This is a genomic window from Pseudomonas marvdashtae (genome assembly GCF_014268655.2).
In the GTDB taxonomy this organism is placed as follows: Bacteria; Pseudomonadota; Gammaproteobacteria; order Pseudomonadales; family Pseudomonadaceae; genus Aquipseudomonas; species Aquipseudomonas marvdashtae.
Window position 1 is genome coordinate 1 of record NZ_JABWQX020000009.1, and the last position, 57,671, is coordinate 57,671.

Here is a 57,671-nt window from a genome sequence, read left to right on the forward strand (position 1 = left end):
ACCATACATTTGGTTACTTTCGCGCTCTATCGAAAGTGACTCGCTGTAAAAGCGAAACCATAAGCAGCCGTTACCGAAGAAACGGATATACCCCCGATAAAAAAATGCCGCCCAGCTGTCACCCCGCCCCCAACAGAACTTCCGCCTTACTTACCCCACAGCAACTACCCCCCATACCAACTCTTACAAACCCCGCAACAACACCCCCCTTCCAAAACAATGCCAGCCGAAACTAATCTACCAACTCCTTATTACCAATAACGAGACAGAAAAATGACAATCGTAACTATATTTTTTTGCGGAACTGGCTCAACCAAGTTCGACAGCAGCAATGAAAACTATTGGAACGGCGAACTGGTAACCACCCTCGCATCAAATCATGCAGGACGCGAGTTCGCCGAGTGGGCCGTGATCAATGGCCCCGGCACCAGCAACCTGCAAGCCGATGAACTGCTCACCCGCACCAAGGACTACGGACTTTCCGGAACGCTCTTCGGCAAAGGCTGGGAAGAAAACGTGCAGCACGCCCTCAACCTCATCAAAGGCAAGAGCGACTGGCAACGCGAACAACTGACCGAGGCGGAATATAACCGCTTGAAAGCCGCCGGCATTCCAATCGAGGATGTAAAGAGCGAAGGCAGTTGGTTTTGGCGCAAATATAACTATGGCGACCGCAGCATTACCCAACAAAAACTACAGGAACAAATCATTAAAACTTTCCGCAATGGCATTATCCCTACGCAAGTCAATCTCGTGGGTTGGAGTCGCGGCGGTATCAGTTGTCATATGCTGGCCAACGCCATGTTCAAGGACGCCGAACTTAAAAACATTCCAGTCAATATCTTCGCCATCGATCCCGTGCCGGGTATCGGTAACTTCCAGGAGCATCGAGTCAAGCTCAATCCAAACGTGAAAGAGTACGTGGGCATTTATGCCAGGGATGAGCGCTCGAAAGGCTTCAGTTGCGTGATACCTCAAACCGCCACCGGCACCAAAACCAGCATCCTCCCGATGCCTGGCCGACACGCCACCCTGGTCGGCAACGCCGCAGGGGATGGCGTCAGCGGACCAAGCGTCCTGACCGAGCCGGGCCGCCTGGTCCGCCACCTCGCCGAAGCATGCCTGCGGCGTTGGGGGACGAAGCTGAACAAGTCCCTCGAACTGACCGACGCCGACCTGCTATCGCTCAGTGCGAAAATGGTTGAAGACGCAACGCACTACAAAGCGATGGAAAAACACTCCTACACCTACTTCACCGAGCGCGATGAAGGCGAGCGCTATGTGTCGCTGGGTACCAAGGGCGTTAAATTCACAACGGTACAAGGCCCCATCTATACACCAGCGACCGGGCTGGCAACCAGCGTGCTGGATGTACAGGCCTACCGGCAGATCCTATGAATCCGAGGGGCATCGCCCGGGACATGCGTCGCGACGTGTTTTGCTTGCTTTTGCCTGGGCCGGCATTCCGGCTGGTCAAAAGCGAGACGCCGTAAGAGCGGGACCATAACTAGTGTCACCGCGGCAACGTATATGTATCCGGTCAACAAAGACAGACCGGCGGCCAGTCCGCCGCGTCCAACAGCTCAATACCCGTTGGAGCCATAGTCAGGGGTAAACGCAAAACCAACCAACCGCTCAACCCCCGTCTCCAACCGCCCATCCGGCAAGAGCCGCAACCACCGATACCCCGGCGCCTGCGAGCCCACCGCAAAATCCTCACTCCCCGGTTCAAACTGAATACACGTCGAAGGCGAAGCCAACAACCGAACCCCCTCGCGCACCTGGTCGATCTCCTGATGCACATGCCCCCACAACACCGCACGCACCTGAGGAAACCGATCCAGCACCGCAAACAGCGCCTCTGGATTACGCAACCCGATCGGCTCCATCCACACACATCCAATCGACACCGGATGATGATGCAGGCACACCAGGTGATGCCGCTCCGGCGCTTCACTCAGCGCGTTGGCCAACAGAATCAATTGCTCCTCGGCCAAAAACCCCGGCACCGAACCTGGCACGGCCGAATCGAGCATCGTCACCCGCCAATTGCCAATGTCCACCACCGGATCGAGCAACGTGCTCTTGACCGCCGCCTCAAGCATCACCCGCGGCTCATCATGGTTGCCGGGGATCCACCGCGCCGGCGCTTCGATTCGCGCAGTCAGTTGCCGAAATGCCGCGTAGGACTCCAGCGTGCCGTCCTGGGACAAATCCCCGGTGGCAAGCATCAAGTCGATGTTCGGCTGCTGCCTGAGCACCAGGTCAACGACCTCGCGCAGGCTGTCGCGGGTGTTCATGCCCAGCAACGAAGCATCGGCCTCGGCGAACAAATGACTGTCAGACAGTTGGACCAACAACGCCGCATCGGCCGTGGTCAAGCTGGATACGCTCGGCAAATCGCTCTCTCCCAGGCGCAATCACGCCGTTGCATGAAGCCGCAATTATGCTGGGGGATGCTCGAAAGGGGAAACCCGCGAACCGGAACCGGTTCACAACTACCGAACGACTTCGAACTCGTGGCCCAGCGCCAGGCAATGACTCAGCCATTCCCCCAGGAACAGGTTCAACTGGGCTTTTTCATCCGGCTGGTGCATTGACGCATTGGGGTAAGGATAGATGCCACGAAAGCGTCGTGCATGTTCGGCGCTGACTACCTCGGCCATGCGCGCATCGTGATAGACCTGCACTTCCAGCTGCGGCACCGGCAGCCAGGGCAGGCTGTGTTCCTGGCGCACTTGTAAGGTGGTGGTGTAGGGACAGGTCTGCAGCACTTCCAGGGCCAGCACACCGAGCATCTGGTCGCCATGGGTCACGGCGATTCGGCGCGGCGCCGGGTCGTTGCGCATGTCCGGCAACAAGCGCATCAGGCGGGCGTAGTTAGCCTCGCAGGCGGCCTGCAACCCCACCAGATCGACGCGATAGCGGTCGCGCAGCTTGTTCAGGACCATAGCCCCCTCACTTCATCGCGATTCAAGGCCAGCCATTGCAGGGCAATAATGCTGGCCGCGTTGCAGATACGCCCGTCGCGCACTGCTTGCAGCGCGTCTTCGAAAGCCCAGGTCTTTACGCGGATATCTTCGCCTTCGTCCTCCAGCCCATGCAGGCCACCTGCCCCAGCGCTGTCGCAACGCCCCAGGTAAAGGTGCACGAACTCATCGCTGCCGCCCGGCGAGGGGAAATATTTGGTCATCGGCCAGAGCGCCGCGAAGACAAGCCCAGCTTCCTCCTGCGCTTCGCGATGAGCAACTTCTTCCGGCTGCTCATCCTTGTCGATCAGGCCTGCCACCAGTTCCACCAGCCAAGGGTTGACGCTCTTGCCCATGGCGCCGACGCGAAACTGCTCGATGAGCACCACTTCGTCGCGCTGTGGGTCATAGGGCAGCACGCACACCGCGTCATGGCGCACGAACAGCTCGCGGCTGATTTCACGGCTCATGCCACCGGCGAACAACTCGTGGCGCAGGTGCACGCGGTCGAGCTTGTAGAAACCCTGGAAGCAGCTCTCGCGCTTGACGACCTCTACGGCGTTCGGTGTGGCATTGGTGAAATCAGTCATGACAGTCCTCGTTTACAGTGGATCGATGCGAGGTTCCAGCCTCGGCTTCGCGCCATCCTAACGCGCCCGTACCGTTTGATGCAGCCCCTTTCCGGTCATCGGGATAGACGGCTGCCTGCAAACTCACTCTAATGAGCTTAGTGGCGAACTGATTGCCCTGCTGACAGTCGAAGCGGGTAACTTTTTGCCTTTCCCTGTTTCACGAAGGACGCCCATGTCGCTTTTCAAGATTGCTTCGCTGGCCGCCATTGCCCTGACCCTGGGCGCTTGCCAGAGCCTGTTCCAGCCCAATTATCGCGCTCCGTTGGAGACCACTCGCGATGCGTCGGAGCAGCTGCAGCCTGGCTGCGCCAGTGCCGACTGCCCGCTGGTCAATATCGACACCTTGCGCTTTCCCGCCGAGCCCGCGCTGGACAGCATCATTGAGAAACGCTTGCTGCAAATGACCCGCACCTCACCGGACGCCCCGGCGGCACCGACGCTGGCGGCCTATCGCGAGCAGTTTTTGCGCAACGCCGCACCACGCAATAGCAGCTATTTGCAAGCCAAGGTACGCGAGCAGCATGACGGCTTGGTGATCATCGAACTGTCCAGCTACCTGGACACCGGCGGTGCCCACGGCACGCCGGGGCGCGGCTTCATCAACTATTCGCGCCAGCAACACAAGGTGCTGGAGCTGTCAGACATGCTGCTGCCGGGCCAGGAAGAGGCGTTCTGGAAAGCTGCGCAAGTCGCCCACAATAGTTGGCTGATCAGCACCAAGCTGGATCAGGAACCGGAGTTCCTGAAACAGTGGTCCTTCCAGAAAACCCCACACATCGCGCTGACCTATGGCGGGGTGATCCTCAAGTACGAAGTGAGCACCATCGCGCCGTACGCCCTGGGCCACATCGAACTGAAGATCGCCTACCCACGCCTCAACGGCATCCTCAAGCCCGAGCTGTTCCCTGGCCGTAGCTGAAAGCCCGGCCCAGCAACAGCTGCAGCAACCCTGCCAGAATCAACGATGGCAGGGTTGCGCCGATGTCCGGGTAGAAGTTGGCCAGCAGGTGATACGTGCTCACCCCACCCAGCCAGGCCAACAATGCCGGCCAGCGCAACGCGGCTGACACGACCTGGCTGCTGCGTTTGCGCAGGATGAAGTGGTCCACCAGCACCACGCCGAACAGCGGCGCGAACACCGAGCCGATCAGCAACAGGAAGTTCTGGTACTGCGCCAACGGCGCAAAGCAGGCGATCAGGGTGCAGATGACGCCAATCGCCAAGGCCAGGTGCTCGACCTTCAACCCCGATAGCATGCCGCTGGACACCGCCGCCGAGTGGATGTCGGCGAAGGCGTTTTCCGACTCGTCCAACAGAATCAGCAGCAGCGGAATACCCAATCCAGCACCCGCCAGGGCCAGCAGCAACGCGTTGACTTCACCGCTCGGGGCGAACGCCAGGGTGTAGGCCACCCCCAGGCTCATCAGCCAGAAGTTACCGATGAAAAAGCCCACGGCCGTACCGCCGAAGACATTCCTGGCGCGTTTGCCGAAGCGCGAGTAGTCGGCGATCAGCGGCAACCACGACAGCGGCATCGCAATGGCGATATCAAACCCCACCGCCAGCGGCATCGAGCCATCGCCCGCCTGGGCCCACAGCGCCGCCAGGTCAGCCTTGGCGAACAGGTTCCAGGTCAACCAGATGCACGCGGCCAGCAGCAGCCAGATGCCCCATTTACGCAGGACCTTACGCACGAAGGTCAGCGGCCCGCTCACGGCGAGCAGGGTTGCCAGGGCGCCGAAAAACAGCGTCCACAGCAGCGGGTTCGAGCCCAGGCTGCCTTCGCTGAAGGCCCGGGCGCCGAGCAGGCTGGCGGCGTCGCGCATGACAATGATTTCGAACGAGCCCCAACCGATCAGTTGCAACAGGTTCAACACCGCCGGCATGCTCGCGCCCTTGCCACCCAGGCTCAGCTTGAGGGCGGCCATGGCCGACAGGCCTGTGTCACTGCCGATCACCCCGACCGCCGCCAGCAGCAGGACGCCCACCAGCGTGCCGAGGAAAATCGCCAGCAACGAACCGCTCAGGCCCAGGCCCGGCGCGAGCAAGGCACCGACCTGCAAGACCATCAGGCCGATGCCGAGGGAGAACCACAGGGAAAACAGATCGCGGGCGCCGAAGACGCGTTTGTCCAGGGGGACTGCGGTGTCTGGGGAGTAGGTGCTGGGTTGGATGTTCACAGAGATATCTCAGGGGAGATTATTGTTTTGGGTCGCCGATGTGGCGAGGGAGCTTGCTCCCTCGCCACAGGTGAGCGATGCTCGGATCAGACTTTCTTGTAAAGCTGACTACCTTCCTGCTTGAACCGCTCCGCCTGCTCCGCCAGGCCCTGGGCAACATCCACATCCACCGCTTCAATGCGCTGGTTGGCGGCGTACTCGCGCACTTCCTGGGTGATTTTCATCGAGCAGAATTTCGGCCCGCACATCGAGCAGAAATGCGCCACCTTGGCCGAGTCCTTCGGCAGGGTTTCGTCGTGGTACGAGCGGGCGGTGTCCGGGTCCAGGCCGAGGTTGAACTGGTCTTCCCAGCGGAACTCGAAACGCGCCTTGCTCAGGGCGTTGTCGCGGATCTGCGCGCCCGGGTGGCCCTTGGCAAGGTCAGCCGCGTGGGCGGCGATCTTGTAGGTGATGATCCCGGTCTTCACGTCATCCTTGTTCGGCAAGCCGAGGTGTTCCTTCGGCGTGACGTAGCAAAGCATCGCGCAACCGAACCAGCCGATCATCGCCGCACCGATACCGGACGTGATGTGGTCGTAGCCCGGCGCGATGTCGGTGGTCAGCGGGCCGAGGGTGTAGAACGGCGCCTCGTCGCAGCACTCGAGCTGCTTGTCCATGTTCTCCTTGATCAACTGCATCGGCACGTGGCCGGGGCCTTCGATCATGCATTGCACGTCGTGCTTCCAGGCGATCTTGGTCAGCTCGCCGAGGGTTTCCAGCTCGCCGAACTGCGCTGCGTCGTTGGCGTCGGCAATCGAGCCCGGACGCAGGCCATCGCCCAGCGAGAAGCTGACGTCGTAGGCCTTCATGATTTCGCAGATGTCTTCGAAGTGGGTGTAGAGGAAGTTTTCCTTGTGATGCGCCAGGCACCACTTGGCCATGATCGAGCCGCCACGGGACACGATACCGGTCACCCGTTTGGCGGTCAGCGGCACATAGCGCAACAGCACGCCGGCGTGGATGGTGAAGTAGTCGACGCCCTGCTCGGCCTGTTCGATGAGCGTGTCGCGAAACAGTTCCCAGGTCAGGTCTTCGGCGGCGCCGCCGACTTTTTCCAGGGCTTGGTAGATCGGCACGGTGCCGATCGGCACGGGCGAGTTGCGGATGATCCACTCGCGGGTTTCATGGATGTGCTTGCCGGTGGACAGGTCCATGACCGTGTCCGAACCCCAGCGAATGCCCCAGGTCAGCTTCGCCACTTCTTCTTCGATGGACGAACCCAGCGCACTGTTGCCGATGTTGCCGTTGATCTTCACCAGGAAGTTACGGCCGATGATCATCGGTTCCAGTTCGGTGTGGTTGATGTTGGCCGGGATGATCGCGCGGCCACGGGCGATTTCATCGCGCACGAATTCCGGGGTGATGACTTTCGGCACGCTGGCGCCGAAGCTGTGGCCGGCATGCTGCTGGTCCAGCAGGCCGGCGGCGCGGGCGACTTCCAGCTTCATGTTTTCGCGGATGGCGACGTATTCCATCTCGGCGGTGATGATGCCTTTGCGCGCATAGTGCATCTGGCTGACGTTGGCACCTGGCTTGGCGCGACGCGGGTTGTTCACGTGGGCGAAGCGCAGCTTGGTCAGTTCGGGGTCGGCCAGGCGTTCCTGGCCGAAGTTGGAGCTCAGGCCGGCCAGGCGCTCGGTGTCGCCACGGGCTTCGATCCACGGCGAACGCACGTCGGCCAGGCCTTTGCGTACGTCGATGATCACGTTCGGGTCGGTATACGGGCCCGACGTGTCATACACCACCACCGGCGCGTTGATTTCGCCGCCGAAGTCGGTCGGGGTCACGTCGAGGCTGATTTCGCGCATGGGCACGCGGATATCCGGGCGGCTGCCCTGGACGTAGATTTTTTGCGAGCGGGTAAAGGGCTGAACCGATTGCTGATCGACCTGGGCCGATTCACTGAGGTTGGTCGCGTTTTTTGATTTTGTCGTCATCACGGGCTCTCCAGACACACATCCAGGCAGTGGATTTTTGTCGGAGCGAACCTGTAACGAATGGACGCGTCCCTGCACGAAAGTGCGGACGCTGTGCTTGCTGCTCGAGCATGTTCGAAGATCGAAAGTCGATTGTCGAACAACATCCCGGACGAAGCACAAGAGGACTCGCCGGGTGACGAGAAATCTTGTTCCCTACGCAGGCGCTAACCTGATCAGGTTCAACGGGATCCGAAATTATTCGATCTCAGCCTCATAGCAAGGCACCCCGACAAGAACCCGGCCAGTCTAGACACAACCACGAGAGAACGCCATCGCCAGGGCAAAAGGCGTGATGAATGGCGTATATACAGGATTGTTGCCGTGCCCAGGCGCAACTACACTCGCTACGCCGCGCGCCTGTTATGCGCACTCAATCTTGAACTTAGGGATCGCCTCATGCTGCGCAAACTCTCACTGGCCCTGGCCGTGTCTTGTGCGTCCAATGGAATGGCCTGGGCCGCCGAAGCGCCTTTAACGACCAAAACCGATCTGGTAAGCGTGTATCAGGAAGCGGTGGACAACAACGCCGACCTGGCCGCTGCCCGCGCCCAGTATGGCGCCCAGAAGGAAGTGGTGCCCCAGGCCCGCGCCGGGTTGCTGCCCAATCTGTCCGGCGGAGCTGAAGTCGCCAACGTGCGCACCGATATCGACCAGCCTGCGGCGGTAGCCAATCGCAGCGCCCGCTCGTATCAGGCCACCCTCTCGCAACCGCTGTTTCGTGCCGACCGCTGGTTCCAGTTCCAAGCCGCGAAATCGGTGAACGAACAAGCCTCGCTGCAATTGTCGGCGACCGAACAGAACCTGATCCTGCAAAGCGCCGAAAGCTATTTCAATGTGCTGCGCAGCCAGGACAACCTGGCCTCGACAAAGGCCGAGGAAGCGGCGTTCAAGCGCCAGCTCGACCAATCCAACGAACGCTTCGACGTCGGGCTGTCGGACAAGACCGATGTGCTGCAATCCCAGGCCAGCTACGACACGGCACGCGCCAACCGGATCCTGGCGCAGCGCCAGGTCGACGATGCGTTCGAAGCGCTGATCACCTTGACCAATCGCCAGTACAACTCGCTCCAGGGCGTCGTCCACACCCTGCCGATCCTGCCGCCGGCGCCCAATGATGCCAAGGCCTGGGTCGACACCGCCGCCAAGCAAAACCTGAACCTGTTGGCCAGCAACTATGCTGTGACGGCCGCCGAAGACACCTTGCGCCAACGCAAGGCCGGGCATGCGCCGACGCTGGATGCGGTGGCGAGGTACGAAAAAGGTGACAACGACGCCCTGGGCTTCAGCAACCCGAATGCATTTGGTCGGTCATATAGCGGCGACGTCGAACAGCGCACACTGGCCCTGCAATTGAGCATTCCGATCTACAGCGGCGGGTTGACCAGCTCCCAGGTGCGCGAGTCCTACTCGCAGCTCACCCAGACCGAGCAGCAGCGCGAAAGCCTGCGCCGGCAGGTGGTGGAGAACACCCGTAACCTGCACCGTGCGGTGAACACCGATGTGGAGCAGGTCCAGGCCCGGCGCCAGTCGATCATCTCCAACCAGAGCGCGGTGGAAGCCACGGAAATCGGCTACCAGGTCGGCACCCGCAACATCGTCGATGTGCTGGATGCCCAGCGTCAGCTGTACACCTCGGTGCGCAACTACAACAACGCCCGGTATGACTACATCCTCGATAACCTGCGCCTCAAGCAGGCCGCCGGCACCTTGAGCCCCGAAGACTTGCAGGCCCTGTCACGCTACCTCAAGCCCGACTACAACCCCGACAAGGATTTCCTGCCGCCGGACCTGGCCCAGGCAGCAGCGGAGCAACTGCGCTCGCGGCCGACGCAGTAACACACCGGCGACGAATCCCCTGTGGCGAGGGGATTTATCCCCGCTGGGCTGCATAGCAGCCCCAAAACCTGGCAGCACGGTGTGTCAGGCAGTTTGAAGGGGGGTGCTTCGCACCCCAGCGGGGCGGTGCGACGTTTCGCTAAATCCCCTCGCCACAACAGCTCAGTCGAGCAACCGTCCCAACCCGTCCAGCAAACGCTGCAAGGCGCCCTGGTTGCTGCGCATCACTTTCAGCCCAGCCTCGGCCATGCGCTGGGCGTCGCGGGGCAGTTCGAACAGACGCTGTACCGCCAAGGCCAGGCTTTGGGCATCATCGACTTCCTGCAACGCCCCGGCCGTACGCAGTTGCGCGGCGATTTCGAGGAAGTTGAACAGGTGCGGGCCACTGAGCACCGGTTTTGCCAACGCCGCCGGTTCGAGCAGATTGTGCCCGCCGTTGGGCACCAGGCTGCCGCCGACAAAAGCACTGTCGGCCAACGCATAGAGAAACAGCAGTTCGCCCATGGTATCGCCCAGCAGCACCGAGGTTTGCGCGGTGACCGGTTGAGCTTTGGAGCGCCGGACCGTGGCAAACCCTTCGTTCTCACAAAGCTGATGGACCGAGTCGAAACGTTCCGGATGACGCGGCACCAGGATCAACAACGCATCGGGATAACTGGCTAGCAACCGGCGGTGAGCGTCGAGCACCACTTCATCTTCACCCTCGTGTGTGCTGGCGGCGATCCACACCGGGCGATCTACCGCTTGCCATTGCTGGCGCAAGGTACTGGCGTTTTCCAGCAGTTGCGAGTCGACGGTCAGGTCGTACTTGATGGAGCCGGTCACTTCGACGGTTTGCGCGCGGGCGCCCAACTGACGGAAGCGCTCGGCCTCGGCTTCGGTCTGGACAGCAAACAGGCTCATTTCAGCGAGCATCGGCCGGGTCAGTTTGGGAAAGCGAGCGTAGCCGCGCGCCGATCGCTCCGACAGCCGGGCGTTGGCCAACGCCACGGGGATGCCGCGCCTGGCGCATTGGTGAATGTGGTTGGGCCACAGCTCGGTTTCCATGATCACCGCCAGTTTCGGGCGAACCTGGTCGAGAAAACGCTTGGCCGCGCAAGGCAAGTCATAAGGCAGGTAACAGTGCTGGACCCGCGGTTCATCGGCGAACAGCGCCTTGATTCGTTCCGAACCGGTGGGTGTCATGCAGGTCACGGTGATCAGCAGCTGTGGATAACGTTGCAGCAAGGCGCGGATCATCGGCGCAGCGGCAATGCTTTCGCCCACCGACACCGCGTGGACCCAGATGCCGCCCGGCATCATCGCCGGCAAGCCCCAAGCGAAGCGCTCGCCAATACGGCGGGCATAGGCCGGCGCCTTGCGAGCCCGCAGCCAGAGCCGAATCGCTACCAGTGGCAGCCCCAGATAAAACAATGCGCTATAGAGAGTTCTGTTCATGGCGGCGGAGTTTATCGGTTTTTCAGCCGATCGCCTGCAACTGCACGGCAAAACGTTCCGCCAGCCAACGCGCGGCTGGTCCCAAGGGTTCGTCGCGACGCCAGACCAGTTCCACCACCAACGCCGGCGGGGTCCATTCGCTGCTGAGTTCGACCATATCCCCCACGTAGGCCGGGTATTGCACAACATGCCGTGGCAACCACGCCCAGCCCAGGCCACACCTCAGCCATTCGGCCAGCACATAAAAGCTGTCGGCCCGCCAGACCTGCGGGCTAGCCTGCTCACTGCCCGGATAAACGCTCGACTGGGTCGCCATCAACAACTGGCGGTGCCGGGCCATTTCCCGGCAGGTGACATAACCGTGATGCGCCAGTGGATGACTCCTTCCGCATACGGTGACCATCTCGACGCTGCCCAGTACCCGGCGTTCCAGCGCCTCGGGGATCTGGTCGTGGTAGAACAGCAGCCCGAGATCGGCGCGACGTTCCACCAGCTTGCGCGCCACATCGCCTTGGGCGGCGCTGGCCAGTTGCACTTCGAGCGTAGGAAATTGTTCGGCGAGTGCCGCCAGGCTGTCGATCACCGGTTGATAAGGCATGGCCTCGTCCTGAGCCAGGCGCAGCGACGCTTCCTGTCCGCGCATCAGCGCCAGGGCACGACCATTCAGGCGTTCACACTGGCGCAAGACTTCCCTGGCCTCTTCCAGCAGCGCCTCGCCAGCATCGGTGAGCCTGGGCTGGCGGCCACTGCTGCGCTCGAACAGGCTCACCCCCAAGTCGGCCTCCAACAACGCAATTGCGCTGCTGATGGCCGACTGGGCCTTGCGCTGGTCCCGGGCCACGGCGGAAAACGAGCGCTTCTCGGCGACTTCGACGAACAACCGCAGCTGCTCAAGATTCCATTGAACGTTCATGGTCGACCTATCTCTATTGCAGATAGGTAATGACTTTACCGCATCTGCGCGATCTCTAAAATGGTCGCAACGAAACACGTAACAGTCAAAGAGGAACAGCCTATGAACGCCTACTACTACCTGGCCATCGCCATTTGCGCCGAAGTGATCGCCACCGTTTCAATGAAAGCGGTCAAAGGCCTGAGCACCCCGCTGCCCTTGCTGCTGGTCGTCGCCGGCTACGGCATCGCGTTCTGGATGCTGACGCTGGTGGTGCGCACCGTACCGGTGGGCGTGGCCTACGCGGTCTGGGCCGGGATGGGCATCGTCATGGTCAGCGTCGCGGCGCTGTTCATCTATGGGCAGAAACTGGACGTGCCGGCCATTCTGGGGATGGCGTTGATTGTGTTGGGAGTGGTGGTGATCCAGCTGTTTTCCAAGACCGCAGGGCACTGAAGCAGCGCAAGCTCCAAGCTTTAAGCTGCGAGCAAAGCGATACCCTCTCGCTTGTAACTTGCAGCTTGAAGCTTGAAACTTGCCGCTTCATTTCCTCCGAGGTCGCTGCATGCCATCCGTTATTTCCACCGACATCCTGATTGTCGGCGCCGGAGTCGCCGGCCTCTGGCTGAACGCGCGCTTGCGCCGCCTGGGATTTTCAACCGTGCTGGTGGAAAGCGCCAGCCTCGGCGGCGGGCAGAGTGTCAAATCCCAGGGCATCATCCATGGCGGCGCGAAGTACGCACTGCACGGAGCCCTGACCGGTGCCTCGGAAGCCATCGCCGACATGCCGCTGCGCTGGCGCGAGGCCTTGAAGGGCGACGGTGAGCTGGACCTGTCCGGCGTGCGTTTGTTGTCCGACGCCCATTACCTCTGGTCCCCTGGCACCTTGGCCGGCAATCTCACCAGTTTCTTCGCCAGCAAGGCCGTGCGCGGACGCGTCGACCAAGTCAAGGGCGAGCAACTGCCGCCAGCCCTGCAAGACAAGCGTTTCAAGGGCAAGGTCTATCGCCTGGCCGAGCTGGTGGTGGATGTCCCCAGCCTGATCGCACGCCTGGCGGAGTTGGCCGGCGACAGCCTGCTGGCCGGACAGCACATCGAGCCGTTGCGCAAAGAAAGCCAGTTGGTCGGACTGAAGGTCGATGATCGCGAGATCCGCGCCCAACGCATCGTGCTCAGCGCTGGAGGTGGCACCGCCAACCTGCTCGCCGCCCTGGGCCTTGACCAGCCAGCCATGCAGACCCGACCGCTGCACATGGTCCTGGCCAAGGGGCCGGGCCTCAAGCCGCTTTATGCCCATTGCCTGGGCGGCGGACCGAAGCCGCGCGTCACCGTGACCACCCATCCGGCCGCCGATGGCCAGTGGGTCTGGTACTTGGGTGGCGATCTCGCTGAAGGCGATGCCGTCGCCCGTGAGCCCGCCGCGCAGATTGCCGTGGCCCAGAAAGAGCTCGGCCAGTTGCTGCCGTGGATCGACCTCAGCACCGCGCAATGGGCAACGTTGCGAGTCGAACGCGCCGAACCGCTGCAATCGGGCCTGACCCGACCGGACAACGCCTTTCTCGCCGAACAGGATCGCCTGCTGGTGGGCTGGCCGACCAAGCTGGCCCTGGCCCCGGATTTCGCTGATCGGGTGATTACCGCGCTGCAACGCGATGGCATCCAACCCAGCCACCCCGCCCCGCTCCCGGAGCTGCCAAAGCCCCCGATGGGCATACCCGCGTGGGAGCAATTGCTGCCATGAGCCAACCGACACTGCACGACCTGCGTCGTCCGCTGGGCCATAACGGCCCGATGGTTTCGCCCCTGGGCCTGGGCACGGTCAAGCTCGGACGCGACCAAGGCGTCAAATACCCAAATGGCTTCCGAATCCCGGATGACAGCGAAGCGGGCATGTTGCTCAAGCTGGCGCGCGACCTTGGTATCAACCTGATCGATACCGCGCCGGCCTATGGCCGCAGCGAAGAACGTCTTGGGCCGCTGCTGCGCGGCCAGCGTCGCGACTGGGTGATCGTCAGCAAGGTCGGCGAAGAGTTCAGCGACGGCCAATCGCGCCATGACTTCAGCGCGGCCCATACGCGGTTCTCGGTAGAGCGCAGCCTCAAGCGCCTGGAAACCGAGTATATCGATCTGGTGCTGGTGCACTCGGACGGCAATGACCTGGCGATTCTCAACGACAGCGAAGTCTACCCAACCCTGGCGGCGCTCAAGCGCGAGGGCAAGATCGGCGGCTACGGGTTTTCCGGCAAGACCGTGGACGGTGGTTTGAAAGCCTTGGAGCAAGGCGACTGCGCGATGGTCACCTACAATCTGAACGAACGAAGCGAAAAGGCTGTCATTGACTACGCCAGCGAGCACGGCAAGGCGATCCTGGTGAAAAAAGCCCTGGCCAGCGGTCACGTGTGCCTGAGCCCCGGGGAGGACCCGGTTCGGGCGAGCTTCGAACTGTTGTTTGAGCACCCGGGGGTTGCCAGTGCTATTGTCGGCACGATTGATCCGCTGCACCTCGCCCATAACGTCGCGACCGTAGCCCGCGTCCTGCGTCAAAACTGAAGCCGCCTCGCGCGGCCATAAGGAAGGAGCCGACATGCCGCGTACGCTCATCAGAAAGAACCCGAGCAACTTCAAGACCCTGCCCCTTTTCGTCGAAGCAACGCCTGAAGGCCTGACGTACCAGAGCGTGGGGATGCCGCTCAATTTCGCCCAGACCTTGCAACGCCGCAAACCCGTCACCGTGGACGACGCCGAGCGTTTTACCCTGGAGCTGGCGAACCTCGGCGTCTCGGTGCGCCTGACCCTGCATTGGCAAAATCGCGATTATTGGGTACTCGTGCGTCAACGCCGCCAGGATCGCGGCGATGTGGTCCTCAAGTTGATTTCTGGTTACGTTCCGGCCCATGAATTGAACCTGCCGCTGCTTACCGCCATCAACGAAATTGCCGAAGAATGCCTGCTGGAAACCCCTGAGGGCTGGCTCGGCGGACGTTTCAACGACACTTGGTTGCCCGCGCCGTATTCAAGCGCCCTGCATTACCGTGAAGCCTTGCCGTTCCGCCTGGCTCCGCTCTCCGGTTCGGCCCGCCCAGTGCGTTGTGCCAATCTGCAATTGATCGAACGCCCGAGGGCCTACGTGCATTTGCCTACGGCATCGCTGCAGCTGATTTATGACTTGCGCCTGGACGTGCCCAAGGAAGCCAAATCCCTGAGCCTGTTTCATGTCGATGAACGCCTGGAAGGCGACCAACTGGTGGCGCGCCTGGATCGCAAGCGTCCCGACCTTTACCTGATGCCGCTGCTGGACGGACAACCGCTGCCTGAGCTGTACACGCTGAAGAAGGATCAACTGTACCCAGCCAGCACCCGCGGCTTGTACCTGGCGGAGAGCTTCGCCCGGCAGGACGGGTGGCTGGTGCGCGATGAGCGGATTCGCTGGAAGGATTGGCTGCGACAACAAGGGCTGACACCGCTCGGGAAGGAGTCCGGGCTGACCCGTCTGAAGGGCAAGGCCCGGCAGTTGCTCAAGAAGATCGTGCCGAGCAAGGTGGTGCGTTAGTCACAGCGATCTGAAAATGCTCTTGTGGCGAGGGAGCTTGCTCCCGCTGGGTTGCGCAGCGACCCCATTTTTATGGGCGCTGCGCACCCAAGCGGGAGCAAGCTCCCTCGCCACGAAAGCTCCCCAGCCACAGGAGCTGGCTCTTGCGCAAAGGCTCAGTTATTACGGATCTTTTCCACAATCGCCGTCGTTGAGCTGTTTTCCACCAGCCCCAACACCTTCACCGTGCCGCCATAGGCCGCGACGATATCGGCGCCCACGACCTGGTCGATCCCGTAATCGCCGCCCTTGACCAGCACATCCGGCTTGACCTGGCGCAGCAGATTTTCCGGCGTGCCTTCGCTGAAGCAGATCACCCAGTCCACCGCGCCAAGGCCGGCCAGGACCGCCATGCGTCGGTCGACACTGTTGATCGGACGACCCGGCCCTTTCAGGCGGCTCACCGAAGCATCGTCATTGACCGCGACGATCAAGCGATCGCCCTGGGCCCTGGCCTGCTCAAGGTAGGTCACGTGGCCAGCATGCAGGATGTCGAAGCAACCGTTGGTGAAGACGATTCGCTCGTTGTGCGCACGCGCATCGTCGACGGCCAACAGCAATTGCTCCAGCCCCAACACGCCGCGCTCGGAACCCTCTTCGCGCTGGATGGCGCGACGCAGCTCCGGAGCGCTGATGGCCGCAGTACCGAGCTTGCCGACGACGATACCCGCCGCCAGGTTCGCCAGGGCGACCGCGTGGGGCAGTTCCTCGCCAGCAGCGATTGCAGCGGCCAGGGTGGAAATTACCGTGTCGCCGGCACCCGTCACGTCGAACACTTCACGGGCACGGGCTGGCAGGTGCAAGGCCGGATGATCTGGACGTAACAGGGTCATGCCGTGCTCGCCCCGGGTGACCAGCAGCGCACCGAGCTCAAGGTCGTGCATCAGCTGCGCGCCTTTGCTCACCAATTCATGCTCATCCGCGCAACCACCGACGATGGTTTCGAACTCGCTGAGGTTCGGGGTAATCAGGCTCGCACCACGGTAGATGGAAAAATCCTTGCCCTTGGGGTCGGCCAGGACCGGAATGCCACGGGCACGGGCGGCCTGGATCAGCACTTGATGGTTTTTCAATGCGCCTTTGCCGTAGTCCGACAACACCAGCACCTTGATGCCTTCGAGCAGCTTGTCGACCTCCGCGCCAAGGGACAGGGGATCGGTGGCGAACGGCTCTTCGAAATCGATCCGCAACAGTTGTTGGTGACGGCTGATGACCCGCAGCTTGACGATGGTCGGCTGATGCGCGATGCGCTGGAATATCGCCCGCACGCCGGCACCTTCCAGGCTGTTGGCCAGGCTGTCGGCAGCTTCGTCGTCACCGGTCACGCCCACCAGGGAGGCCGGCGCGCCGAGGGCGGCGATGTTCAAGGCAACGTTGGCGGCACCGCCGGGACGATCCTCGATGTGCTCGACCCTGACCACCGGAACCGGCGCCTCGGGGGAAATCCGTGATGTACCGCCATGCCAGTAGCGGTCGAGCATGACATCGCCGACCACCAATACAGGGGCTTGATCGAATCGCGGCATGGACAACTTCATGGAGCATCCCACATACAAAATGAACAGGGCCGCGATATTAGCACAGGGTTGAGAAAGGCTCGTCCATGGCTGTGACGCGAAGCGCTGCCCCTTTGTGGCTCCTGCGGCAGCGCAGTTATCTGCTCGCAGGCCCGGGGCAGCTCAACCTCTTGCAGCACGTCCTGGATTCAGGCGATGTCCTGCGAGGGGGCATCCAGCCCCATGGCGTGGAGACGAGCGTAATAGCCGTTCTGCGCGAGGAGTTCGCCGTGGGTGCCGCGCTCCACGATACGCCCCTGGTCCATGACCAGGATCAGGTCGGCTTTTTCGATCGTCGACAAGCGGTGAGCGATGACCAGGGTCGTGCGGCCCTTCATGACCTGATCCAGCGCGGCCTGGATATGCCGCTCGGACTCGGTGTCCAGCGCTGAGGTGGCCTCGTCGAGAATCAACAACGGCGCGTTTTTCAGCAAGGCCCGGGCAATTGCCAGGCGCTGGCGCTGGCCGCCGGACAACAGCACACCGTTCTCACCCACCTCGGTGTCGAGGCCTTGAGGGAGCTGCGCGATGAAGTCCATGGCGTAGGCGTCCTGGGCGGCTTTTTCGATATCGGCCCGGGGTGCTCCGGCCAGGTCGCCATAGGCGATATTGTTGGCCACGGTGTCATTGAAGAGTGTGACGTGCTGGGTCACCTGGGCGACGTGGCGACGCAAATTACGCAGTCGATAGTCTTCGATCTCCACATCGTCGAGCAGGATCTGACCCATGTCGTGATGATAGAAACGCGGGATGAGGCTGGCCAGGGTGGACTTGCCGCTGCCCGAGCGTCCAACCAAGGCGATCATCTGCCCGGGAGCTGCGGTAAAGCTGATGTCCTTGAGCACTTCCCGATCGGAGCCGGGGTAGGTAAAGCTCAGGTTGCGTACATCGAGACGGCCACTGACGCGTTCCTGCTCTACCGTCCCGTTGTCGACCTCAGGCTCGACGTCCAGTTGTTCGAAGATGCTTTCGGCACCCGCCACCCCTTTCTGGATGGTAGAGCTGACCTCGGAGAGCTGGCGAATCGGCTTGGGCAACAAACCCGCCGCAGTGATGTAGGCGACCAGGTCGCCAGCCGTGGCGTCGCCGCGCAGGAACAGCACCAGAAACATCAGGGCCGCCATGGCGGTGTAGATCACCAACTGCAGCATCGGCGTATAAACCGCGCCGGTGCGCGTCATGCGCAGTTGCTTGTCGGTATTGCCCTGGCTGGCGCTGGCAAAGCGCTGTTCTTCGTAGGCCTCGCCACCGAAGCTGCGCACTACGCGATAGCCCTGGATGGTCTCGGAGGCGACGTGGGTCACGTCGCCCATGGCCACCTGGATCTTTTTGCTTTGCTTGCGGAATTTCTTGCTGGTACTGCTGACCATCACCGCGATCAGCGGCAGGATCGCCAGCATCACCAGGGTCAGCTTCCAGTTCATCCACACCAGGTAGGCAAAGAGAAACACCACGGTGAGGCCTTCGCGGATCACCACTTTGATCGCATCGGTGGCAGCGCCGGTGACCATGGTCACGTTGAACGTGATCCGGGAAATCAGGTGGCCGGAATTGTGGGTGTCGAAGTAGCGGTTGGGCAGGACCAGTAGCTTGTTGAACAACTCGACCCGCAGGTCATGCACCAACCCCAGCGAGACCCTCGCCAGATAGTAGTTACCCAGGAATGAGCCCAGGCCCTGCCAGGCCGCGATCAGAATGATCAACAGCGGCACGGCCATCAGCAGCTTCAAGTCCTGAAGGTACGGCACGGTAGGAAAAAGCACCGCATCGGGATTGCTCAAGCCATCGACGAAATACTTGAGAATCCCGGCCAGCATGGGCTGGGTGGATGCAAAGATCACGAAACCCACGATACTCAGCAGGAAAATGCCCACGTAGGGTCTGACGTATCCCAGCAGCCTGAAATAGATTTTCAGGCTGGAATCCTGTTCCGCTTTGGGCGGTGCGTCACTCATCGTCGAGCTCACTGGTTAGGAAGAGCGCGGGATTTTATCACAGCCACCGGGCTTGGCCCGCGCCCAGGCCAAAACACTGGCCAGGCCGATCGGCAACCAGCTGATGAACCATTCGGCGCGGGGAGTCCCCGTCAGGCTCGCGGCGTCGAATTGCATCGCCAGGAACGAAAACACCCACATGCCCAATACGCCTCGGCCCAGCACGGTGTCCCGGGCACGCCAGGCCTCGCGCAGCACCGCGAACCAGACAACGCACCACAGCAACAGCCCCGGCAGGCCCAACTGAATGGCAACATGGCTGAACAGATTATGAGCATGGTCAAAAAAACGACCGTTAACGGGGACGCGATAATCCCCCGCCAATCCAAGACCGCCCCAAGGACGCTCGCCAATCATGTGCATGCTCGACATGAAAATCTCAGGACGATAGGAGGCACCACGGGCCATCACCAAGGGTTCCAGCAGCCAGAACGTCAGCATCGCCAGCACCAGGGCCGTAGCGGCTATCACGCGGGTACGCCCGTCCCGGCAATAAAGCGGCATGGCCAGTACGCTGAGCAACAAGGCCAGCGCCGCGCCGCGGCTCTGACTCATCACCACAAATAACCCCAGCAGTGCCAGGGCCACCGCCCAGAGAACCTGGAGCCCGATACGACGCGGCACCCAGTGCAGCATCCAGATCGCCGCCAAGCCAATCACGTATCCACCCAGGATCGGATGCGACAATTCACCCAGCCCTTCGAGACGCGCCACCCAGCGATGATCCTGGATAATGTAGAACTGAACGATGGCCATCAGGGCCGTCAGGGCCAGCCCCAATCCGCCCCACTGCATGACACGGATCACGCGCTCCGGCTGGCCATTGGCGAAAATCGGGAAGAACAACAGGAACACCAGGATGTAGAGCAGCCGCTTGGCTTCGCGGGCGGGCTCCGGCGCCTCGGCCCAGAGCAGCGTCACCAGCGCCCACGCCATCAATGCCAACAGCGCCCCATAAATCAAGCGTTGGGCCCGCCACAGCTCCACCAACCTGTGGCGCGCCGGCCAGGCAAACAGGATCGCCGGCAACCAGACCAAAGCGATCAACCCTTGCTGATAAACCTTATTGGTGGGTGCCAAGGCTATCGCCAACAAAAACCAAAACAAGCCAAGGGCCATCCAGCCCTGCGCCCAACGTGTTGCTTGCATCTAACGCTCCTAAACGGTGTACCAGCCAAACCGGCATGGTGAAAACAAAAACTTTTGGGCATCATGGCCCGCCACGGCACCGTTCTTTCAACAAGGTTTCCCTACGATGCAATCCTCACGGCTTCCCCAAGCCGCTTTGAATCTAATGATTGAAGGCGCCAGCATTCTGGAGGCCGACAGCTACGGCCCAAAAGTCTATCTGTTGCAGGATGGAAACATCCTAAAAATGTTTCGCCGCAAGCGGTTTTTTTCCTCGGCCCTTCTAAGGCCCTACTCGACGCGGTTCATCAACAACGCGGCCCGTTTGAAGGAACTCGGCGTACCGACCCTCGAAGTGCTGGCCTACTACAAGCTGCAGAAGCCCGGCATGACCGCCGTACTTTATCGACCGCTTCCCGGAAAAACCCTGCGCCAATTATCGAATCAAGAAAATTTCAGCTGGCAACAGCGTCTTCCAGACCTGATCGAACTGATCCGCAGCCTCCATGCCAGTGGCATTTATTTTCGCTCGTTGCACTTGGGCAACATCGTTGTCACCCCGGAAAACACCCTGGGGCTGATCGATGTGGCTGACATGCGGTTTTTACGCTCTCCATTGCCGCGCTATCTGGCACGCCGCAACCTGCAGCATTTCGCTCGTTATATTGCGCGGGAGAACCTGAACGGGAGCTTTCCAATGCAGGCGTTGGAAAACGCCTTAATCGCTACCTGAAATCAACACCCGGGCGGTTTGGCAGAAACTCGCCCATGCCGCCTCTGGTGCCAAAGCCTGGTACTGCGCCGCCGCGATCGCCTCGGCCGAAGCCTGTGAGGCCCGGGTGATGGCTTCGCTCCACGCGGCTTCGTCACCGGCAGGCGCATACCAGCCGTCATCGCCCACCTGCTCGCGGAACACGGCCAGATCACTGGCCAGCACCGGAGTGCCGGCCAGGATCGCTTCCTGGAGAATCAGGCCAAGCCCCTCTTCGAAAGAGGGAATCAGCACCCAGTCGAACGCTTTATAGAGCGTCGCAACGTCCTCCAGATGCCCAGTCAACAACACCTTCCCGGCCAGGTCTGGCTGGGCGATCCGTGCCTCCAATGCCGCCCGGGCCGGCCCCTCGCCGACAATCACCAGGCGCCAGCCAGGCTGGTCGATTGCGGCCCGGGCAAATCCCTCCAACAGGTTGGCGAAACCTTTTTTGTCTACCAGCCGTCCTACCGCGCCGAATATATGCGTGGCCGTCGCAGCCCCGCCCAGCCGAACGCGAGCTTCTTCGCGAGGGACGAGGCACGATTGAAATGCGACAGGATCGAACGCACTGCGCAACGCAGTGACCTGGATGCCCAGCTCCTCCTGCAGCGATGCCGCCAACGTCTCGGAGACTGCTGCCAAAGCAAGGCGTGACGGCGGGAAGCCACACAACAATTCCCGACCCATGGCGTTGAGCCGTGTCGCACCATGGAATATCACGACCACGCGGATCTGCGGCATGTCCTTCAAGACGGGCAACAGCGTACGCGCCACGCCGAGACCATCGAGCAATACCACTCGGGCATCGCTGTCGAGCAGGCCCTGACGGAAACGGCTGTGCATCCAGGGCCTGAAAAGGCGCCAGAAGTGGCGGCCCTTGAGACGCGCCGACGTCAGATTCCACTCCCGTGCCGGGCCCGCATTGTCTTGGCAAGCGGATTCCGAGCCTTGCAGGAGCCATGTCTTGACGGGCACGGCGGGATCGATCTGCGAAAGGATCTGGCGATGGACTTTATGCACCGAAGCGAATGGCGAACCGCCTGCCCACATGACATTGATGATGCTCATCGAGCGGCAAACCTTTGATCGCGGACCCGGACTCGTGCTTCGAGAAGCTCAATAATTGATAAGCCAGCCAACGCACACTCCGAGCAAAAGGATCAGGAAAAGTTTGATTTGCTCACGGCGCCTGCGACGCGCCTTGCGCTGGCGTTCGACAGGAACTTCGACATGAACACCGAATCCGGTATGTAAAACAGCATCCCCTTCGAGCGTGACTGCGGTCAAGTTCAGTTGCGCGTAGCGGAGCGACAGGGCTTTTTCACCACCGAAACCGGCAAAAGGCGCGCAGAGCTGATATTCCTTCAGCCGCCGCAAGCCCGGATTGAGAGAAAAACTCTGCCACTCAGGCTTATCCGAGATCAGGGGATAGCACGGCACGCCGCCGATCAGCTCACGCTCGCCCAAGCGGATATAGGGACTGTGTACGCACAGGTCATAGACATAATTGCGCAGCCATACCTGGAGAATCTCGGGACGCAATTTCAGGATCGTCAGCGAGTCTTCCACGAACGCCGGGCGGTAGAACTCCCAGTCATCCTCGCAGTGGAAAACATAGGGCGTCTTGACGTGTCCGTAGGCCAGGTCGATTGATGCCAGCTGTCCCAGTTTCGGCTGGTTGACGAATACCGTGCAGCGCTCCTTCCAGTGATCGGGAATCACCGCGTGCACGCCTTCATCGCCTGCGTCTTCAGTAATGAACACTTCGCGAATAGACGCCGTATTGAAACGGTCAAAACTCTCGAGCGTCCGCTTGAGCAGATCGAGCCGGCCGCAACTGGTGACCACAAGAGTGATGTCACTATCGTCGGAAAACTGCACTGAAATACCATTTAGTCAAATGCCACCCTGTCGTTGGATGGCATAACGGTTTTATTAAATGCCCAGTTTCTGGCGCAATCGCTCCAACAGACTCAAAGGTCCACGCGGCCGCAAGGGCGGCTCCAGCGCTTCCACGATTTTCTGTCCGATACGCGCGAAGCTGAACTGTTCCAGCGCCAGCCTGTGGCCGTTGCGGGCGATACTGTGCGCCAATTCGGGGTCCGCACGCAGCCGGGAAAGTTTTTCCTGAAGTTGCGGGATGTCTCGATACAACACCACGTTATGCATGTCCTGCAGCCCCAGCGCCCGAGCTTCCTCGGCGCCTTGGTCAAACGCCAGCAGCACGCAGCCGCAGGCCATCGCCTCGAAATTCTTGATCATGTACTCGCCCATGCCCACGTCGGCACTGACGAAAAAACGAATCCGATTGAGCGTCTCGCAATACTCTTCGCCGGACTTGGTACGGGTTACCACCAACGGCTCAACGCGCGCCAATTCATCCAACAGCGCCTTGCGACCACTATAGGCGACGCTGTTGGTGCTGCCGACAAAGGCCAGTTCGATGTCCCGTTCGCGCTGCCGGTCCTGCAACAACGATTGATCGTAGCCCTTGGGAACGAAAACCGCATCGAATCCTTCCGCACGCAGGCGTTCCGTCACCATGAAACCGGAGCTGATGACCCTCACCCAGGGCAGACGACGGTAATGGGCGCTGAACTTGCCCGTGTATTTGCACGGAATGTAGTTCTGGTAGGCGTCATGTTCGAGGATCACCAGGTTGGGGATCGTGCGAATGAAGCTGGCCTGGCGAATTTCCTGCTTGAAGCGCAGGAAAAAGACGATCCGGTCGTAGCTCGATACATCCACGTGACGTCGGAAATAGCCTCGCAGATTGCGTTGTTCCGCACTGTCGAGCCAACGCAGATCGCACTCGCAATGAGCGGCCACGCCTTCATAGAGCCGATCCAGAATGGCCCGTTGTTCTTTCTGCACCAGAAATAGAACTTTCATCGTCTTCCTTGCGGCACCGAACGACTTGATAGATAGCCGGAGGCGGTGTTGCCCCCTGGGCCCTTAAAGCCGCCAGAACAGTTCATGGCGGCGCACAGCCTTGCGAAAGAATTCATTCTCGCCATAGGGCGATTCCCTACGCCCGGCCAGCAGGCGCTGGATGCCACGACGCAGGCGGCGCTTGAACGGGGCAGGCGGCTGCAGGTCGTGCATCATGCCCAGCGCCATCGCCTTGTCATGCAGGCCCGCCAGTGTCAGCGGCAGGCTGAGAGGATGCATTGGCCGGTCCGGATCGAAATGCGGTGGCAACGCGATGCCGCTGCCCGAGTCGCCCATGGGCCAGCGATCGTTATCGTGCAGGTGGTTGGCATAGCCCAGCAGCAGGGTCGGTTGCCACTCCAGGCCCTCAAGCGCCTGCAGGACAGCGTGGTGGGCGCAAAGATGGTCGGGGTGCGGATCGAGAGCCGGATGCGGCAACACAATCACTTCGGGACGTGCCTTGAGTATCAGTTCCCGCAGGTCCGCCAACAGGTTGTTCCAGGTCGGGGCGCCATCGGCATCGCCGGGCAAGGCAAACGGGTTCAATTGGCGAAACAGACGGGTATCGCTCAGGTCCGCCTCGCGGGAACCCTGGGGCTGGCCGGGCGCAGCTTGCATGGCGGCCAGTTGCAGGCAGAAGTAGCCCAACTGCACGCAGTGCTCCTGCGGTACGCCGGCCCAGCGCGGCACGACGATGCTGTCCCAAGCCCGCAGCCGACCCTTGAGCCGTGCGGCGTCTGCGCGCCCCAGGCCCATGCGCTGATAATGTCGCGCTTCGATTTCGCCAGCGGTGAGGGTCACGATCCACGCTTCGTCCGCCTGGCTGTAGAGCCCATAAGCGGCCAGCTCAGCATCGTCGGCGTGGGGCGCGATGACCATCGTGCGCGAGTGCCGTACGTCCACGGGTGCGAATGACCAGAGCATCGGTTCACCCGACACGCGACAAAAACGCCCACGCAAGCGCAGCTCACCCCGGGACAGCACGGCGCCCTGCTCGCTGAGGTTGAGGTAGCGCAGGCCATTGACCCCGCGTTCGAAGGTTTGCCGTTCCGGACTTTCGTTGCCCAATAACTCGACAACCGGATCAATGAATCGTCCCAGCCAGGTACTTCTGATTCGCAGCGCCAGGACCAGCGTCGCGCCGTCGTCCAGTATCACGCCCTCGTCCAGCCGCAGCCGCCCGGCATTCAAATGCACCTTGGGTTGCTGGGTGAACGGCGGGAAGTTGTACTGGTAATCGTCCCGGGGCGAATAGAACAGATGATCGGCGAACCATGCCTCGTGGGCGATCCAGCCCAACAGCGCCAGCACCAAGGGCAACCACCAAGCGACCAAGACGCCGAGTACCACCAGCACAACGAGCGCGCATAGCAATCCCAGGCGCTTGTTGCGACGATGGCGCGTGAGCAACTGTTGTTTTCGATTCATGGGCGGGTTCATACGGTAAACACCGGCACGGGGTTGCACCAACGGTCTTTGTATTCACGATCCGCCCGGCCGAACGAAAAACGCAAGGGCTTGCCGGCGGCGCGGGCATGCTCCCAGGCGCTTTGGGTGTTGAGGAAGCTCAACACACTCCCAGGGCTGAACTCGCGGGTCTGCGGGTCGACACCGCCATTGACGTATTCGACACTGATCCAATCGGGCGCTTCGACGCGATAGACCAGTTGAATGGCAATCGGTGCATCGTGGAGGAAAACCACCGAGCCGATCAGCAATTCGCGCAGCAGTTCGATCACCTCCTCCATGCGCTCGGCGCCGGTGGCAGCGAAGCCCCAGCGGCGCTGGAACAGGTCGCAGTAGATTGACGCCAGTTCAGCGCTGGGAAATTCGCCAACCGGCCGCACCAATCCGCCCGCCTCTTCCAGCAACCGAAGCTCGCGGCGTTGGTTATAGCGAAATTTCTTCGACAGCTCTTCCGGAAGGCGCGCCATGGCCAGCTGTTCTTTCTGCGGCTTCAAGCCGCTGAAACGGCCCTCGTTGAGCGCCGACAGATACCGCCCCTGATGACGCAACGGTGCCTGGGCGCCAGGTGCCGCTGGCAGGATCAACTCGGCATTGCCTAAGTCGAACAAGCCTTTTTTGCCGCTGCGCTTGAGCACGTCCTTGGACAAGGCCAGGTCGCGGCCCCAGGTCGGTATTGCCGCCTTGAGCTCGCCGTCCTGCTCGAACGCCAAGTAGCGCACGGGGATGTCGGCCAGCGCGGCCAGCCGTTCGACTACCAGGGGATGCGTCGCCACGCTGCCGCCGAAACGTTCCCACGCCTGTGCATAGGTCGAGGCGTCGGTGGTTGACCAGCCGCGCTCGCGCCAGCCTTGGAATCGGTTGAGCATCAGTTCCTCGGTGCCAGTTCGGTCACTTGGGGCAAACGCCAGAATGCTTCGCGTACGGCGCGATCCGAAAAGCGTTCACGCAGGCGATCAAGCATCAACTCGGCACATTGTCGGCGTTGCAGATCGCCCATCGCTGCCAGGTGTTGCAGCCCTTGGGCCATGTGCTCGGCGTCACCGAGCGGAAACAGGATCCCGACGCCCTCGACCACCTCCTTCGCGCCGCCGCAAGCGGTGGCCAGCAACGGAACGCCGGCCGCCATCGCCTCGAGCAGCACCATGCCGAACGGCTCGTGGTCGGAGCTCAGGGCAAATGCGTCGAAGGCGCGAAAATAGCGACGTGCCTCGGGCACTTGACCAAGAAACAGCACGCGGTCGGCTATGCCCAACTCCAAGGCGAGCTCTTTGAGGTCCTGCTCCAGGCGTCCCTTGCCCAGGATTGCCAGCTGGCTATTGGTCGGCAGATATTCCAGTGCAGCGGCAAAACCTCGTAGCAGGGTGGCCTGGTCCTTGTCCGGATGCAGCCGCCCGACGTTGCCGACAATCCAGGCATTCGCCTGGAGCCCAAGTGTGTGCCGCGCCTCGTCCCGGGACACCTGACTGGCTTGCAGGGCGTCGAGATCGATGCGGTTGTAGAGGGTCTGGATCTTCGCAGCAGGCCATTTCGGCAGGCAACGACGCATGTCGTCACGCACTGCATCGGACACCCCGAGCAGGCTCAGGCGCTTGCGAAAAACATGGGCGAACAGCCGGCGGGTACGCCGTTGATAGTCACCAAAAGCATGGTGCACGCCGATCACCGGCAGGCGAGTACCCAGCAGGGCGATGTAGATTGGCTTGAAGCGATGGGCGATGCAGAAACTGAAATTGCGCGAAGCGGCGATCTTGCGCAGATCGCCGATGGCGCCCAGCTTCAGGCCGCGAACGGCGCTGGAGCTGTACTCCATGAACAGCACCTCGTCCGAGGCGCACGCGGCGGCGACTTGCGCATCCGCCGCTCCGGTGAGAAACACCGTCGTCACGCGATAGCCAGTGCCCGCGAACAGGCTGGCGTACTGACGGGCGCAGTCCAGGAACGGCCCGTCATAACCGTGGCAGAACTGCAGCACATGTCGCTCAGCCGAGCGTGTCATAAGCGTCCACGCCGTCTTTGACCACCAGGATGTCTTCCATGATCAGGTACTGCAGGTCGGAGCCAAAGAACATGTTCAGCGCGTCGGTCGGCGAGCAGATCATCGGTTCGCCACGACGGTTGAGCGAAGTGTTCAGCGACACGCCGTTGCCGGTCAGCACTTCCAGGGCCTTCATCATGTCGTAGTAGCGCGGATTGTATTCGCGCTTGAGCACCTGGGCCCGGGAAGTACCGTCTTCATGGACGACTTCCGGCACGCGGGTTTTCCATTCTTCGGCCACTTCGAAGGTGAAGGTCATGAACGGTGCCGGGTGATCGACCTTGATCATCTGCGGCGCCACGGTGTCGAGCATCGACGGGCAGAAAGGCCTCCAGCGCTCGCGGAATTTGATCTGCTCGTTGATCCGATCGGCCACGCCGCTGGCGCTCGGGCATCCGATGATCGAGCGACCGCCCAAGGCACGCGGGCCAAACTCCATGCGGCCCTGGAACCAGGCCACCGGGTTGCCGTCGACCATGATCTTGGCGATGCGCTCGGGGGTGTTGTCGATCTTGCGCCATTCAGGCTTGCTCGGATGACGGGCGCACGCGGCGATCACGTCTTCGTTGCTGTAGGCCGGGCCGAGGTAGACGTGTTCCATTTTCTCCACTGGCACGCCACGGGCATGGGACACATACGCCGCCGCGCCCACCGCCGTACCGGCGTCGCCGGAGGCCGGCTGTACGAACAGCTCCTTGACGTCGTCGCGGGCGATGATTTTCTGGTTCAGCTTGACGTTCAGTGCACAGCCGCCGGCGAAGGCCAGCTTGCCGGTTTCCTTGAGCACGTCGCCCAAGTAGTGGTCGATCATCTGCAGCGCCAGCTTCTCGAACAGCGCTTGCATGCTTGCCGCGTAGTGAATGTACGGCTCGTCGGCGATATCGCCTTCGCGTTTCGGACCGAGCCATTCGATCAGCTTCGGCGAGAAATAGAAGCCCTTGCCCTTCTCTTTATAGCGACGCAGGCCGATCACGTTGGCGTAGTCGGTGTTGATCACCAGCTCGCCGTTTTCGAACGAGGCCAGGCGCGAGAAATCGTACTTGCTGGCATCGCCATAAGGCGCCATGCCCATGACCTTGAATTCGCCGTCGAGCATTTCAAAGCCGAGGAACTCGGTGATCGCACCGTACAGGCCGCCCAGGGAATCCGGGTCGAAGAATTCCTTGATCTTGTGGATCTTGCCGTTTTCACCGTAGCCAAAGAAGGTCGTGGCGTATTCGCCCTTGCCGTCGATGCCCAGGATCGCGGTTTTTTCCTGGAAGCCCGAGCAGTGGTAGGCGCTGGAGGCGTGCGCCAAATGGTGCTCGACCGGCTCGATCTTGATCTTTTTCGGATCGAAGCCCAGTTGCTCCAGGCACCAGACGATTTTGCGGCGATAGCGCTTGTAGCGACGGTTGCCCATCAGGATCGCGTCAAGGGCGCGGTCCGGGGCGTACCAGTAACGCTTGGCGTAGTGCCAGCGCGCTTCGCCGAACAGGCTGATCGGGGCAAAGGGGATCGCCACCACGTCGACGTCGGACGGCTTGATGCCAGCCTGTTCCAGACAGAACTTCGCCGACTCGTAGGGCATGCGGTTCTTTGCATGTTTATCGCGTACGAAGCGCTCTTCCTCGGCCGCCGCGATCAGCTTGCCGTCGATGTACAGCGCCGCGGAAGGATCATGGCTAAGGGCGCCGGACAGGCCAAGAATCGTCAATGCCACAGGGGTCTAGCCTCTTATGTCTGCATACGGGCGACAAGCGCCGCGAAAAATTGATGTGCCACGCGCCAGGGGTGCGGGGCAGCTAAAGGGCGGGATTATAGCTTAAAAGCGGCGGCAAGCCTCTAGCGGTGAGTGGGGCGCGTGCAGCACACGATTGCCTGGCGCTATTTGTAGGGCAGCGCACCTTGTGCCGACCTCACGTGAACAGCAGGGTCTTTTTGATCGCTGCCACGCTCTGCGTGGGCATGAATCCCGTGACGCTCTGGCTCATCCCGGAAGCGGAACGCGGAGCGTCCCTGGCGGCGTTCCCACGCAGGAGCGTGGGAACGATCTCATGGCGCGCTATCGACGTCCTTGGGCAACCGCCCATCAATCACCTGATACAACGCACTCCCCTCAGGCCAATTACGCATGAACCGCGCGCGGTCCCGCGCATAGGCCGGGGCGAAGCTGGCCTGGGTGCGGTGCTGGCACATCGAGTCGAGGTCGATCAGCGCCCAGCGGTCGTGTTGCCAGAACAAGTTGTGGCCCTTCAAGTCGCCGTGGCTGATGCGTTCGCGGATCAGGTCGGCGAACAATCGTTCCAGCGCCAGCAACTCAGGTTCGGGCGCCTCACCGCTTTCCACGTAGGGGGCGAAGCGCTCGATGATGTCCGGCCCCGCCAGGTGTTCGGTGACCAGATAGGCGCCGCGGCGCAGCCACAGGAAGCGCTTTTCCAGCAAGGCCAGGGGCTTGGGCGTGGCGATGCCGAGAAAGGCCAGGCGATGGCCTTCGCGCCAGGAATGCCAGGCGCGGCTCGGGCGCCAGAAGCGCTTGAGCCAGTGGGCGAAGTTCTTGATGTTGTAGCGCTTGATCACCAAGGCCCGGCCGCTCGCCTCGACTTTGCCGACGCTGGCCGCGCCGCCGGTCTTGTACAGGTGGCCTTGGTCAAGCAACGCATCGGCCTGCTCCAGTACTGGCATCATGGCCGTTTCTTCATCGCGCCGGATCGCCCGCAGGCCGAACGCTCCGCGCCGTACGCTGAACAGGCTGCACTCGCGCCCGACTTTTTCGAGGAAATCCTTCAGGCGCCAGGCATGCACCTTGTCGATCTGTTTCTGCAGCGCTTCCATGGGCAGCGCGTGTTCGGCGTTGCCCAGCAGGTAATACACCAACAGCTCTTCGTTGAACGGCTGGAGGGCTTTGGGAAGCTGGGCGAAAAACACTCCCAAGTTTTCCAGCACTTTTTGCCGGGACAACGGTTGCCCCGGTGTTTCGGCGCGAATACCCGCCCCGTCAATCAGATAGAGCTGGCCGCCATGACGCAGCAGATTGTCCAGGTGCAGGTCTTCCTGCCACAGACCTTTGCCGTGCAGTTGCGCTATCGCCCCCAAGGCCTCGGCCAGCACCGCCGTTTGTTCGTCTGCCAGCATTGGCAACTGCTCGACTTGCTTCCAGGCATCGCCCAGGCTCTCGGCGCCTTCCAGCAACTCGAACAGCAGCCAGCCGCCTTCGCCTTCCTTCAAGCCGTCAGCCAACAGCAAGGGTGTCGTCAGTCCCTGCTCCGCCAGCAGGCGAACGCCTTGCAGTTCACGCTGGAAATGCCGGGGCGCCTTGCTGCCCACCAGCAACTTGGCCAGCACCGGCCGGCCACGCCAGATGCCAGCACCAACGTAGCGTTGCCCTGGCAATACCCGCAACAGCGACAACAACTGCAGTTGCGCCGGCCCGGCGGCATCCGCCAGCTCCAGGCTCAGGGGCAGGCTCGGGCTGCGGCCGGCGCTTTTCAGTTCGGACAAATGCATCAGCGAACCTCCTTATGAGTGCGTCGCGCGCTTAGCCGGTTTATCCACTCATCAACCAGCACACCGTCGACGGGCTGGCCCAGATAAGCAGACAGCAGTTGACGCACATCCGCTTCACTCCAGGCCCGGGCCCGGCGCAGCAACGGCTCCAGATCCTTGACCCGGTCACGCAGTCCGAACAACAGCGGGCGAGTTTTTTCCAGGTCGATCAACTGCGCCTGATAGCCGCTCTCGGTGGCTTGCAAGAAAATATGCTTAGGATAAAAACAGCCGTGCACCTGACGCATGCCATGCAGGCGCCGCGCCAGATGCCCGCAGGCCTGGAGGATGGTGGTGCGTTGCGCCGCCGTCAGGGTCGACCAGCGCAACAGGAGCGAATCGAGGTCATCCCATCCGTCCAGGGCACGGGTCAACAGGATCGCCCGCACCTCACCGTCCACTTTGCGTTGACCGTAGAATACTGCCTGCAAGGCCGGAATGCCCAGCTGGCGATACCGGCTGATGTTGCGAAACTCCCTGGAAAAGCTGGGCTCGCCAAAGGGGTGCGATAACGTCCGGGTCAGGTAGTTGTTCTGGCGCTTGAGGTAATAGCCCTGCCCTTCGAGCTCCAGTCGGAACACGCTGCTCCAGCCACCGCCCAGCGTATTGGGCTCATCCACCGCGTCCAGTTTGCGCGACCAGAGGGCTTCGAAGCTGTCCAGGCCATGGCGCTCCAGCAAGGCCCGATCTTCAGCGGCCAGGTAATCGGTCATTCACGCCCCTCGAAAAATCTCACCACGTGACGAATGCGTTTTTTGTCACACGCATCGAGCCGGTCACGCTGGTTGTATTGCAGATAAAAACGCAGGCGCTGGGTGGCCGACAAATGATATTTGCCCACCTTGTCCAGGCAGGCCAAGTCCTTGGTAATCCGGTACTTGAGCCAGAAGCCACGCCAGAAATCACCGTTCGGGCAGTCGATCAGGAACAGCCGCGCCTGGTCATCGATCAACAGGTTGCGCCACTTCAAGTCGTTATGGGTGAAGCGGTGATCATGCATCGTCCGGGTGTATCCGGCCAATTGCCGGCTCACGCCATCGACCCAGGCGCGGTCGGCCAGGCGCGGATCGTGTCGCTCGGCCAAGGCTGAAAGGTCTTCGGTGCGTGGCAGTTCTCGGGTGATCATCGCCCCGCGATCATAGGCCGCGCCACGCCGCTCCAGGCCCCAAGCGACGATCTCGGCCGTGGGAATGCCCCACTTGGCGAAACGCTTGAGGTTCTGCCATTCGGACTTGACCCGTGGCTTGCCCAGGTAACGCCGCAGCCCCTTGCCGGCGCCCGTGTAGCGCTTGACGTAGTAATTGACGCCGTTGCGTTGCACGCGGATCACCTCTGACAGCGGATCGCGCGTCAGGCGCTCCCCCTGAAGGGCGAACACCGCGTCCAGACTGCCGAAATCCTCTGCCAGCTCAGCGTAGGCCGGCTCCAAATTCCAACCCGACATCAGAGTGCATCCCCATACCGCTGCTTGCGCGCATACAGCTTGTTGGCCTTGCCTTCGAGCCAGGCCAGCAACGGCGCCTCTTCGGCCAGGACCTGGCGCAGCGGCTGCTGGAAATAGCCCTTGAGGAAACGCAGCTTGTCGCGGCGGGTCAGGCCAATGTCCAGCGCCGAGAAATACAGCGCCGCCAGGTCCTTGTTGCGCCAGCGAGTGGTGATGGCGGGCCGGGTCTGGGCGCGGTGCAGGTCGATCACCGAGAGCTTGAAATCCCCCGGCGTCACCGGTTTGTCGGTGTGCAGGAGAAAGTGACAGATGTAGCAGTCGCGATGATTGACCCCGGCGCGGTGCATCATGCCGGTCATGCGCGCCACTTCGGCGATCAGGGCACGCTTGAGCGTCGGCTGCGGCGGCTGCTTGAGCCAGTCGATGCTGAAATCTTCGAGACTGATGGTCGGGGCCAACTCCTCGGTGACGATGAACGAGTGCTGGTCCGCCGGGTTGCTACCCTTCTCGCCATACGCGACGGCGGTCATGGTTGGTACGCCGGCTTCCTGCAAACGCTGGATCGCCTTCCACTCCTGGCCCGCGCCGAGTACCGGCAGCTTGGCAGTGAACAGGTTCTTGAAGATCTCGCCCCAGCCAATGCCGCGGTGGATCTTCACGAAAAAGCCGCGCCCGTCCACCTCCGTGCGCAAGGTGCGCCGGGCTTCCAGCTCACGATAGACCTCCCCTTTGAGCGCCTCGACTTCGACGAACGCATCGCGTCCAGCCCAAAGGGTCTTGAACGGTTCGGCCAACATCAATTTCATTCAGCGTGCTCCGCCAATATCACATCCGCCGCGTGCTGCGGCATGCTGTAGAGGTCAGCCGTCTCGGCAAAGACCAGACCGTTGCGGCTCCAGGCCGCCCGCGCGCCAGCATCGCTCAACATCCGGCCCAGGTATTCGGTGAGCTGTGCTTGTTCGAACGGCTCGTCCAGCACCAGGCCACTGTCAGCCTCGGCGATGTAATGGGCATATCCACACACCGCGCTGACCAGCACCGGCAACCCGGCCACCAGCGCTTCGAGCAGTACCGTGCCGGTGTTTTCGTTGTAGGCCGGATGTATCAACAGGTCGGCGCCCAGCAGGAAACGCGGGATGTCGCTACGGCCCTTGAGGAACCGTACGTTGTCGCCGAGCCCCAGCGTCGCGCTCTGCAGTTGGAATACCTTGGGGTCGTCCTGGCCGATTACAAACAGCCGGGTGCGCTTTTTCAGTTCCGCCGGCAACCCGGCCAGGGCCTTGAGGCTTCGATCCACGCCCTTGGTCTTGAACCCCGAGCCGATCTGCACCAGCAGCAAGTCGTCGTCCGCCAGGCCGAATTCGGCCCGGAACGCGGCGCGGATTTCGTCGGCGTCAGCAGGCCGGCGGCGGTCCTGGGCGATGCCCGGCGGCAGCAGGTGAAAGCGTTCAAGCGGGGTGTCGTAATGCTTGATGAAGAGCGGTTGCTGCACTTCGGAAATCATCAGCACTTCGGTCTTGGCATCCTTGGCGAACACGGCTCGCTCGTACTCGGCGAAATGCCGGTAGCGGCCCCAACGCCGGTACAACGAGTTGCGCAGATTCTGCGCCTTGTCTTCAAAGCAGCCATCGGCGGCGTAATAGACGTCAAGGCCGGGCATTTTGTTGAAGCCAATCAAACGGTCCACGGGGCGCTTGGCCAGGTCGGCCTCCATCCACGCGCTGAGTTTCTCATTGCGGCGATGATTGAACAGCGCCTTGACCGGCGCCACCAGCACTTCGAAGCCTGGCGGGACGTCACCTTCCCAGATCAGCGTGTAGACACGGATCTGGTGGCCGCGTCGCTGGCATTCGAGGGCGATGCGCATGAAATCGCGCTGCAGGCCGCCGAACGGGAAGTATTTATAAAGGACAAAAGCCAATTGCATCAGCGCGGCTCCTCAGCCAATAACGTGCTCAGGTGGCTGGCAACACGCTCAGGGTTTACACGGGTGAAGCACAGGGGCTGCTCGCGTTTCAGGTCAAACCGACGGGCATCTTCGGCGGTCGGTGGATACGTACATTGTTTTTGCATGCAGGGCGCACAGGGAAAGTCGCTGGCGAGGTGAATCTGGCCCTTGCCGTACGCCCCGGTCAGTACCGGGTTAGTGGGGCCGAGTAGCGAAATGGTCGGCACGTCCAACGCGGCAGCCAGATGACCGAGGCCCGTATCCACGGCCACGCACGCCTGGGCGCCAGCGAGCACCTTGCCCATCCCGGCCAGGTTCAGTTTCGGCAACACCAGGGCGTTGCGCAGCCCGCTGGCAATGCGTTCGGCCCGGGCCTTCTCGGCAGGGTTGCCCCACGGCAATTTCACCACCACGCCGAACTGGCCCATGCGCTCGGTGAGCTGGCGCCAGTAAAGCTCGGGCCAGTGCTTGGACTCCCAGGTCGTGCCATGCAGGAATACCACGTAAGGGTAGGCGCGCGGCAACTCCACCAGCCGGTCGACGCTCAGGCCGTAGCTGCCCTGGGTCTTGGGCAGGTCATACCCCAGCGCCAGGGCAAACAGCTGCCGCACGCGCTCGACTGCATGTTGCCCACGGGCCACCGCCAGACGCCGGGAGTAAAAACGCGCGGCCATTGGTTCACGGGCCGAGTGCTTATCCAGGCCGGCCACCGGTGCCTTGACGTAGCGAGTCAGCCAGGCGCTTTTCAGCAGGCCTTGGGCATCGATCACCAAGTCATATTTTTCGGCGCGCACGCTTTGTTTGAAGCGTCGCCACTCGCCACTCTTGATGGTTTGCCAGAGGTTCTTGCGCCAGCGCCGGATCGCCACCGGGATGACCTTGCCCACAGCCGGGTGCCAGGTAGCAATTTCGGCAAAACCCTCTTCCACCACCCAATCGAACCGGATACCAGGGATCGCTCGCGCCGCATCGGTCAGCGCCGGCAAGGTGTGGACCACATCCCCCAGCGACGAGGTCTTGATCAGCAATACCCGCAAGTTAACGGACCTCCACGGGAGTGCCCTGCAAACGCTCCAGGGCATCGTTCACCGACGGCGGCATGAGCTGGCGCAGGCAGTTGTAATGACCGAAGCGGCAGGTGCGATCGAAGCATGGGCTGCACTCGATGCCCAGGCGCACGACTTCGACCTTGTCGGCCAAGGGCGGCGTGAAACCTGGCGAGGTAGAGCCGTAGACCGCTACCAGAGGGCGATTCAGCGCCGCCGCGACGTGCATCAGGCCGGAGTCGTTGGAGACCACGGAATCGGCGCAGGACAACAGATCAATGGCCTCGGCCAGGGACGTGTCACCGCTCAGATTGGTCGATTCTTCTCGCAGGCCTGGGATCAGTCGCGAACGGATGTCCTCGCCCACCGAGTGATCGTTTTTCGAGCCGAACAGCCAGACCTGCCAGCCTTCACGGATCTTAGCTTCGGCCACTTGGGCGTAATGCTCCGCCGGCCAGCGCTTGGATTCGCCGAACTCGGCGCCTGGGCACAGGGCCAATACCGGACGATCCAGGCTCAGGCCGAACTTGGCCAGGGCCGCTTCGCGGGTCACCGGGTCGATCGCAAGGCTCGGTCGCGGATAGGGCTTGGGCAACTGCACCCCAGGCTCGTAGGCCAGCGCCATGAAGCGCTCGATCATCAGCGGATAACGTTCTTTGTCCAACGTGCGCACGTCGTTGAGCAGACCGTAGCGAAACTCGCCACGCCAGCCGGTGCGCTTGGGAATGCCGGCAAAGAACGGCACCAGCGCCGACTTCAACGAATTGGGCAACAAGATCGCCTGGTCGTACTGGCCAGCCAGGGACTTGCCGATGCGTCGACGAGTCGCCAGTTCCAGCACGCCGTGACCGAGCGGAAAGCTCAAGGCCTTGCGCACTTCGGGCATGCGCTCAAGGATCGGCCGACTCCATTCCGGAGCCAGGACATCGATTTCGCACTGCGGGTGACGCTGCTTGAGGCACTGGAACAGTGTCTGCGCCATCACCATGTCACCGACCCAACTGGGCCCAACGATCAGAATATTCATGTGGCTTCCAAAAACGATACGGGGAGGCCTACGCCTCCCCGCCTCGAGAATCACTGTGGCTTAGGTCGTTGCCTGCTGCCTTCAATCTACAACCGCGGGAGCGACCCTGCTCAACGATGTCGTCGCATTTCCCTCTCGCGACTATGCGCTCCCACACTCAATACTCAGCTCAGCCCCAGCTCACGCCAGATCCGCAGCACCTGCCGGCGCTCATCGACGAACTGGTCGCCAGCGATCACCCCGGCGTCTTTCTGCAAGGCCTGGCGGTGAGCGGCGGAGCGGTAGGCCTTGTAGGCCTCGCGCAACAGCGTGGCATCTTCGACCGGCATCAACCCGACCTCCTGCAACCCGTCCAGGATGCGGATGTTATCGGTGTAGCGCACCAGCGTGGGGTGTTCCTCGGACCACGCCAGGGCCGCGTATTGCACCATAAATTCAATATCGACGATACCTCCGGCATCCTGCTTGAGGTCGAAGGGCGCCGTGGCCTCGAAGGCGTTCGGCGCGGTCCCGGCGGCGGTGGCCTTGCTGCCGAGGTTGTCGCGCATCTTGGCGCGCATCTCGCTGACCTCCTGGCGCAGCGTCGGCAGATCACGCTTGCGCCCCAGCACCTGCACGCGGACTTTCTCGAAGGCCTGGCCGACGTCCTGGCTGCCCACCAGGACCCGGGCGCGCACCAGCGCCTGGTGCTCCCAGGTCCAGGCTTCGTTTTCCTGGTAGCGGGCAAACGCCCCAAGGGAACTGACCAGCAACCCGGACGCCCCCGACGGTCGCAGGCGCATGTCCACTTCGTACAACTGCCCGGAGTTGGTCTGCGCCGTCAGCAAGTGAATGATCCGCTGACCGAGCCGGGTGAAGAACTGCGCGCCGTCGATGGGTTTCGGGCCGTCGGTTTCCGCCTGTGGGTCGCCATCGTGGATGAACACCAGGTCCAGGTCGGAACCATGCCCCAGTTCCAGCCCGCCGACTTTCCCGTAACCGACAATAATGAATCCCGGATCGCACAGGATGCCGTCGGTGCGCAATGGCACGCCGTGCTTGGCAACAGTTTGGCGCCAAGCCAGGGCCAGCACTTGTTCGAGGATCGCTTCGGCCAGCCAGGTCAGGTAATCGCTGACCTTCATCAGCGGCAGGCTCCCGGCGATTTCCGAGGCCGCGACCCGCAAGCGGTGAGCCAGTTTGAAATGGCGCAGGGCTTCCATTTGTTGCTCGAGGTCATCCTCGGGAATGCGCGTCAGGCGCTCACGCAATTCCGCTGCCAACTCCGGCGCGAGGGGCGGCTTGAACAAGCGACCTTCATTGAGCAATTCATCGAGCAGCAGTGGGAAACGGGTGATCTGCTCGGCGATCCACGGGCTCGCTGCGCACAGCGTCAGCAAACGTCGCAGGGCGCCGGGGTTTTCCGTCAACAACACCAGATAGGCCGAACGTCGGGCCACGGCTTCTACCAGCGGCAACACTCGCTCAAGGACCAGATCCGGATTCGCATGCTCCACGGCCTGGGCCAGCAAGCGCGGAATGAACGCATCCAGACGCTCGCGCCCCAGGCGCTGCATGGCGCGCAGTTGCGGACTTGCGCGCAGCGCCGCCAGGGCCTTCAGGGCTTTGGGCGCATCGACGAAGCCGCCCTCCTCCAATTGACGACACGCTGCCTCTTCATCCTGGCTGTCTTCCCACAACGGCAACCACTCGCCGCCCACCGCGACTTCGCCTTCGCTACCCTCTTCCTCGTCCGGGTCGGCAATGACCTGGCCGAAATGCCACGCCACGCGGCCGCGCCAGTACATCAACTGTTCATGGAACGTCGACCAATCAGCGAAGCCCAGCATGCACGCTATGCGCGCCTGGTCTTGCGGGCCGTCCGGCAACATCTGCGTCTGGCGGTCGGCGATGGCCTGGATCGCATGCTCGGTGTAACGCAGGAATTCATAGCCCTGGCGCAGTTCGTCAACGACCTTGGCCGGCAGATAGCCCTGGCCTTCCAGGGTGCTCAGCACTTTAAGCAGCGGGCGCTGCTGCAAGCTCAAGTCGCGACCGCCGTGGATCAACTGGAACGCCTGGGCAATGAACTCCACCTCGCGAATGCCGCCCGAGCCCAGCTTGATGTTGTCGGCCAAACCCTTGCGCCGTACTTCCTGCTGGATCAGCTGCTTCATGGTGCGCAGCGCTTCGATGGCGGAAAAATCCAGGTAACGGCGGTAAACGAATGGGCGCAGCATGTCGAGCAATTGCGCGCCGGCCACTTGGTCGCCGGCGACGACGCGCGCCTTGATCATGGCGTAGCGCTCCCAGTCGCGCCCCTGGTCCTGGTAATACTGTTCCAACGCGTTGAAGCTCAACACCAGCGCGCCGGCCGAACCATAAGGACGCAGGCGCATGTCGACGCGAAACACAAAACCGTCGACCGTCATCGGGTCCAACGCTTTTATCAGGCGCTGGCCGACCCGAATGAAAAACTCCTGGTTATCCAACGGTCGCTTCACACCCGCGGTTTCACCCCCTTCGGGGTAAGCGAAAATCAGGTCGATGTCCGACGACAGGTTCAGCTCCACCGCACCGAGCTTGCCCATGCCCAGGATGACCATGTGCTGTGGTTCGCCGCTGCGTCGCCCGGTGGGCGTGCCGAACTGCTGGCTGAGGCGCTGGTACAGCCATTGATAGGCCTGGTCGATGCAGGTATCGGCCATGTCCGAGAGATCGCGACAGGTCTGGACCAGATCCGCCTGGCGGATCAGGTCGCGCCAGATGATCCGCACCTGTTGACGGGTTCGCTGGCGGCGCAGCACGCGCCCCAGCTCATCCTCGGTCTCGGCGGCCTGCACGGCGGCAGCAATCTGTGCGCGCATCTCACCCGGGGCGAAGCTGCGGTCCAGTTCACCGCTGCGCACCAGTTCCAATAGCATCGAAGGGTCTCGTACACTTTGCTCGATGACAAAGTCACTGGCGGCGGCGATGCGGTGGAACTCGGACCAACGCTGCGCCGTCCAGGCCGATAGCCCGTGGTCGTCATCCAGAGCGGCGACCGCCGCACGGAACGACTGCTCGGCACGACTGACCAATGACTGGAGAATCGCCGGTATTTCGGCTAGCGAGGGCAGGCTCATGGTCTATCCTTGATCGGCGCGGGAAAGGCTGGATGTAGTGTTTTTTCAAAAGCCACTACCTGATCGACTGTCGAACAAAGATGATAAATAGCTGATTTTCTGGTTTTATTGGCAGCCGGCATCAAGTTTTTACCTGTTCGAGTTGGCTAAAGACCAACAGTAACGATTATTCTCACAACGAAACGAGGGGCCATAAGCCGCTCGGGTGTAGTTTTACTACTCGTCTATACATTCGAAAGGCTGAAACGGCCGACGATTTGTAGTAAAACTACACGCCGCCGAGACAACCTTCGGCAATCCAAGAATTTATATCGTCTGCCCACAAGGCCAGTCGCAAACTCAGGCAACCGATTCTGGTAGCCTTTCCGCCCTGGAGCAAGCCATGCAAGACCTCGATCCCGTCGAAACCCAGGAATGGCTGGACGCCCTGGAATCGGTTCTCGACAAAGAAGGCGAAGACCGTGCTCATTATCTGATGACCCGTATGGGTGAACTCGCAACCCGCAGCGGTTCGCAACTGCCCTACGCCATCACCACGCCGTACCGCAACACGATCCCCGTTACCCACGAAGCACGCATGCCTGGCGACCTGTTCATGGAACGCCGCATTCGCTCGCTGGTGCGCTGGAACGCGTTGGCCATGGTCATGCGTACCAACCTGAAAGATTCTGACCTGGGCGGTCACATCTCCAGCTTCGCCTCCAGCGCGACGCTGTATGACATCGGCTTCAACTATTTCTTCCAGGCCCCGACCGACGAACACGGCGGCGACCTGATCTACTTCCAGGGTCACGCATCGCCAGGCGTCTACGCCCGTGCGTTCATGGAAGGCCGCATCACCGAAGACCAGATGAACAACTTCCGCCAGGAAGTGGACGGCAACGGCCTGTCCTCGTATCCGCACCCTTGGCTGATGCCGGACTTCTGGCAGTTCCCGACCGTTTCCATGGGCCTGGGCCCGATCCAGGCGATCTACCAGGCGCGCTTCATGAAGTACCTGGAAGCGCGTGGCTTCATCCCGGCCGGCAAGCAGAAAGTCTGGTGCTTCATGGGTGACGGCGAGTGCGACGAGCCGGAATCCCTGGGCGCAATCTCCCTGGCCGGCCGCGAGAAGCTGGACAACCTGATCTTCGTCATCAACTGCAACCTGCAGCGCCTCGACGGCCCGGTTCGCGGCAACGCCAAGATCATCCAGGAACTCGAAGGCGTGTTCCGTGGTGCCCAGTGGAACGTCAACAAAGTCATCTGGGGCCGTTTCTGGGACCCACTGCTGGCCAAGGACGTCGACGGCATCCTGCAACGCCGCATGGACGAAGTCATCGACGGCGAGTACCAGAACTACAAGGCCAAGGACGGCGCGTTCGTCCGTGAGCACTTCTTCAACTCGCCTGAACTCAAGGCGATGGTTGCAGACTTGTCCGACGACGAGATCTGGAAACTCAACCGTGGCGGCCACGACCCATACAAGGTCTATGCGGCATACCACCAGGCGGTCAATCACAAAGAGCAACCGACCGTCATCCTGGCCAAGACCATCAAGGGTTATGGCACCGGTGCCGGCGAAGCGAAGAACACCGCGCACAACACCAAGAAAGTCGACGTCGACAGCCTGAAGTTGTTCCGCGACCGCTTCGACATTCCGGTCAAGGACAGCGAGCTGGAAAACCTGCCGTTCTTCAAGCCGGAAGAAGGCAGCGCCGAAGCCCGTTACCTGGCCGAGCGCCGTGCCGCACTGGGCGGTTTCGTGCCCCAGCGCCGCGCCAAGAGCTTCAGCCTCCCGACGCCGCCACTGGAAACCCTCAAGGCTATCCTGGACGGCTCGGGCGACCGTGAAATCTCCACCACCATGGCCTTCGTGCGGATCCTCGCGCAATTGGTCAAGGACAAGGAAATCGGCTCGCGCATCGTCCCGATCATCCCGGACGAAGCCCGCACCTTCGGTATGGAAGGCATGTTCCGCCAACTGGGCATCTACTCGTCCGTCGGCCAGCTCTATGAGCCAGTCGATAAAGACCAGGTGATGTTCTACCGCGAAGACAAGAAGGGCCAGATCCTCGAAGAAGGCATCAACGAAGCGGGCGCCATGAGCTCCTTCATTGCCGCCGGTACTTCGTATTCCAGCCACAACCAGCCGATGCTGCCGTTCTACATCTTCTACTCGATGTTCGGCTTCCAGCGTATCGGCGACCTGGCCTGGGCCGCTGGCGACAGCCGTACCCGTGGCTTCCTGATCGGCGGCACCGCCGGCCGGACCACGCTGAACGGCGAAGGCCTGCAGCACGAAGACGGCCACAGCCACATGCTGGCCGGGACCATCCCGAACTGCCGCACCTATGATCCGACCTACGGCTACGAGCTGGCGGTGATCATCCAGGACGGCATGAAGAAGATGACCGAAGAGCAGCAGGACGTCTTCTACTACATCACCGTGATGAACGAGTCCTACCAGCAGCCAGCCATGCCGGCCGGCGTGGAAGCCGGCATCGTCAAGGGCATGTACCTGCTTGAAGAAGACACCCGCGAAGCGGCGCACCACGTCCAGCTGATGGGCTCCGGCACCATCCTGCGCGAAGTGCGTGAAGCGGCGAAGATCCTGCGTGAAGAGTTCAACGTCGGCGCCGACGTCTGGAGCGTTACCAGCTTCAACGAACTGCGTCGCGACGGCCTGGCCGTAGAGCGCAGCAACCGCCTGCACCCTGGCCAGAAGCCAAAACTGAGCTACGTCGAAGAGTGCCTGAACGGCCGCAAAGGTCCGGTCATCGCCTCCACCGACTACATGAAGCTGTTCGCCGAGCAGATCCGCCAGTGGGTTCCTTCCAAGGAATTCAAAGTGCTGGGCACCGACGGTTTCGGCCGTAGCGACAGCCGCAAAAAGCTGCGTCACTTCTTCGAAGTCGACCGTAAGTTCGTTGTGTTGGCAGCCCTGGAAGCCCTGGCTGACCGTGGCGATATCGAACCTAAAGTGGTGGCCGAAGCCATCGCCAAGTTCGGCATCGACCCGGAAAAACGCAACCCACTGGACTGCTGAGGAGAATTTCCGTGAGCGAACTCATTCGCGTACCTGACATCGGCAGCGGTGAAGGTGAAGTAATTGAACTGTTTGTAAAGGTCGGCGACCGTATCGAAGCCGAGCAGAGCATCCTGACGCTTGAGTCGGACAAGGCCAGCATGGAAGTGCCCGCGCCAAAGGCCGGCATCATCAAGAGCCTGAAAGTGAAGCTGGGCGATCGCCTGAAAGAAGGCGACGAGTTGCTGGAGCTGGAAGTCGAGGGCGCCGCCGAGGCGCCTGAAGCGGCCGCCCCTGCCGCTGCCCCGGCGGCGGCTGAAAAGCCTGCCGCCGCACCGGCTGCCGAAGCGGCTCCCGCACCCGCTGCTGCGCCTGCCGCGGCCACGGTCCAGGACATTCATGTCCCGGACATCGGTTCGTCGGGCAAGGCCAAGATCATCGAAGTGTTGGTCAAGGCCGGCGACACCGTCGAAGCCGACCAGTCGCTGATCACCCTGGAATCCGACAAGGCCAGCATGGAAATCCCATCGCCGGCCGCCGGTGTGGTGGAAAGCGTCGAGGTCAAGCTGGACGACGAAGTCGGTACCGGTGACCTGATCCTGAAGCTGAAAGTAGCGGGTGCCTCGGCCCCTGCCCCGGCTGCAGCGCCTGCCGCCAAGGCTGAAGCGGCTCCAGCGCCAGCCCCAGCCGCCGCGCCCGCCGCCAAGGCCGAGCCTGCCCCAGCCCCTGCTGCCGCACCTGCGCCAAGCGGTACCAAGGTGCACGCCGGTCCTGCGGTGCGTCAGCTGGCCCGTGAATTCGGCGTCGAGCTGTCGGCCGTTGGCCCAAGCGGTCCTCACGGCCGCGTGCTGAAGGAAGACGTGCAAGCCTACGTCAAGGCCATGATGCAGAAGGCCAAGAACGCACCGGCCGAAGGCGCCACCGGCGGCGCGGGTATCCCGCCGATTCCGGCAGTGGACTTCAGCCGCTTCGGCGAAACCGAAGAAGTGGCCATGACTCGCCTGATGCAGATCGGCGCGTCGAGCCTGCATCGCAGCTGGCTGAACATCCCGCACGTGACGCAGTTCGACCAGGCCGACATCACCGAACTGGAAGCCTTCCGCGTTGCACAGAAAGCCGTGGCCGAAAAAGCCGGCGTGAAGCTTACCGTGCTGCCACTGCTGCTCAAGGCCTGTGCACACCTGCTCAAGGAACTGCCGGACTTCAACAGCTCCCTGGCCCCAAGCGGCAAGGCTGTGATTCGCAAGAAGTACGTGCACATCGGCTTTGCCGTCGACACCCCGGAAGGCCTGCTGGTACCGGTCATCCGCAACGTCGACCAGAAGAGCCTGCTGCAACTGGCTGGCGAAGCCGCTGCCCTGGCTGAAAAAGCCCGGAACAAGAAGCTCACCGCCGACGACATGCAAGGCGCCTGCTTTACCATTTCCAGCCTTGGCCACATTGGCGGCACCGGCTTCACGCCGATCGTCAACGCGCCGGAAGTGGCGATCCTGGGCGTCTCCAAGGCTACCATCCAGCCTGTCTGGGACGGTAAAGCCTTCCAGCCGAAGCTGATGCTGCCATTGTCGCTGTCCTACGATCACCGTGTGATCAACGGCGCCGCCGCTGCACGCTTCACCAAGCGCCTGAGCGACCTGCTGGGCGACATCCGCACCATCCTGCTGTGACACCGAACGGCCCTCCTCGCGGAGGGCCGTTGGGAATCCGTTTTCCGAGCGCCACGCTCGTACCTCAACCCCGCCCATTTGGCGGGGCTTTTTTTTGCGTGAAATAAAACAGTGTGTGCTTAAACGACTTTTCCTACTCGTTACGCAAAAAAGACTACATACCCTGTTAGTAATTGCCCACAGCAATCGCCCCCTCCCCTATCAATATTTATTGCATCTCGAGCTATAGCATAAGTTCAGCGCGCCCACCGACGGCTCGCACTAAACTTATATAACTTCGAATGGATTCGAACATGCAAAAGCCAACTGTCGGCCCTATTGTCGGCCACACAACAACCGACCACACGCGCATATTCCTGCGCGGCGAAGAACACAATAAGAATCCGGCATTTGCTGGTATTCGCTATAGGCGAAAAGGTGATACCGCATGGTCAAAAGCACAATTCGTTCAACTGACACCTCACCGCGACATGTCCGAAGTCATCGTTCTGGAGGACCTCCAGGCCGACACCGCCTACGAATATCAGGCCGGCTGGATAACCCTCTTGAATCCAACCCATACGGTAGAAACCATCCAAGAGCTGCCGTTGCAGTGGCCCAGGGACATTTATGAACTGAAAACACCCTCTAGCAAGCCTTACGTTGCCCGGAGCTACATCGTTGGCTCCTGCCGATACCTGCGAATGACCTTCGGCGTTCCGGCAGGACCGGAACAGGGGGATCGCACGTTCGCCGGTATCAATCGAATCATGGAGCAGGCCAATCCGCCCATCAGTGCGGTATTGATGACCGGGGATCAGGTATATCTCGATGACTTGAATATTATTGCCCCGGATCGCACTTTCAAGGAAATCCTGCTCAAGTATCGCAGCGCCTTTTCCCAACCCCATATTAAAAAACTGATGTCCGGCGCACCGACGTACATGATGCTCGACGACCATGAAATCGAAGACAACTGGCCTGCCAGTAAGAACGAAGGGGATGAGACCCTTTATGTAAATGCTCTTGAAGCGTATGAACTTTATCAGGCCAGCCACAGCCCGGCGCACGAACTTTTAAATGACGGTACGCTCAGTCGTTCCTTGAAGCATTACTGGTATCAGTTCGCTCATGGCGATATCGAGTGGTTCGTTACCGACACCCGGACCCGACGCAACCTGTCGGCGCACGCTCGGCGTATCCTCGATGAAGAACAGGAACAATCGCTTTTCGACTGGCTGATCAACAGCCCCGCCCGGGTCAAATTTGTCGTGACCAGCGTGCTGCTCTACCCCGACCGCAGCTTCAATGGCGGGGATGCCTGGCAGGCCTTTCCCGAGCAGCGCCTGCGCTTGCTTGAAACCATCCGCAATCATCGGATCAAAAACGTGATTTTCGTGTCGGGTGACGTACATGGCTCCTTGACCAGTTGCCTGGCTCATAGCCAGGATCCTGACTTCCAGGTTCATACCATCGTTTCGTCGCCGTTCTGCAACAGCAAACTGTTGCCCTACGCCACAGCTTCGACTTTCATTTTTGGCAAGCCCATGGCCGAGGCACCAAGCGGCGACTATCACTATGAACTGACCAGCAAGGTAATCAGCCAGGACAATTTCGCCCAGCTGAACGTCACGACCCAGAGCATTCAGGTGACGTTTCATGACCGTGACGGCACCCCGCTGGAGATCGTCGATATACCGTTGCGCTGAGCAGCCAAGGCACAACAAGTGCCTCCGATCGGCTGACAACTGGAGAAATCTCCTTGTCGGCCGATAAAAGGTTTATAGCACTTGGCCTTCATGTCTCTTGTCAGCCGGTGCCGCAATGATGCAACCTTGCGGGAATCCGTAATAACGAGGGCGTCAGCCCGGCGCGATCAGCATTTTCGAAGCGAGTTTCCCCATGAAAAGCCAACCCGATGCCGCCAGCCGTATGGCGGCCGAGGTAGTGACGCAGTTACCGGTGCCCTCGCGGCTCGGTATGCTGCGTTTCGAACGGCTGAATGAAGCAAGCTGGGCGCTGCTATTTCTTGATCCCAATTGCGAACGTTACTTCGGTGTGCCGGCGGTTGAGCTGTGCTCGCTGGTCAGTTCTCCTTACGCCAGCCTGATGGAGCCTGAAGCGCGCTATCAGCTGCATGACGCGATCCAGCAGCAGCTGGCCCAGGCGTCGCACTACCTGATCCGCTATACGCTGCACACCGCCCAGGGACCGATGAACCTGCTGGAAACAGGTGAGGCTTACAAGCAGCACAATCGTCATCTGCTGCGCGGCTATCTGATCGCCGTGGACAACTTGCTGCAAGACGGGCCATCCCTACCGGCCTTAGACCTGGAAACTCAGAATTCAAGACTGCAAATTGCCCTGGAACTGAACCAGCGCGCCCAACAGGAGCAGCTCCAGCACCTTGATCGGGTCCGCGCCCAACAAGACCTGATCTTGCTGCTGACCCGGCAACGCTACAGCGCCAACAATTCGCTACAAGAAGCCGCCGAGCTGATTACCCGCAGCGCCTGCGACATCTATGAGATCGACTCCGCGAGCATCTGGAACCTGGACGACGGCAAGCTGCTGCCGATCTCGGCCTACAACCGAGCCTCCCAGGCTTATTACTTGCCGGCAGTGATCAATGCCGATGAATTCCCGGATTACATGGAAGCATTGCAGACCTGCCGGGCCATCGACGCCCACAATGCAATGCGCGACCCACGCACGCGAGAAATGGCCGAGAACCTGCGCGCCCGCGACGTCAATGCGATCCTCGATGCCAGCATCCGGATCGACGGCCAGGTGGTCGGTGTGCTGTGTCTGGAGCAAGTGGGTGCCACTCGTGCCTGGCAGTCGGACGAGATCGCCTTCGCTGGCGAACTGGCCGACCAATTCGCCCAGGTCATCAACAACCACAACCGCCGCACAGCCACCAGCGCCCTGCACCTGTTCCAGCGTGCCGTGGAACAAAGCGCCAACGCGTTCCTGCTGGTCAACTGCGACGGTGTGGTGGAGTACGTCAACCCGAGCTTCACCGCCATCACCCAGTACACCACCGAAGAAGTCCACGGCCAGCGCCTGTCCGAGCTGCCCGCCCTGGAAAATCTCAGCGAACTGCTGTTCGACGCGCCGTCGGCCCTGGCCCAGAGCAACAGTTGGCAGGGCGAGTTCAAGAGCCGACGCAAAAACCTCGAGCCCTACTGGGGCCAGCTGTCGATTTCAAAGGTCTATGGCGACAACCGCGAACTGACCCACTACATCGGCATCTACGAAGACATCACCCAGACCAAGCTCGCCCAACAGCGCATCGAGCGCCTGGCCTATACCGATAACTTGACCAACCTGGGCAACCGTCCGGCCTTCATTCGCAACCTTGATGAGCGCTTCGCCCGAGACAGCGACTCGCCTATCAGCCTGCTGTTGGTGGACATCGACAACTTCAAGCGCATCAACGACAGCCTTGGCCACCAGACCGGCGACAAGTTGCTGATCAGCCTGGCCCGGCGTTTGCGCAACAGCCTGAGCCCCAGCGGCAGCCTGGCACGATTCGCCAGTAATGAATTCGCGGTACTGCTGGACGACACCGACCTTGAAGCCGGCCAGCAGATCGCCAGCCAGTTGCTGATGACGCTCGACAAGCCGATGTTCGTCGACAACCAGTTGATCAGCGTGACGGGCTCCGTAGGCCTGGCCTGCGCACCTTTGCATGGGCGCGACCCCCAGACACTGATGCGCAACGCCGGGCTGGCCCTGCATAAGGCCAAGGCCAACGGCAAGCATCAGGTCCAGGTATTCACCGAAGCGCTGAACGCCGAGGCCAGCTACAAGCTGTTCGTGGAAAACAACCTGCGCCGCGCCCTGACCCAGAATGAGCTCGACGTGTTCTACCAGCCCAAGCTGTGCCTGCGCAGCGGCCGCCTGCTGGGCATGGAGGCGCTATTGCGCTGGAACCATCCGGAAAAAGGCATGATCCGTCCGGACCAGTTCATCAGCGTGGCCGAGGAAACCGGGCTGATCATCCCCATCGGCAAATGGATCGCGCGCCAGGCCTGCCGCATGAGTAAACAACTGACCGCCGCCGGCCTGGGCAACCTGCAAGTGGCGATCAACCTGTCGCCCAAGCAGTTCTCCGACCCGGACCTGGTAGCCTCGATCGCCAGCATCCTCAAGGAAGAACAGCTGCCGGCCCGATTGCTGGAACTGGAGTTGACCGAGGGCCTGCTGCTCGAAGCCACCGAAGACACCCACCTGCAGCTCGACCAGCTCAAGCGCCTGGGCCTGACCCTGGCCATGGACGACTTCGGCACCGGGTATTCATCCCTCAGCTACCTGAAGAAATTCCCGATCGACATCATCAAGATCGATCGCAGCTTCATCCACGAAATCCCGGACAACCAGGACGACATGGAAATCACCTCCGCCGTGATCGCCATGGCCCACAACCTGAAACTCAAGGTCGTGGCCGAAGGCATCGAGACCGCCCAGCAGCTGGCGTTCCTGCGTCGCCACCGTTGCGACGTCGGCCAAGGCTACCTGTTTGACCGGCCGATCCCTGGCTCCGAGCTCATCGAGAAGCTCAAGCGCTACCCGCGCGGGCCGCTTGTCTGACAGCCGCTTATAGCTTGCGGCCGCTTTTCTGAGGCACACTGACGGTCTATTTCGCTCAACTCAATCTGACTGAGAGGACTGATAATGGTCTTGCGCTCGGAAATCCTGGTGAACAAAAACGTGCTTCCTACTCAAGAACAAGCTCTGCCTGGCCGTGAAACCCCGATGACAGTGCCGGAAAAACACTTCGTCCATGACGCGCCGCTGCTGGGCCCGTTTGCCATGGACGTGGACTTCGCGATCTTCGGCCTGGGCTGCTTCTGGGGCGCGGAGCGCAAGTTCTGGCAACGCGAGGGCGTGGTCAGCACGGCGGTGGGTTATGCGGGCGGCTTTACGCCGAATCCGACATATGAAGAAGTCTGTTCGGGCCTGACCGGCCACAGCGAAGTGGTGCTGGTGGTCTATGAGCCAGCAAAAGTGAGCTACGAAGAACTTCTGAAAATGTTCTGGGAACTGCACAACCCAACCCAGGGCATGCGCCAGGGCAATGACATCGGCACCCAGTACCGCTCGGTAATCTACTGCACCACGCGTGAGCAACTGGCAGCGGCGAATAAGAGCAAGGAGATCTTCCAGGCCGAACTGAACAAGGCCGGCAAGGGCGAAATCACCACCGAAATCGACGAAGCGCCGACGTTCTATTTTGCCGAGGCCTATCACCAGCAATACCTGGCCAAGAATCCTGAAGGGTATTGCGGGATCGGCGGTACGGGCGTGACTTGCCCGATCTGACCTTCCGGTCTTGCCCACATGATGGCGCCCTTCCAGGCGCCATCAATGCCTCAACTCTCAGCGATCAACCAATCCATCTGCCACCCACCCTGGGTCTGCCCAAGCTTCTTGGACAGCCACGGCAGCAACTCCCGCAATTCCTCTTCAAGTCCCCAAGGGGGATTGGCAATCGCCAGGCCGGAGCCGTTCAGGCTGTTGGGCGTTGCCAATGGATGCACCAGCAACTCTACCCGCAACAGCTTCGGTGCGCCGGTGCCGGCCAAGTCTTGGTAGAAGCGACGCAACATCCGCTGGTCCTTCACCGGGTACCAGATCGCCGCCACGGTCTGGCGCATCCGGCTGATGGCCTCCTTGAGGGACGCGGCGCAGCGCTGCATCTCGTCGAGCTGTTCGAACGGCGGATCGATCAGCATCAAGGCACGCTTCTCGGTCACCGGCAGCAGCGCCCGAGGCACATGCCAGCCTTCGCCCAGATGCACCGCCACGCGACGGTCACCCTTCATGTTGTCCTTGAGGAGCACGCCGTCCTCGGGATGCTTCTCGTTGAGCAAGACGCGGTCCTGGGCACGTGTCAGGCGCCGCGCCAGTTCCGGTGAGCCTGGGTAATAGCGCAACTGGCCGTCCGGGTTCATCTCGCGCAGAACGTTCATGTAGTCGGCGGTGAGCGGCGGCAAGTCATCCTGGCCCCACAGCCGCGCAATGCCCTCCAGGTATTCACCGGTGCGATTGGCCTGGTCACCCTGCAAGTCGTACAAGCCGATGCCCGCGTGAGTGTCGAGATAGGCGAAAGGCTGATCCTTGCGCGACATCAAGGCGATGAGGCGGGTCAAGACCAGGTGTTTGAACACGTCGGCGTGATTGCCGGCGTGGAAGGCGTGACGATAATTCATGGCGGCTCCTGCGAAGGCCGCCGAGTTTACCTTGAAGCGCGCCGAACGTCAGGGGTTCGCGGCCGAGCGGACGAACAGTCGTCAGCCCGGCCCTGTGGCGAGCTACGACAAACTACAAGCGCCGTCCTTGCACCGCTCGCACTCCTCGCAGAAGGGTGCCGGACTTCTCAAGCTCAGTATTTGCGCGAGGGAAAGGTGAGGGGCCAGGGCTGCGGTGAGCTTTTCCGGGGCGCCGGGCGCGATGGGTGCGGCGCCTTTTGCGACCATTGCGGCGCCGCCCACCTGGATCGGCACGCTGCTGAAGATCCCACCCGGTCCGATGTTGATCCAGTGCCCCCCCGCCTGGATGGTCGCGCTGGCGCCCGCCTCCAACACGACCTGCTGGCCGGCGCTGACATGAAATCCCCCAGCGGCGCTGACGGCCTGGTTGGCGACGCGGATGTGCCGGTCGCCCGCGACCAGCAAATGATCGTCCTGTCGGATTTCAACCTGGCGCCGCCCCTGAGTGATGCGCTGCTCGTCAGCCTTGAGCTCATGCCGCGCCAGACCGGTGACGACGATGCTGCGCTGGTGGTCGACCTGCACGCGCTGGTCATGCAGTACGTGCTGGGTCCAGTTGCGCTGCGCCCGCAGGTAGATTTCCTCGGCGCCCTTGCGGTCCTCGATGCGCAACTCGTTGTAGCCGCCACCACCCGGGCTGCTCTGGCTGCGCAGGATGCTGCGGGTCTTGTCCGCCGGCAGGTCGAGCGGCACCGGGTTGGCACCGTTCGGCAGACAGCCAACCACCAACGGCTTGTCGACGTCGCCCTCCATGAATCCCACCAGGACTTCCATGCCGACCCGAGGAATCATCACGCTGCCGTAATGACCATGAGCCCAACCGGTGGCCACGCGCAGCCAGCAACTGGACTGTTCATCACGCTCACCGTCGCGGTCCCAGACCAATTGCACCTTGACCCGCCCAAACTCATCGCAATGGATCTCACTGCCCTGCGGCCCCGTCACCACGGCAGGCTGATAGCCGTTAACGGTCGGCTTCTTGTGCTGCAAGGGCGGACGAAAGAACACATCCCACGGCGTTGCGAGAAAGGTATTACGGTAGCCTTGGAACTCTTCCGGGCCAATCGAGGCGGTTTCTTCAAGCACTTGCGGCTGGCGGCCATGGTGGTCGATTTGCGTCAGCAACCAAAGGTCATTCCATGGCGCCCGTGGGTGCTCCTTGATGCGCATGAAATGCCCGCTGGCAAAGGCACTGTCGTCACCGCTGCCCTGGGCCACGCGATGGTCGGCGCCATGGCGTTCGAGGGTGCGCCGGGCCAAGAGCTTGCCATCCTCACGATCGATAAACTGACCCGGGTAGTGATAACTCTCAAGCGACGGTAATCGCTGGTTGTCGAGGCCAGCCTGAAGCTGGAGGCCGGGCTTGCGAAAGTCATAATCGTGCAGTGTCACGGCCGTGGTGCGGGTCTGCAGACGCACCGCCAGGCGCTTGATCGCCGGCTCGCCGGCAGCCATGCCGCTGCCCGGCAGGTACAGCGTCGATTCAGGCAAGCGAGGAAACATCGTCTGGTCGTCGCCGAACACCAGCAGGTGGCCGCCAAGGCTGTGCTGGAAGTGATAGTGAATGCCGACCTCAGCGCAAATCCGCTCGATAAAGGCCAGATCGCTTTCACCGTACTGCACACAATATTCACGTTCGGGGTATTGCCCGCCAAGGCTGAACTGGTAGGCGTCGGCGAAGATGCCGTGGTCCTTCAAGATACTGGCGACGATATCCGGCACGCTCAGGTGTTGGAAAACCCGCCGGTTGATGCGATGGCGCAAGTACGCCAGGCGCGGCACCAGGCTGATCTGGTAGCGGGACAGGCGCTTGCCCGAATCGCCTTGGGCCACGCTGTAGACCTGGCCGTGTATTCCACCACCTCGATCATCGAAACTCAGGTACGCCTGGCGATGCAGTAGATCTTCAAGCGCCAGGTCGGGCCGCTCACTGACCAGCTCCAGGTCAAAGCAGTAGGGCTGGCTGATAGCTTCCTTGCCCTTGAACTCAAGCACCCTGAGCTCATTTGGCCCGCTGTCGAACGTCAGCGTGAAACGTGGTTGGTTGGCAGGCGCGAACATCCGATGTGCCTCTGCTGAATGAAGACGGGCGATTCTGCATCAGCTATTCGGAGTCTGGATCGGACGTTGTGAAAAACAGATTTGCCTTACATCTGATAAGCCAAAAACTTCGGGGCGCGCTGTACTTTCTTACAGACAAATTTTGCGTCGTGGGTGGCTGGAAGCATTCGCACGCATGAATCGCAACCATGACAGCCCGCTACAAGGGGTGGGCCATTAGCGGACTCCGGCGTGCTGATCTTCCTCAACCAGCCCGACGATTCGGACGGACACCCATAAAAAAAACGGCCCGTCTCCAAGGGAGGCGGGCCGTTTTTTGATGCTAGGACGAGCCGTGCAGGCCTCGCCGAAAGCTTACTGGTTCAAGCGGAAATCTTTCTCGGCCGCGTCGAAGCGCTGCAGCATACCGGCGGTAGGCGAGCCCATCTTGCTGACAAAATAGATAGCCAGGCTAGCGAAGATGAAGCCCGGGATGATTTCGTACAGGCCCAGCAGTTCGAAGTGTTTCCAGACCACGACGGTGATCGCACCAACCAGGATACCGGCCAGGGCGCCATTGCGGGTCATGTTCTTCCAGATTACCGAGATCAGAACAACCGGACCGAATGCGGCACCGAAACCGGCCCAGGCGTAGCTCACCAGACCCAGTACACGATTTTCCGGGTTAGCAGCCAGGGCGATGGCGACCAATGCCACCAACAACACCATGGCACGACCGACCCAGACCAATTCCAGCTGGGAAGCGCTCTTGCGCAGGAAGGTCTTGTAGAAGTCTTCGGTCAGGGCGCTCGAGCACACCAGCAATTGGCAGCTCAGGGTGCTCATCACAGCGGCCAGGATGGCCGACAGCAGTACTCCGGCAACCCAAGGATTGAACAGGATCTTGGCCAGTTCGATGAACACGCGCTCAGGGTTTTCGGTAACCGGGCCCGCGACTTCAGGATGGGCCGAGAAGTAAGCGATACCGAAGAAACCGACGGCAACGGTGCCGCCCAGGCACAGGATCATCCAGGCCATGGAGATGCGACGTGCCTTGGCGATCGACTTGACCGAATCCGCCGCCATGAAGCGCGCCAGGATGTGCGGTTGGCCGAAGTAGCCCAGGCCCCAGCCCATCAGCGAGATGATCCCGATGAAGGTGGTGTTTTTCAGCATGTCGAACGAAGTGGGATCTTTCGCTTCGATGGCCAGGAACGTGGTGTCGACACCGCCGGTGGCCAGCAGCACGATGATCGGCGTAAGGATCAACGCGAAGATCATCAAGGTGGCCTGTACGGTATCGGTCCAGCTCACGGCCAGGAAACCGCCGATAAAGGTGTAGGCGATGGTCGCGGCGGCACCGGCCCACAGCGCTGTCTCGTAGGACATGCCGAAGGTGCTTTCGAACAGGCGGGCACCGGCGACGATGCCGGACGCGCAGTAGATGGTGAAGAACACCAGGATGACGACCGCCGAGATGATTCGCAGCAAACCGCTGGTGTCTTCAAAACGGCTGGAGAAATAGTCTGGCAGCGTCAGCGCATCGCCGTTGTGCTCGGTCTGGACCCGCAGGCGACCGGCCACGAACAGCCAGTTCAGGTAGGCACCGATGATCAGGCCGATGGCGATCCAGCTTTCCGACAGGCCGGACATGTAGATAGCACCGGGCAAACCCATCAACAACCAGCCGCTCATGTCGGAGGCACCGGCAGAGAGGGCCGTCACGACACTGCCCAAGCTACGACCGCCCAGGATGTAGTCGGAAAGGTTATTGGTGGAGCGGTAAGCCATCAGGCCGATCAGGACCATGGCTGCGATGTAGATCACGAAGGTGATCAGGGTGGGGTTGCTAACACTCATGAGTTACGCCCTGGCTTTGTTTTTATGGTGCGGTGGCAGTTGAAAGCGCCGACAACGCAGACGTTGTACCGACGGTTTGCAGACCCGCAAATTTATGACTGATGTTTCCCCAGGAAAGCCATCAGCCGATGCCCCTCGGCTTGGAGCCGGTTGCACCTTGGCCGCGAATGCTATTCAACAAATCAAATAAGGTGCAACCAGTTTCGTTCGAATCAGTTGCACCCAGTCGGTTTTTTCGCCGAACCGACCTTTTTTGCTCCCTTTTAGTGCAGTAACAGCGATTCGCTAGAAGCCAAAGCACTAAGGGGGTGCAGTTAAGCGAACACAGGAATTCATTTCCTGACGAGCTGCGGAATATTCCGACAAAAAAGGGTTGCACCCGGTTGCACCTCATTCAGCTCGCAGCTAATCTTGCCGCCAGCTGATGCCACGCGGTACGTGGCAAACATGAGGATAAAAATATGGCTACCACCACCCTTGGGGTCAAACTCGACGACCCGACCCGCGAACGCCTCAAGGCGGCCGCGTCCTCGATTGATCGCACGCCGCACTGGCTGATCAAGCAGGCAATCTTCAATTATCTGGAGAAACTCGAGGGTGGTGCAACCCTGACCGAACTGAACGGTTCGATCCGCGCCGACAGCGACGACGCTGGCGAGGTCCAGGCCGATCACGCTCACCAGTGCTTCCTGGAATTCGCCGAGAGCATCCTTCCGCAATCGGTCTTGCGCGCATCCATTACCGCCGCTTACCGCCGCCCGGAACCGGAAGTGGTGCCAATGCTGATCGAGCAGGCACGCCTGCCGGCTGAAATGGCCGAGGCCACCAACAAGCTCGCCGCGTCGATTGCTGAAAAACTGCGTAACCAGAAGAGTGCCGGCGGCCGTGCCGGTATTGTTCAGGGCCTGTTGCAGGAATTTTCCCTGTCGTCCCAGGAAGGCGTGGCGCTGATGTGCCTGGCCGAGGCGCTGCTGCGGATCCCGGACAAAGGCACCCGCGATGCCCTGATCCGCGACAAGATCAGCACCGGCAACTGGCACCCGCACCTGGGCAACAGCCCATCGCTGTTCGTCAACGCTGCCACTTGGGGCCTGCTGCTGACTGGCAAACTGGTCGCCACCCATAATGAAGCCGGCCTGACTTCGTCCCTGAGCCGCATCATCGGCAAGAGCGGCGAGCCGATGATCCGCAAGGGCGTCGACATGGCGATGCGCCTGATGGGCGAGCAGTTCGTCACCGGCGAAACCATCGCTGAAGCCCTGGCCAACGCCAGCAAGTTCGAATCCAAGGGCTTCCGCTATTCCTACGACATGCTGGGTGAAGCCGCACTCACCGAACATGACGCCCAGAAGTACCTGGCCTCGTACGAACAAGCCATCCACTCCATCGGCAAAGCGTCCCATGGCCGTGGGATTTACGAAGGCCCAGGTATTTCCATCAAGCTCTCGGCCCTGCACCCGCGTTACAGCCGCGCCCAGTACGAACGCGTCATGGAAGAGCTGTACCCGCGCCTGCTGTCGCTGACCTTGCTGGCCAAGCAATATGACATCGGCCTGAACATCGACGCCGAAGAGGCCGACCGTCTCGAACTGTCCCTGGACCTGCTCGAGCGCCTGTGCTTCGAACCGCAGCTGACCGGCTGGAACGGCATCGGTTTTGTGATCCAGGCGTACCAGAAGCGTTGCCCGTACGTGATCGACTACGTCATCGACCTGGCCCGTCGCAGCCGTCACCGCCTGATGATCCGCCTGGTGAAAGGCGCGTACTGGGACAGCGAGATCAAGCGCGCCCAAGTCGAAGGCCTGGAAGGCTACCCGGTCTATACCCGCAAGGTGTACACCGACGTTTCCTACATCGCTTGTGCGCGCAAGTTGCTGTCGGTGCCGGAAGTCATCTACCCGCAATTCGCCACGCACAACGCCCATACCCTGTCGGCCATTTACCACATTGCCGGTCAGAACTATTACCCGGGGCAGTACGAATTCCAGTGCCTGCACGGCATGGGCGAACCGCTGTACGAACAGGTTGTAGGCAAAGTCTCCGAAGGCAAGCTGAACCGTCCGTGCCGCGTGTACGCCCCGGTCGGCACCCACGAAACATTGCTGGCTTACCTGGTGCGTCGCCTGCTGGAGAATGGCGCGAACACCTCGTTCGTCAACCGCATCGCCGACCAGTCCATTTCCATCCAGGAATTGGTGGCCGACCCGGTAGCAAGCATCGAGCAGATGGCGACGCTGGAAGGTGGTTTCGGCCTGCCGCACCCGCGCATTCCGTTGCCGCGCGACCTGTATGGCAGCGAGCGCGCCAACTCCAGCGGCATCGACTTGGCCAACGAGCATCGCCTGGCTTCGCTGTCCTGCGCCCTGCTGGCCACCGCCCATAACGACTGGAAAGCCGCGCCGATGCTCGGTTGCGCCGCCAGCGAAGAAGCCCCCGCGCCGGTCTTGAACCCCGCCGATCACCGCGACGTGGTCGGTCATGTGCAGGAAGCCACCGTCGCCGATGTCGACAACGCCATCCAGTGCGCACTCAACGCCGCACCGATCTGGCAGGCCACGCCCCCGGCCGAGCGCGCCGCGATCCTTGAACGCGCCGCCGACCTGATGGAAGGCGAGATCCAGCCGCTGATGGGCCTGCTGGCCCGCGAAGCCGGCAAGACCTTCGCCAATGCCATCGCCGAAGTGCGCGAAGCCGTGGATTTCCTACGCTACTACGCGGTGCAGGCTCGCAACGATTTCACCAACGACGCCCACCGCCCACTCGGCCCGGTTGTGTGCATCAGCCCGTGGAACTTCCCGTTGGCGATTTTCAGTGGCCAGGTCGCGGCCGCACTCGCCGCTGGCAACCCGGTACTGGCCAAGCCCGCCGAGCAAACGCCATTGGTGGCTGCCCAGGCAGTGCGCCTGTTGCTCGAAGCCGGCATTCCGGAAGGCGTCCTGCAACTGCTGCCCGGTCGCGGCGAAACCGTCGGTGCCCGCCTGGTGGGTGACGATCGCGTCAAAGGCGTGATGTTCACCGGTTCCACCGAGGTCGCGCGCCTGTTGCAACGCAACGTCGCCGGACGCCTGGACAACCAGGGCCGACCGATTCCGCTGATCGCCGAAACCGGTGGCCAGAACGCAATGATCGTCGACTCCTCGGCGCTGACCGAACAAGTGGTCATCGACGTGGTGTCCTCGGCCTTCGACAGCGCCGGCCAGCGTTGCTCGGCCCTGCGGGTCCTGTGCTTGCAGGAAGATTCCGCCGACCGCGTCATCGAAATGCTCAAGGGCGCCATGGCCGAATCTCGCCTCGGCAACCCTGAACGCCTGTCGGTAGACATCGGCCC

At 61.4% G+C, this 57,671-nt stretch carries 42 protein-coding genes and 1 riboswitch (1 of these 43 running past the window's edge); of the genes, 14 read left to right on the forward strand and 28 right to left on the reverse strand.

Going from position 1 to position 57,671, the window contains the following annotated elements; all coding sequences use genetic code 11:
• The first annotated feature begins 273 nt into the window (after positions 1 to 273).
• On the forward strand, positions 274 to 1,398 hold the full coding sequence (locus HU742_RS26140) for a hypothetical protein (protein ID WP_186639829.1): 1,125 nt from the start codon (positions 274 to 276) through the stop codon (positions 1,396 to 1,398).
• Between the two features lie 185 nt (positions 1,399 to 1,583).
• Here HU742_RS26140 and cpdA read toward each other — a convergent pair whose 3' ends face one another.
• The 3 genes from cpdA to HU742_RS26155 all read right to left on the reverse strand — a co-directional run bounded on the left by cpdA (position 1,584) and on the right by HU742_RS26155 (position 3,559).
• A complete protein-coding gene (cpdA, locus tag HU742_RS26145; protein WP_186644448.1) occupies positions 1,584 to 2,399 on the reverse strand; it encodes a 3',5'-cyclic-AMP phosphodiesterase in 816 nt (271 codons plus the stop codon).
• A gap of 99 nt (positions 2,400 to 2,498) precedes the next feature.
• Entirely contained in the window at positions 2,499 to 2,951 is a 453-nt protein-coding gene (locus HU742_RS26150; RefSeq protein WP_003186471.1) for a DUF1249 domain-containing protein, read from the reverse strand.
• Positions 2,942 to 3,559: an NUDIX domain-containing protein gene (locus HU742_RS26155; protein ID WP_186639825.1), complete on the reverse strand. Its 618-nt coding sequence runs from the start codon at positions 3,557 to 3,559 to the stop codon at positions 2,942 to 2,944. The genes HU742_RS26150 and HU742_RS26155 overlap by 10 nt, the downstream gene beginning before the upstream one ends.
• 214 nt (positions 3,560 to 3,773) lie before the next feature.
• On the opposite strand from HU742_RS26155, the gene HU742_RS26160 reads away from it, so the two are divergent.
• Positions 3,774 to 4,520: a DUF3298 domain-containing protein gene (locus HU742_RS26160; RefSeq protein WP_186639823.1), complete on the forward strand. Its 747-nt coding sequence runs from the start codon at positions 3,774 to 3,776 to the stop codon at positions 4,518 to 4,520.
• Here HU742_RS26160 and cytX read toward each other — a convergent pair.
• A complete protein-coding gene (gene cytX, locus HU742_RS26165) occupies positions 4,489 to 5,781 on the reverse strand; it encodes a putative hydroxymethylpyrimidine transporter CytX (RefSeq protein WP_186644447.1) in 1,293 nt (430 codons plus the stop codon). The genes HU742_RS26160 and cytX overlap by 32 nt on opposite strands.
• 86 nt (positions 5,782 to 5,867) lie before the next feature.
• A complete protein-coding gene (gene thiC, locus HU742_RS26170) occupies positions 5,868 to 7,757 on the reverse strand; it encodes a phosphomethylpyrimidine synthase ThiC (RefSeq protein WP_186639819.1) in 1,890 nt (629 codons plus the stop codon).
• Between the two features lie 175 nt (positions 7,758 to 7,932).
• A riboswitch (TPP riboswitch) is annotated at positions 7,933 to 8,038 on the reverse strand.
• Positions 8,039 to 8,195: 157 nt separating this feature from the next.
• On the opposite strand from thiC, the gene HU742_RS26175 reads away from it, so the two are divergent.
• Entirely contained in the window at positions 8,196 to 9,635 is a 1,440-nt protein-coding gene (locus HU742_RS26175; RefSeq protein WP_186639817.1) for a TolC family outer membrane protein, read from the forward strand.
• A 162-nt stretch (positions 9,636 to 9,797) separates the two neighbouring features.
• Here the strand turns inward: HU742_RS26175 and waaA are convergent, their stop codons facing one another.
• Together waaA and HU742_RS26185 are read right to left on the reverse strand one after the other, a co-directional pair.
• Positions 9,798 to 11,072, reverse strand: a complete 1,275-nt coding sequence (gene waaA, locus HU742_RS26180; RefSeq protein WP_186644446.1) for a lipid IV(A) 3-deoxy-D-manno-octulosonic acid transferase — start codon at positions 11,070 to 11,072, stop codon at positions 9,798 to 9,800.
• Positions 11,073 to 11,094: 22 nt separating this feature from the next.
• Positions 11,095 to 11,985, reverse strand: coding sequence for a LysR family transcriptional regulator (locus HU742_RS26185; protein WP_186639813.1), 891 nt, complete (start codon positions 11,983 to 11,985; stop codon positions 11,095 to 11,097).
• Positions 11,986 to 12,087: 102 nt separating this feature from the next.
• Between HU742_RS26185 and HU742_RS26190 the strand changes: the two genes are divergently transcribed.
• The 4 genes from HU742_RS26190 to HU742_RS26205 all read left to right on the forward strand — a co-directional run bounded on the left by HU742_RS26190 (position 12,088) and on the right by HU742_RS26205 (position 15,514).
• Positions 12,088 to 12,420, forward strand: a complete 333-nt coding sequence (locus tag HU742_RS26190; protein ID WP_186611848.1) for a DMT family transporter — start codon at positions 12,088 to 12,090, stop codon at positions 12,418 to 12,420.
• A 109-nt stretch (positions 12,421 to 12,529) separates the two neighbouring features.
• Entirely contained in the window at positions 12,530 to 13,705 is a 1,176-nt protein-coding gene (locus HU742_RS26195; RefSeq protein WP_186644445.1) for an NAD(P)/FAD-dependent oxidoreductase, read from the forward strand.
• Positions 13,702 to 14,514 carry an aldo/keto reductase gene (locus tag HU742_RS26200; protein ID WP_186639811.1) on the forward strand — a complete coding sequence of 271 codons (813 nt, stop codon included), beginning with the start codon at positions 13,702 to 13,704 and terminating at the stop codon, positions 14,512 to 14,514. Before HU742_RS26195 ends, HU742_RS26200 begins: the two co-directional genes overlap by 4 nt.
• 34 nt (positions 14,515 to 14,548) lie before the next feature.
• A complete protein-coding gene (locus HU742_RS26205) occupies positions 14,549 to 15,514 on the forward strand; it encodes a metal ABC transporter ATPase (protein WP_186644443.1) in 966 nt (321 codons plus the stop codon).
• Positions 15,515 to 15,669: 155 nt separating this feature from the next.
• On the opposite strand, the gene hldE is transcribed toward HU742_RS26205, so the two are convergent.
• The 3 genes from hldE to HU742_RS26220 form a co-directional block, all read right to left on the reverse strand.
• Positions 15,670 to 17,091, reverse strand: coding sequence for a bifunctional D-glycero-beta-D-manno-heptose-7-phosphate kinase/D-glycero-beta-D-manno-heptose 1-phosphate adenylyltransferase HldE (gene hldE, locus HU742_RS26210; RefSeq protein WP_186639806.1), 1,422 nt, complete (start codon positions 17,089 to 17,091; stop codon positions 15,670 to 15,672).
• A 167-nt stretch (positions 17,092 to 17,258) separates the two neighbouring features.
• Positions 17,259 to 19,064, reverse strand: a complete 1,806-nt coding sequence (gene msbA / locus HU742_RS26215; protein WP_186639804.1) for a lipid A export permease/ATP-binding protein MsbA — start codon at positions 19,062 to 19,064, stop codon at positions 17,259 to 17,261.
• Between the two features lie 15 nt (positions 19,065 to 19,079).
• Positions 19,080 to 20,252 (reverse strand): O-antigen ligase family protein, encoded by a 1,173-nt coding sequence (locus HU742_RS26220; RefSeq protein WP_186639802.1) that lies wholly within the window; start codon positions 20,250 to 20,252, stop codon positions 19,080 to 19,082.
• Positions 20,253 to 20,358: 106 nt separating this feature from the next.
• On the opposite strand from HU742_RS26220, the gene HU742_RS26225 reads away from it, so the two are divergent.
• Complete coding sequence (locus HU742_RS26225; protein WP_186644441.1) at positions 20,359 to 20,964, forward strand: BUD32 family EKC/KEOPS complex subunit; 606 nt, start codon at positions 20,359 to 20,361, stop codon at positions 20,962 to 20,964.
• Here HU742_RS26225 and HU742_RS26230 read toward each other — a convergent pair.
• From HU742_RS26230 to glnE, 15 genes are all read right to left on the reverse strand, one after another.
• Positions 20,950 to 22,053 (reverse strand): glycosyltransferase, encoded by a 1,104-nt coding sequence (locus HU742_RS26230; RefSeq protein WP_186644439.1) that lies wholly within the window; start codon positions 22,051 to 22,053, stop codon positions 20,950 to 20,952. The genes HU742_RS26225 and HU742_RS26230 overlap by 15 nt on opposite strands.
• 48 nt (positions 22,054 to 22,101) lie before the next feature.
• Positions 22,102 to 22,866 (reverse strand): glycosyltransferase family 2 protein, encoded by a 765-nt coding sequence (locus tag HU742_RS26235; RefSeq protein WP_186639796.1) that lies wholly within the window; start codon positions 22,864 to 22,866, stop codon positions 22,102 to 22,104.
• Positions 22,867 to 22,920: 54 nt separating this feature from the next.
• The gene (locus HU742_RS26240; RefSeq protein ID WP_186639794.1) at positions 22,921 to 23,877 is read right to left on the reverse strand and encodes a glycosyltransferase family protein; all 957 of its coding nucleotides are present in this window, start codon (positions 23,875 to 23,877) and stop codon (positions 22,921 to 22,923) included.
• Between the two features lie 63 nt (positions 23,878 to 23,940).
• Entirely contained in the window at positions 23,941 to 25,344 is a 1,404-nt protein-coding gene (locus HU742_RS26245; protein ID WP_186644437.1) for a PIG-L deacetylase family protein, read from the reverse strand.
• An 8-nt stretch (positions 25,345 to 25,352) separates the two neighbouring features.
• Positions 25,353 to 26,249 (reverse strand): antimicrobial resistance protein Mig-14, encoded by an 897-nt coding sequence (locus HU742_RS26250; RefSeq protein WP_186644435.1) that lies wholly within the window; start codon positions 26,247 to 26,249, stop codon positions 25,353 to 25,355.
• Entirely contained in the window at positions 26,249 to 27,379 is a 1,131-nt protein-coding gene (locus tag HU742_RS26255) for a glycosyltransferase (RefSeq protein WP_186644433.1), read from the reverse strand. The genes HU742_RS26250 and HU742_RS26255 overlap by 1 nt, the downstream gene beginning before the upstream one ends.
• Positions 27,363 to 29,120, reverse strand: a complete 1,758-nt coding sequence (locus HU742_RS26260; protein ID WP_186611834.1) for a carbamoyltransferase C-terminal domain-containing protein — start codon at positions 29,118 to 29,120, stop codon at positions 27,363 to 27,365. The genes HU742_RS26255 and HU742_RS26260 overlap by 17 nt, the downstream gene beginning before the upstream one ends.
• A gap of 332 nt (positions 29,121 to 29,452) precedes the next feature.
• Positions 29,453 to 30,904: a lipopolysaccharide kinase InaA family protein gene (locus tag HU742_RS26265; RefSeq protein WP_186644431.1), complete on the reverse strand. Its 1,452-nt coding sequence runs from the start codon at positions 30,902 to 30,904 to the stop codon at positions 29,453 to 29,455.
• Entirely contained in the window at positions 30,904 to 31,656 is a 753-nt protein-coding gene (locus HU742_RS26270; RefSeq protein WP_186644429.1) for a lipopolysaccharide kinase InaA family protein, read from the reverse strand. The genes HU742_RS26265 and HU742_RS26270 overlap by 1 nt, the downstream gene beginning before the upstream one ends.
• Positions 31,653 to 32,387 carry a lipopolysaccharide kinase InaA family protein gene (locus HU742_RS26275; RefSeq protein ID WP_186639782.1) on the reverse strand — a complete coding sequence of 245 codons (735 nt, stop codon included), beginning with the start codon at positions 32,385 to 32,387 and terminating at the stop codon, positions 31,653 to 31,655. The genes HU742_RS26270 and HU742_RS26275 overlap by 4 nt, the downstream gene beginning before the upstream one ends.
• Positions 32,387 to 33,193 carry a lipopolysaccharide core heptose(I) kinase RfaP gene (gene rfaP, locus HU742_RS26280; protein ID WP_186644428.1) on the reverse strand — a complete coding sequence of 269 codons (807 nt, stop codon included), beginning with the start codon at positions 33,191 to 33,193 and terminating at the stop codon, positions 32,387 to 32,389. The genes HU742_RS26275 and rfaP overlap by 1 nt, the downstream gene beginning before the upstream one ends.
• On the reverse strand, positions 33,190 to 34,314 hold the full coding sequence (locus HU742_RS26285) for a glycosyltransferase family 4 protein (protein WP_186639778.1): 1,125 nt from the start codon (positions 34,312 to 34,314) through the stop codon (positions 33,190 to 33,192). The genes rfaP and HU742_RS26285 overlap by 4 nt, the downstream gene beginning before the upstream one ends.
• Positions 34,314 to 35,372: a lipopolysaccharide heptosyltransferase I gene (waaC, locus tag HU742_RS26290; protein WP_186644427.1), complete on the reverse strand. Its 1,059-nt coding sequence runs from the start codon at positions 35,370 to 35,372 to the stop codon at positions 34,314 to 34,316. The genes HU742_RS26285 and waaC overlap by 1 nt, the downstream gene beginning before the upstream one ends.
• A gap of 1 nt (position 35,373) precedes the next feature.
• Positions 35,374 to 36,408, reverse strand: a complete 1,035-nt coding sequence (gene waaF, locus HU742_RS26295; RefSeq protein WP_186644426.1) for a lipopolysaccharide heptosyltransferase II — start codon at positions 36,406 to 36,408, stop codon at positions 35,374 to 35,376.
• Positions 36,409 to 36,572: 164 nt separating this feature from the next.
• Entirely contained in the window at positions 36,573 to 39,512 is a 2,940-nt protein-coding gene (gene glnE / locus HU742_RS26300) for a bifunctional [glutamate--ammonia ligase]-adenylyl-L-tyrosine phosphorylase/[glutamate--ammonia-ligase] adenylyltransferase (RefSeq protein WP_186644425.1), read from the reverse strand.
• A gap of 382 nt (positions 39,513 to 39,894) precedes the next feature.
• Here glnE and aceE point away from each other — a divergent pair, with 382 nt between their 5' ends.
• The 5 genes from aceE to msrA all read left to right on the forward strand — a co-directional run bounded on the left by aceE (position 39,895) and on the right by msrA (position 49,493).
• Positions 39,895 to 42,540, forward strand: coding sequence for a pyruvate dehydrogenase (acetyl-transferring), homodimeric type (gene aceE, locus HU742_RS26305; protein ID WP_186639770.1), 2,646 nt, complete (start codon positions 39,895 to 39,897; stop codon positions 42,538 to 42,540).
• An 11-nt stretch (positions 42,541 to 42,551) separates the two neighbouring features.
• On the forward strand, positions 42,552 to 44,186 hold the full coding sequence (aceF, locus tag HU742_RS26310; RefSeq protein ID WP_186644424.1) for a dihydrolipoyllysine-residue acetyltransferase: 1,635 nt from the start codon (positions 42,552 to 42,554) through the stop codon (positions 44,184 to 44,186).
• A 293-nt stretch (positions 44,187 to 44,479) separates the two neighbouring features.
• On the forward strand, positions 44,480 to 45,874 hold the full coding sequence (locus HU742_RS26315; RefSeq protein ID WP_186644452.1) for an alkaline phosphatase D family protein: 1,395 nt from the start codon (positions 44,480 to 44,482) through the stop codon (positions 45,872 to 45,874).
• Positions 45,875 to 46,067: 193 nt separating this feature from the next.
• Complete coding sequence (locus HU742_RS26320) at positions 46,068 to 48,761, forward strand: putative bifunctional diguanylate cyclase/phosphodiesterase (protein ID WP_186644423.1); 2,694 nt, start codon at positions 46,068 to 46,070, stop codon at positions 48,759 to 48,761.
• An 84-nt stretch (positions 48,762 to 48,845) separates the two neighbouring features.
• Entirely contained in the window at positions 48,846 to 49,493 is a 648-nt protein-coding gene (msrA, locus tag HU742_RS26325) for a peptide-methionine (S)-S-oxide reductase MsrA (RefSeq protein WP_186644421.1), read from the forward strand.
• Between the two features lie 50 nt (positions 49,494 to 49,543).
• Here msrA and HU742_RS26330 read toward each other — a convergent pair whose 3' ends face one another.
• The 3 genes from HU742_RS26330 to putP all read right to left on the reverse strand — a co-directional run bounded on the left by HU742_RS26330 (position 49,544) and on the right by putP (position 54,343).
• Positions 49,544 to 50,383 (reverse strand): 23S rRNA (adenine(2030)-N(6))-methyltransferase RlmJ, encoded by an 840-nt coding sequence (locus HU742_RS26330; protein WP_186639762.1) that lies wholly within the window; start codon positions 50,381 to 50,383, stop codon positions 49,544 to 49,546.
• 102 nt (positions 50,384 to 50,485) lie between these two features.
• Entirely contained in the window at positions 50,486 to 52,504 is a 2,019-nt protein-coding gene (locus tag HU742_RS26335) for a type VI secretion system Vgr family protein (protein ID WP_186644419.1), read from the reverse strand.
• A 354-nt stretch (positions 52,505 to 52,858) separates the two neighbouring features.
• Positions 52,859 to 54,343, reverse strand: a complete 1,485-nt coding sequence (putP, locus tag HU742_RS26340; RefSeq protein WP_186639758.1) for a sodium/proline symporter PutP — start codon at positions 54,341 to 54,343, stop codon at positions 52,859 to 52,861.
• Between the two features lie 461 nt (positions 54,344 to 54,804).
• Here putP and putA point away from each other — a divergent pair, with 461 nt between their 5' ends.
• Positions 54,805 to 57,671, forward strand: partial view of a trifunctional transcriptional regulator/proline dehydrogenase/L-glutamate gamma-semialdehyde dehydrogenase gene (gene putA / locus HU742_RS26345; RefSeq protein ID WP_186644417.1) — the 5' portion only. The gene runs 1,087 nt beyond the window's last position; only the first 2,867 of its 3,954 coding nucleotides appear in the window; its start codon is at positions 54,805 to 54,807; its stop codon lies off the right edge, out of view.

What these genes read in the sequence shown, in the direction of transcription:
- HU742_RS26140 (WP_186639829.1), top strand. Translation starts at nt 274, where the DNA reads ATGACAATCGTAACTATATTTTTTTGCGGAACTGGCTCAACCAAGTTC.
- HU742_RS26150 (WP_003186471.1), bottom strand. Translation starts at nt 2,951, where the DNA reads ATGGTCCTGAACAAGCTGCGCGACCGCTATCGCGTCGATCTGGTGGGG.
- HU742_RS26155 (WP_186639825.1), bottom strand. Translation starts at nt 3,559, where the DNA reads ATGACTGATTTCACCAATGCCACACCGAACGCCGTAGAGGTCGTCAAG.
- HU742_RS26160 (WP_186639823.1), top strand. Translation starts at nt 3,774, where the DNA reads ATGTCGCTTTTCAAGATTGCTTCGCTGGCCGCCATTGCCCTGACCCTG.
- thiC (WP_186639819.1), bottom strand. Translation starts at nt 7,757, where the DNA reads ATGACGACAAAATCAAAAAACGCGACCAACCTCAGTGAATCGGCCCAG.
- HU742_RS26175 (WP_186639817.1), top strand. Translation starts at nt 8,196, where the DNA reads ATGCTGCGCAAACTCTCACTGGCCCTGGCCGTGTCTTGTGCGTCCAAT.
- waaA (WP_186644446.1), bottom strand. Translation starts at nt 11,072, where the DNA reads ATGAACAGAACTCTCTATAGCGCATTGTTTTATCTGGGGCTGCCACTG.
- HU742_RS26185 (WP_186639813.1), bottom strand. Translation starts at nt 11,985, where the DNA reads ATGAACGTTCAATGGAATCTTGAGCAGCTGCGGTTGTTCGTCGAAGTC.
- HU742_RS26190 (WP_186611848.1), top strand. Translation starts at nt 12,088, where the DNA reads ATGAACGCCTACTACTACCTGGCCATCGCCATTTGCGCCGAAGTGATC.
- HU742_RS26195 (WP_186644445.1), top strand. Translation starts at nt 12,530, where the DNA reads ATGCCATCCGTTATTTCCACCGACATCCTGATTGTCGGCGCCGGAGTC.
- HU742_RS26200 (WP_186639811.1), top strand. Translation starts at nt 13,702, where the DNA reads ATGAGCCAACCGACACTGCACGACCTGCGTCGTCCGCTGGGCCATAAC.
- HU742_RS26205 (WP_186644443.1), top strand. Translation starts at nt 14,549, where the DNA reads ATGCCGCGTACGCTCATCAGAAAGAACCCGAGCAACTTCAAGACCCTG.
- hldE (WP_186639806.1), bottom strand. Translation starts at nt 17,091, where the DNA reads ATGAAGTTGTCCATGCCGCGATTCGATCAAGCCCCTGTATTGGTGGTC.
- msbA (WP_186639804.1), bottom strand. Translation starts at nt 19,064, where the DNA reads ATGAGTGACGCACCGCCCAAAGCGGAACAGGATTCCAGCCTGAAAATC.
- HU742_RS26220 (WP_186639802.1), bottom strand. Translation starts at nt 20,252, where the DNA reads ATGCAAGCAACACGTTGGGCGCAGGGCTGGATGGCCCTTGGCTTGTTT.
- HU742_RS26225 (WP_186644441.1), top strand. Translation starts at nt 20,359, where the DNA reads ATGCAATCCTCACGGCTTCCCCAAGCCGCTTTGAATCTAATGATTGAA.
- HU742_RS26230 (WP_186644439.1), bottom strand. Translation starts at nt 22,053, where the DNA reads ATGAGCATCATCAATGTCATGTGGGCAGGCGGTTCGCCATTCGCTTCG.
- HU742_RS26240 (WP_186639794.1), bottom strand. Translation starts at nt 23,877, where the DNA reads ATGAAAGTTCTATTTCTGGTGCAGAAAGAACAACGGGCCATTCTGGAT.
- HU742_RS26245 (WP_186644437.1), bottom strand. Translation starts at nt 25,344, where the DNA reads ATGAATCGAAAACAACAGTTGCTCACGCGCCATCGTCGCAACAAGCGC.
- HU742_RS26250 (WP_186644435.1), bottom strand. Translation starts at nt 26,249, where the DNA reads ATGCTCAACCGATTCCAAGGCTGGCGCGAGCGCGGCTGGTCAACCACC.
- HU742_RS26255 (WP_186644433.1), bottom strand. Translation starts at nt 27,379, where the DNA reads ATGACACGCTCGGCTGAGCGACATGTGCTGCAGTTCTGCCACGGTTAT.
- HU742_RS26265 (WP_186644431.1), bottom strand. Translation starts at nt 30,904, where the DNA reads ATGCATTTGTCCGAACTGAAAAGCGCCGGCCGCAGCCCGAGCCTGCCC.
- HU742_RS26270 (WP_186644429.1), bottom strand. Translation starts at nt 31,656, where the DNA reads ATGACCGATTACCTGGCCGCTGAAGATCGGGCCTTGCTGGAGCGCCAT.
- HU742_RS26275 (WP_186639782.1), bottom strand. Translation starts at nt 32,387, where the DNA reads ATGTCGGGTTGGAATTTGGAGCCGGCCTACGCTGAGCTGGCAGAGGAT.
- rfaP (WP_186644428.1), bottom strand. Translation starts at nt 33,193, where the DNA reads ATGAAATTGATGTTGGCCGAACCGTTCAAGACCCTTTGGGCTGGACGC.
- HU742_RS26285 (WP_186639778.1), bottom strand. Translation starts at nt 34,314, where the DNA reads ATGCAATTGGCTTTTGTCCTTTATAAATACTTCCCGTTCGGCGGCCTG.
- waaF (WP_186644426.1), bottom strand. Translation starts at nt 36,408, where the DNA reads ATGAATATTCTGATCGTTGGGCCCAGTTGGGTCGGTGACATGGTGATG.
- glnE (WP_186644425.1), bottom strand. Translation starts at nt 39,512, where the DNA reads ATGAGCCTGCCCTCGCTAGCCGAAATACCGGCGATTCTCCAGTCATTG.
- aceE (WP_186639770.1), top strand. Translation starts at nt 39,895, where the DNA reads ATGCAAGACCTCGATCCCGTCGAAACCCAGGAATGGCTGGACGCCCTG.
- HU742_RS26315 (WP_186644452.1), top strand. Translation starts at nt 44,480, where the DNA reads ATGCAAAAGCCAACTGTCGGCCCTATTGTCGGCCACACAACAACCGAC.
- HU742_RS26320 (WP_186644423.1), top strand. Translation starts at nt 46,068, where the DNA reads ATGAAAAGCCAACCCGATGCCGCCAGCCGTATGGCGGCCGAGGTAGTG.
- msrA (WP_186644421.1), top strand. Translation starts at nt 48,846, where the DNA reads ATGGTCTTGCGCTCGGAAATCCTGGTGAACAAAAACGTGCTTCCTACT.
- HU742_RS26330 (WP_186639762.1), bottom strand. Translation starts at nt 50,383, where the DNA reads ATGAATTATCGTCACGCCTTCCACGCCGGCAATCACGCCGACGTGTTC.
- HU742_RS26335 (WP_186644419.1), bottom strand. Translation starts at nt 52,504, where the DNA reads ATGTTCGCGCCTGCCAACCAACCACGTTTCACGCTGACGTTCGACAGC.
- putP (WP_186639758.1), bottom strand. Translation starts at nt 54,343, where the DNA reads ATGAGTGTTAGCAACCCCACCCTGATCACCTTCGTGATCTACATCGCA.